The sequence below is a fragment of the Albimonas pacifica genome, from assembly GCF_900113695.1.
In the GTDB taxonomy this organism is placed as follows: domain Bacteria; phylum Pseudomonadota; class Alphaproteobacteria; order Rhodobacterales; family Rhodobacteraceae; genus Albimonas; species Albimonas pacifica.
Map to the genome: position 1 here is coordinate 278,241 of NZ_FOQH01000005.1, position 54,969 is coordinate 333,209.

52 protein-coding genes, 2 tRNA genes and 1 other RNA gene are annotated in these 54,969 nt (G+C 73.7%); 26 read left to right on the forward strand and 29 right to left on the reverse strand.

Features of this window, described 5'->3' with window-relative positions; all coding sequences use genetic code 11:
• Positions 1 to 209 precede the first annotated feature (209 nt).
• On the forward strand, positions 210 to 1,064 hold the full coding sequence (locus BM064_RS12385; RefSeq protein WP_092860347.1) for a prephenate dehydratase: 855 nt from the start codon (positions 210 to 212) through the stop codon (positions 1,062 to 1,064).
• Positions 1,065 to 1,163: 99 nt separating this feature from the next.
• Here BM064_RS12385 and BM064_RS12390 read toward each other — a convergent pair whose 3' ends face one another.
• Positions 1,164 to 1,949, reverse strand: a complete 786-nt coding sequence (locus BM064_RS12390; protein WP_092860094.1) for a calcium-binding protein — start codon at positions 1,947 to 1,949, stop codon at positions 1,164 to 1,166.
• 273 nt (positions 1,950 to 2,222) lie between these two features.
• On the opposite strand from BM064_RS12390, the gene BM064_RS12395 reads away from it, so the two are divergent.
• Positions 2,223 to 3,311, forward strand: coding sequence for an NADH:flavin oxidoreductase (locus tag BM064_RS12395; protein WP_092860095.1), 1,089 nt, complete (start codon positions 2,223 to 2,225; stop codon positions 3,309 to 3,311).
• 64 nt (positions 3,312 to 3,375) lie between these two features.
• Here the strand turns inward: BM064_RS12395 and BM064_RS12400 are convergent, their stop codons facing one another.
• On the reverse strand, positions 3,376 to 3,558 hold the full coding sequence (locus BM064_RS12400) for a hypothetical protein (protein ID WP_092860096.1): 183 nt from the start codon (positions 3,556 to 3,558) through the stop codon (positions 3,376 to 3,378).
• A gap of 198 nt (positions 3,559 to 3,756) precedes the next feature.
• On the reverse strand, positions 3,757 to 4,761 hold the full coding sequence (nudC, locus tag BM064_RS12405; protein WP_092860097.1) for an NAD(+) diphosphatase: 1,005 nt from the start codon (positions 4,759 to 4,761) through the stop codon (positions 3,757 to 3,759).
• A 511-nt stretch (positions 4,762 to 5,272) separates the two neighbouring features.
• Here nudC and ffs point away from each other — a divergent pair.
• From ffs to BM064_RS12425, 4 genes are all read left to right on the forward strand, one after another.
• Positions 5,273 to 5,368: signal recognition particle sRNA small type (ffs, locus tag BM064_RS12410), an RNA gene on the forward strand.
• A 177-nt stretch (positions 5,369 to 5,545) separates the two neighbouring features.
• On the forward strand, positions 5,546 to 7,429 hold the full coding sequence (locus BM064_RS12415; protein ID WP_092860098.1) for a DNA polymerase III subunit gamma/tau: 1,884 nt from the start codon (positions 5,546 to 5,548) through the stop codon (positions 7,427 to 7,429).
• A gap of 94 nt (positions 7,430 to 7,523) precedes the next feature.
• Complete coding sequence (locus BM064_RS12420) at positions 7,524 to 7,868, forward strand: YbaB/EbfC family nucleoid-associated protein (RefSeq protein WP_092860099.1); 345 nt, start codon at positions 7,524 to 7,526, stop codon at positions 7,866 to 7,868.
• Between the two features lie 447 nt (positions 7,869 to 8,315).
• A complete protein-coding gene (locus BM064_RS12425; protein WP_092860100.1) occupies positions 8,316 to 8,774 on the forward strand; it encodes a hypothetical protein in 459 nt (152 codons plus the stop codon).
• Positions 8,775 to 8,781: 7 nt separating this feature from the next.
• On the opposite strand, the gene BM064_RS12430 is transcribed toward BM064_RS12425, so the two are convergent.
• Both BM064_RS12430 and BM064_RS12435 read right to left on the reverse strand, forming a co-directional pair.
• Positions 8,782 to 9,588, reverse strand: coding sequence for a tyrosine-protein phosphatase (locus BM064_RS12430; RefSeq protein WP_143103317.1), 807 nt, complete (start codon positions 9,586 to 9,588; stop codon positions 8,782 to 8,784).
• 138 nt (positions 9,589 to 9,726) lie between these two features.
• Complete coding sequence (locus tag BM064_RS12435) at positions 9,727 to 10,284, reverse strand: NADPH-dependent FMN reductase (protein ID WP_092860102.1); 558 nt, start codon at positions 10,282 to 10,284, stop codon at positions 9,727 to 9,729.
• Between the two features lie 307 nt (positions 10,285 to 10,591).
• On the opposite strand from BM064_RS12435, the gene BM064_RS12440 reads away from it, so the two are divergent.
• Positions 10,592 to 11,623: a calcium-binding protein gene (locus BM064_RS12440; RefSeq protein WP_092860103.1), complete on the forward strand. Its 1,032-nt coding sequence runs from the start codon at positions 10,592 to 10,594 to the stop codon at positions 11,621 to 11,623.
• A gap of 75 nt (positions 11,624 to 11,698) precedes the next feature.
• Here BM064_RS12440 and BM064_RS12445 read toward each other — a convergent pair whose 3' ends face one another.
• The 3 genes from BM064_RS12445 to BM064_RS12455 form a co-directional block, all read right to left on the reverse strand.
• Positions 11,699 to 13,234 (reverse strand): cryptochrome/photolyase family protein, encoded by a 1,536-nt coding sequence (locus BM064_RS12445; protein ID WP_425426163.1) that lies wholly within the window; start codon positions 13,232 to 13,234, stop codon positions 11,699 to 11,701.
• On the reverse strand, positions 13,231 to 13,893 hold the full coding sequence (locus BM064_RS12450) for an SDR family NAD(P)-dependent oxidoreductase (protein ID WP_092860105.1): 663 nt from the start codon (positions 13,891 to 13,893) through the stop codon (positions 13,231 to 13,233). The genes BM064_RS12445 and BM064_RS12450 overlap by 4 nt, the downstream gene beginning before the upstream one ends.
• Positions 13,894 to 14,047: 154 nt before the next feature.
• Positions 14,048 to 14,121, reverse strand: a tRNA-Cys gene (locus BM064_RS12455).
• Positions 14,122 to 14,294: 173 nt separating this feature from the next.
• Here BM064_RS12455 and BM064_RS12460 point away from each other — a divergent pair.
• The 5 genes from BM064_RS12460 to BM064_RS12480 all read left to right on the forward strand — a co-directional run bounded on the left by BM064_RS12460 (position 14,295) and on the right by BM064_RS12480 (position 18,969).
• Entirely contained in the window at positions 14,295 to 14,756 is a 462-nt protein-coding gene (locus BM064_RS12460; protein ID WP_092860106.1) for a hypothetical protein, read from the forward strand.
• Complete coding sequence (locus tag BM064_RS12465) at positions 14,753 to 15,295, forward strand: plastocyanin/azurin family copper-binding protein (protein WP_092860107.1); 543 nt, start codon at positions 14,753 to 14,755, stop codon at positions 15,293 to 15,295. The genes BM064_RS12460 and BM064_RS12465 overlap by 4 nt, the downstream gene beginning before the upstream one ends.
• A 97-nt stretch (positions 15,296 to 15,392) precedes the next feature.
• Positions 15,393 to 17,306, forward strand: a complete 1,914-nt coding sequence (locus tag BM064_RS12470; protein WP_092860108.1) for a copper resistance system multicopper oxidase — start codon at positions 15,393 to 15,395, stop codon at positions 17,304 to 17,306.
• Position 17,307: 1 nt separating this feature from the next.
• Entirely contained in the window at positions 17,308 to 18,006 is a 699-nt protein-coding gene (locus tag BM064_RS12475; protein ID WP_245779137.1) for a copper resistance protein B, read from the forward strand.
• A 138-nt stretch (positions 18,007 to 18,144) separates the two neighbouring features.
• Entirely contained in the window at positions 18,145 to 18,969 is an 825-nt protein-coding gene (locus BM064_RS12480; RefSeq protein WP_177236234.1) for a phytoene/squalene synthase family protein, read from the forward strand.
• 67 nt (positions 18,970 to 19,036) lie between these two features.
• Here BM064_RS12480 and BM064_RS12485 read toward each other — a convergent pair whose 3' ends face one another.
• The 3 genes from BM064_RS12485 to BM064_RS12495 all read right to left on the reverse strand — a co-directional run bounded on the left by BM064_RS12485 (position 19,037) and on the right by BM064_RS12495 (position 21,619).
• The gene (locus BM064_RS12485) at positions 19,037 to 19,672 is read right to left on the reverse strand and encodes a class I SAM-dependent DNA methyltransferase (RefSeq protein ID WP_092860110.1); all 636 of its coding nucleotides are present in this window, start codon (positions 19,670 to 19,672) and stop codon (positions 19,037 to 19,039) included.
• Between the two features lie 87 nt (positions 19,673 to 19,759).
• Positions 19,760 to 21,136 carry a methylenetetrahydrofolate--tRNA-(uracil(54)-C(5))-methyltransferase (FADH(2)-oxidizing) TrmFO gene (gene trmFO / locus BM064_RS12490; RefSeq protein WP_092860111.1) on the reverse strand — a complete coding sequence of 459 codons (1,377 nt, stop codon included), beginning with the start codon at positions 21,134 to 21,136 and terminating at the stop codon, positions 19,760 to 19,762.
• A gap of 78 nt (positions 21,137 to 21,214) precedes the next feature.
• On the reverse strand, positions 21,215 to 21,619 hold the full coding sequence (locus BM064_RS12495; protein ID WP_092860112.1) for a DoxX family protein: 405 nt from the start codon (positions 21,617 to 21,619) through the stop codon (positions 21,215 to 21,217).
• Positions 21,620 to 22,084: 465 nt separating this feature from the next.
• Here BM064_RS12495 and BM064_RS12500 point away from each other — a divergent pair, with 465 nt between their 5' ends.
• Positions 22,085 to 22,240 (forward strand): DUF3309 family protein, encoded by a 156-nt coding sequence (locus tag BM064_RS12500; RefSeq protein ID WP_092860113.1) that lies wholly within the window; start codon positions 22,085 to 22,087, stop codon positions 22,238 to 22,240.
• Between the two features lie 203 nt (positions 22,241 to 22,443).
• Here BM064_RS12500 and gyrA read toward each other — a convergent pair whose 3' ends face one another.
• A complete protein-coding gene (gyrA, locus tag BM064_RS12505) occupies positions 22,444 to 25,230 on the reverse strand; it encodes a DNA gyrase subunit A (RefSeq protein WP_092860114.1) in 2,787 nt (928 codons plus the stop codon).
• Between the two features lie 251 nt (positions 25,231 to 25,481).
• Here gyrA and BM064_RS12510 point away from each other — a divergent pair, with 251 nt between their 5' ends.
• Positions 25,482 to 26,441: an acyltransferase family protein gene (locus BM064_RS12510; RefSeq protein ID WP_092860115.1), complete on the forward strand. Its 960-nt coding sequence runs from the start codon at positions 25,482 to 25,484 to the stop codon at positions 26,439 to 26,441.
• A gap of 6 nt (positions 26,442 to 26,447) precedes the next feature.
• Here the strand turns inward: BM064_RS12510 and hpt are convergent, their stop codons facing one another.
• Entirely contained in the window at positions 26,448 to 26,954 is a 507-nt protein-coding gene (gene hpt / locus BM064_RS12515) for a hypoxanthine phosphoribosyltransferase (protein WP_245779158.1), read from the reverse strand.
• Between the two features lie 206 nt (positions 26,955 to 27,160).
• On the opposite strand from hpt, the gene BM064_RS12520 reads away from it, so the two are divergent.
• Positions 27,161 to 27,619 (forward strand): type II toxin-antitoxin system RatA family toxin, encoded by a 459-nt coding sequence (locus BM064_RS12520; protein ID WP_092860117.1) that lies wholly within the window; start codon positions 27,161 to 27,163, stop codon positions 27,617 to 27,619.
• Positions 27,620 to 27,717: 98 nt separating this feature from the next.
• Here the strand turns inward: BM064_RS12520 and BM064_RS12525 are convergent, their stop codons facing one another.
• The 7 genes from BM064_RS12525 to BM064_RS12555 all read right to left on the reverse strand — a co-directional run bounded on the left by BM064_RS12525 (position 27,718) and on the right by BM064_RS12555 (position 35,678).
• On the reverse strand, positions 27,718 to 28,215 hold the full coding sequence (locus BM064_RS12525; protein ID WP_245779138.1) for a CinA family protein: 498 nt from the start codon (positions 28,213 to 28,215) through the stop codon (positions 27,718 to 27,720).
• A gap of 286 nt (positions 28,216 to 28,501) precedes the next feature.
• On the reverse strand, positions 28,502 to 31,159 hold the full coding sequence (alaS, locus tag BM064_RS12530) for an alanine--tRNA ligase (protein WP_092860118.1): 2,658 nt from the start codon (positions 31,157 to 31,159) through the stop codon (positions 28,502 to 28,504).
• A 212-nt stretch (positions 31,160 to 31,371) separates the two neighbouring features.
• Positions 31,372 to 31,803: a holo-ACP synthase gene (acpS, locus tag BM064_RS12535; RefSeq protein ID WP_092860119.1), complete on the reverse strand. Its 432-nt coding sequence runs from the start codon at positions 31,801 to 31,803 to the stop codon at positions 31,372 to 31,374.
• A 61-nt stretch (positions 31,804 to 31,864) separates the two neighbouring features.
• Positions 31,865 to 32,491, reverse strand: a complete 627-nt coding sequence (locus BM064_RS12540) for a LysE family translocator (RefSeq protein WP_218161026.1) — start codon at positions 32,489 to 32,491, stop codon at positions 31,865 to 31,867.
• A gap of 262 nt (positions 32,492 to 32,753) precedes the next feature.
• Entirely contained in the window at positions 32,754 to 33,551 is a 798-nt protein-coding gene (locus tag BM064_RS12545; RefSeq protein WP_092860120.1) for a tellurite resistance TerB family protein, read from the reverse strand.
• 205 nt (positions 33,552 to 33,756) lie between these two features.
• Positions 33,757 to 34,731, reverse strand: coding sequence for a homoserine O-succinyltransferase (locus tag BM064_RS12550; protein ID WP_092860121.1), 975 nt, complete (start codon positions 34,729 to 34,731; stop codon positions 33,757 to 33,759).
• 71 nt (positions 34,732 to 34,802) lie between these two features.
• Positions 34,803 to 35,678: an ATPase gene (locus BM064_RS12555; RefSeq protein WP_092860351.1), complete on the reverse strand. Its 876-nt coding sequence runs from the start codon at positions 35,676 to 35,678 to the stop codon at positions 34,803 to 34,805.
• Positions 35,679 to 35,878: 200 nt separating this feature from the next.
• Here BM064_RS12555 and BM064_RS12560 point away from each other — a divergent pair, with 200 nt between their 5' ends.
• The gene (locus tag BM064_RS12560; RefSeq protein ID WP_092860122.1) at positions 35,879 to 37,225 is read left to right on the forward strand and encodes a calcium-binding protein; all 1,347 of its coding nucleotides are present in this window, start codon (positions 35,879 to 35,881) and stop codon (positions 37,223 to 37,225) included.
• 108 nt (positions 37,226 to 37,333) lie between these two features.
• Here BM064_RS12560 and ppa read toward each other — a convergent pair whose 3' ends face one another.
• Positions 37,334 to 37,870 (reverse strand): inorganic diphosphatase, encoded by a 537-nt coding sequence (ppa, locus tag BM064_RS12565; protein WP_092860123.1) that lies wholly within the window; start codon positions 37,868 to 37,870, stop codon positions 37,334 to 37,336.
• A gap of 232 nt (positions 37,871 to 38,102) precedes the next feature.
• On the opposite strand from ppa, the gene BM064_RS12570 reads away from it, so the two are divergent.
• Positions 38,103 to 39,824, forward strand: coding sequence for a calcium-binding protein (locus BM064_RS12570; protein WP_092860124.1), 1,722 nt, complete (start codon positions 38,103 to 38,105; stop codon positions 39,822 to 39,824).
• Positions 39,825 to 39,871: 47 nt separating this feature from the next.
• Here BM064_RS12570 and BM064_RS12575 read toward each other — a convergent pair whose 3' ends face one another.
• Positions 39,872 to 40,810, reverse strand: coding sequence for a DMT family transporter (locus BM064_RS12575; RefSeq protein ID WP_245779139.1), 939 nt, complete (start codon positions 40,808 to 40,810; stop codon positions 39,872 to 39,874).
• On the reverse strand, positions 40,807 to 41,265 hold the full coding sequence (gene aroQ, locus BM064_RS12580; RefSeq protein WP_092860125.1) for a type II 3-dehydroquinate dehydratase: 459 nt from the start codon (positions 41,263 to 41,265) through the stop codon (positions 40,807 to 40,809). Before aroQ ends, BM064_RS12575 begins: the two co-directional genes overlap by 4 nt.
• Positions 41,266 to 41,496: 231 nt before the next feature.
• On the opposite strand from aroQ, the gene BM064_RS12585 reads away from it, so the two are divergent.
• Positions 41,497 to 42,762, forward strand: coding sequence for an NAD(P)/FAD-dependent oxidoreductase (locus tag BM064_RS12585; protein WP_092860126.1), 1,266 nt, complete (start codon positions 41,497 to 41,499; stop codon positions 42,760 to 42,762).
• Between the two features lie 187 nt (positions 42,763 to 42,949).
• On the opposite strand, the gene BM064_RS12590 is transcribed toward BM064_RS12585, so the two are convergent.
• Positions 42,950 to 43,030, reverse strand: a tRNA-Leu gene (locus BM064_RS12590).
• A 398-nt stretch (positions 43,031 to 43,428) separates the two neighbouring features.
• A complete protein-coding gene (locus tag BM064_RS12595; protein ID WP_092860127.1) occupies positions 43,429 to 44,187 on the reverse strand; it encodes a competence/damage-inducible protein A in 759 nt (252 codons plus the stop codon).
• A 40-nt stretch (positions 44,188 to 44,227) separates the two neighbouring features.
• Here BM064_RS12595 and sfsA point away from each other — a divergent pair, with 40 nt between their 5' ends.
• From sfsA to radC, 3 genes are all read left to right on the forward strand, one after another.
• Entirely contained in the window at positions 44,228 to 44,950 is a 723-nt protein-coding gene (sfsA, locus tag BM064_RS12600) for a DNA/RNA nuclease SfsA (RefSeq protein ID WP_092860128.1), read from the forward strand.
• Between the two features lie 268 nt (positions 44,951 to 45,218).
• Entirely contained in the window at positions 45,219 to 46,031 is an 813-nt protein-coding gene (map, locus tag BM064_RS12605) for a type I methionyl aminopeptidase (protein ID WP_092860129.1), read from the forward strand.
• Between the two features lie 107 nt (positions 46,032 to 46,138).
• On the forward strand, positions 46,139 to 47,074 hold the full coding sequence (radC, locus tag BM064_RS12610; RefSeq protein WP_092860130.1) for a RadC family protein: 936 nt from the start codon (positions 46,139 to 46,141) through the stop codon (positions 47,072 to 47,074).
• A 333-nt stretch (positions 47,075 to 47,407) separates the two neighbouring features.
• Here radC and BM064_RS12615 read toward each other — a convergent pair whose 3' ends face one another.
• Complete coding sequence (locus BM064_RS12615; RefSeq protein WP_342741367.1) at positions 47,408 to 48,592, reverse strand: DUF1501 domain-containing protein; 1,185 nt, start codon at positions 48,590 to 48,592, stop codon at positions 47,408 to 47,410.
• Between the two features lie 10 nt (positions 48,593 to 48,602).
• The gene (locus BM064_RS12620; protein WP_177236235.1) at positions 48,603 to 49,967 is read right to left on the reverse strand and encodes a DUF1800 domain-containing protein; all 1,365 of its coding nucleotides are present in this window, start codon (positions 49,965 to 49,967) and stop codon (positions 48,603 to 48,605) included.
• A gap of 284 nt (positions 49,968 to 50,251) precedes the next feature.
• Here BM064_RS12620 and BM064_RS12625 point away from each other — a divergent pair, with 284 nt between their 5' ends.
• On the forward strand, positions 50,252 to 50,893 hold the full coding sequence (locus tag BM064_RS12625) for a ParA family protein (protein WP_092860132.1): 642 nt from the start codon (positions 50,252 to 50,254) through the stop codon (positions 50,891 to 50,893).
• A gap of 69 nt (positions 50,894 to 50,962) precedes the next feature.
• Here the strand turns inward: BM064_RS12625 and BM064_RS12630 are convergent, their stop codons facing one another.
• On the reverse strand, positions 50,963 to 52,186 hold the full coding sequence (locus BM064_RS12630; RefSeq protein ID WP_092860133.1) for an alpha-D-ribose 1-methylphosphonate 5-triphosphate diphosphatase: 1,224 nt from the start codon (positions 52,184 to 52,186) through the stop codon (positions 50,963 to 50,965).
• 95 nt (positions 52,187 to 52,281) lie between these two features.
• Entirely contained in the window at positions 52,282 to 52,749 is a 468-nt protein-coding gene (locus BM064_RS12635; RefSeq protein ID WP_177236236.1) for a DUF2165 family protein, read from the reverse strand.
• A 328-nt stretch (positions 52,750 to 53,077) separates the two neighbouring features.
• Here BM064_RS12635 and BM064_RS12640 point away from each other — a divergent pair, with 328 nt between their 5' ends.
• From BM064_RS12640 to BM064_RS12650, 4 genes are all read left to right on the forward strand, one after another.
• Complete coding sequence (locus BM064_RS12640; protein ID WP_092860135.1) at positions 53,078 to 53,959, forward strand: urease accessory protein UreD; 882 nt, start codon at positions 53,078 to 53,080, stop codon at positions 53,957 to 53,959.
• A 54-nt stretch (positions 53,960 to 54,013) separates the two neighbouring features.
• Complete coding sequence (locus BM064_RS12645; RefSeq protein WP_092860136.1) at positions 54,014 to 54,316, forward strand: urease subunit gamma; 303 nt, start codon at positions 54,014 to 54,016, stop codon at positions 54,314 to 54,316.
• A 78-nt stretch (positions 54,317 to 54,394) separates the two neighbouring features.
• Positions 54,395 to 54,553 (forward strand): hypothetical protein, encoded by a 159-nt coding sequence (locus tag BM064_RS27450; RefSeq protein ID WP_177236237.1) that lies wholly within the window; start codon positions 54,395 to 54,397, stop codon positions 54,551 to 54,553.
• Complete coding sequence (locus BM064_RS12650) at positions 54,550 to 54,855, forward strand: urease subunit beta (protein WP_092860137.1); 306 nt, start codon at positions 54,550 to 54,552, stop codon at positions 54,853 to 54,855. Before BM064_RS27450 ends, BM064_RS12650 begins: the two co-directional genes overlap by 4 nt.
• Positions 54,856 to 54,969: the final 114 nt, after the last annotated feature.

Sequence of the window (54,969 nt, forward strand, 5' to 3'; positions counted from 1 at the left end):
TCCCGGGGCCGGCGCGCGTCTGCTGCGTCCGGCCGGCGAGGCGCGGCTGGGTGAGCGATCTCCTACCCGCTTCCCGCGACCGGCCGCAAGGCGTATAAGGCGCGACCCATTGACCGGAGAGAGCTTTCTCACGGGCCCGTCAGGGCCCGCGAGACCGCGCGGAGACCATGACGCAAGACACGACCCGACCCGATCCATCCGCCGGACCCATCCTCGAGAAGATCGCCTTCCAGGGCGAGCCGGGCGCCTACTCGCATCTCGCCTGCCGCCAGGCCTATCCCGAGCTCGACCCGCTCCCCTGCCAGACCTTCGAAGAGGCGATCGCGGCGGTGAAGAGCTGCGAGGCCAAGCTCGCCATGCTGCCGGTCGAGAACTCCACCTACGGCCGGGTCGCCGACATCCATGCGCTGCTGCCGGGCTCGGGCCTGTTCATCATCGGCGAGACCTTCGTGCCGGTCGCCATCCAGCTCATGGGCCCCAAGGGCGCGAAGCTCGAGGGCGTGAAGACGGCGATGAGCCACACCGTGCTGCTGGGCCAGTGCCGGGAGTTCCTCGCAGAGCATAAAATCCGCGCGATCACCGGCGCCGACACCGCCGGCTCCGCCCGGCAGGTGTTCGAGGCGAACGATCCGACGCAGGCCGCGCTCGCCTCCGAGCTCGCCGCCGAGATCAACGGGCTGGAGATCCTCGCGCGCGACGTGCATGACAACAAGCACAACGCCACCCGCTTCCTGGTGATGTCGCGCCAGAAGATCGAGGCGGAGCCGGCGGCCCCCAAGGTGCTGACCACGTTCATCTTCCAGGTCCGCAACGTGCCCGCCGCGCTCTACAAGGCGATGGGCGGCTTCGCGACCAACGGCGTGAACATGGTCAAGCTGGAGAGCTACATGGTCGACGGCTCCTTCACCGCGACCCAGTTCCTGGCCGACATCGAGGGCCACCCCGACGACCCCAACGTGCGGCTGGCGATGGAGGAGCTGGCCTTCTTCACCTCTTACCGCCGGATCCTGGGCGTCTATCCGGCCCACCCCTACCGCGACAGCGTGCGCCTCGCCGCCGACTGAGCGCGCGCCGCGAGAGCGCCAGGGACCCGGACGCGAAAAAGGGGCGGCGCCGTCGGCGCCGCCCCTTTCGTCGGGCACATCCCACAGGCCCCGCGGGGCTCAGGCGAACATGAAGTCCTGGTGGTCGTAGTCGTCCGCGTCGCCGTCCTTGATCCGCAGCACCACGTCGTCCTCGTATTTCACCACCAGGTCGCCGTTGCGCGCCTCGCGCAGCTCGAGATCGGCGAAGCGCGTGGCGCCGTTCTCGACGAGGAACAGGTCGGCGTCCTGCTCGAAGTCCACGACCCTGGCGCGCCCGCCCTGGGAGAGCACGAAGGTGTCGTCGCCCGCGCCGCCGATCAGGCGGTCCACGCCCGGGCCGCCGGCCAGCACGTCGTCGCCGCCGCCGCCGCGCATCACGTCGCCGCCCTTGCCGCCGAACAGGAAGTCGTCGCCGCCGCCGCCGACCAGCAGGTCGCCGCCGTCGTTGCCGTAGAGCTCGTCCGAGAAGCCGCCGCCGCGCAGTTCGTCCGACCCCGAGCCGCCGAACAGCACGTCCGAGCCCTTGCCCCCGACCAGCAGGTCCTTGGCGTTGCCGCCCTTGAGCACGTCGCCGCCCCAGCCGCCGTAGAGCGCGTCCTTGCCGTTGTCGCCGATCAGCTTGTCGGCGCCCTCGCCGCCCTCGAGCACGTCCTTGCCGTTGCCGCCGTCGAGCAGGTCGTGGCCGTCGCCGCCGTAAAGCGCGTCCTTGCCGTTGCCGCCGAACAGGCGGTCGTCGCCCTTGCGGCCCCAGATCTCGTCGCTTCCGTTCTCGCCGTGCAGCCGGTCGTCGTTGTCGAGGCCGAAGACCTGGTCGTCGCCGTTGCCGGCGAACTCGACGATGGGATCGTGCTTGGGGCTGGCCATGGGGATTCTCCTCCTGCTCGCGTCTTCCGGGCGCGGGGCGTCCCCGCGCAGGACGGCCGGAGCCGTCGTCATGCGCCTTGTGTCAGCGCGAAAAGGCCGGCCTCGGGCGGGATCGTGTCCCGTCCCGGACCATTCGGCGCCCGGTCCCGCCCCATTCACGCCCGCGCAGGGGGGCGCCGCGGCTCCGTTCATCGGGGCGGCGCGATTGACAGCCGGTCGACAAGTTGGTCCCGTCGCCTCCGAACAATGACTCTGGAGGAGCCCGGACCCGCCATGACCCGACTTGCCGACGAACTGACCCTCGCGCGCGGACCCGCGTGGAAGAACCGCTTCATGCTGGCCCCGCTGACCAACCAGCAGAGCCACATGGACGGCACGCTTTCGGACGACGAGTTCCGCTGGCTGACCATGCGCGCGCAGGGCGGCTTCGGCCTGACCATGACCTGCGCCGCCCATGTGCAGCGCAACGGCAACGCCTTCCCCGGCCAGCTCGGCATCTGGGACGACCGCCATCTCGAGGGGCTGACGCGGCTCGCGGACGCGCTGCGGGCGGCGGGCTCGGTCTCCTCCGTGCAGCTCCACCACGGCGGCATGCGCTGCCCCAGGGAGCTGGCGGGCGACGTCGTGGCCCCCTCCGACGACGCCGAGACCGGGGCCCGCGCCCTGACCACGGCCGAGGTCGAGCGGCTGCGCGACGATTTCGTCGCCGGCGCGCTGCGCGCCCAGACGGCGGGCTTCGACGGGGTCGAGATCCACGGCGCCCACGGCTACATCCTCTGCGCCTTCCTCAGCGCGAAGTACAACCGCCGTGACGACCGCTACGGCGGCAGCCTCGAGAACCGCGCCCGGCTGACGCTGGAGATCCTCGACGGCATCCGCGCGGCCTGCCGCCCCGACTTCCAGGTGGGCCTGCGCCTGTCGCCCGAGCGGTTCGGGATGGAGCTGGCCGAGATCCGCGACCTCGCCGCCCAGGTGATGACGGGCGGCAAGCTCGACTATCTCGACATGTCGCTGTGGGACGTCTTCAAGGCGCCCGTCGACGAGGCCTTCGCCGAGCGCGACCTGCTGGGCTGGTTCACCGACCTGCCGCGGGGCGAGACGAAGCTGGGCGTCGCCGGCAAGCTGATGACCGCCGCCCAGGCGCAGGAGGTGCTGGACCGCGGCTGCGACTACGCCGTGATCGGGCGCGCCGCGATCCTGCGCCACGATTTCCCCAACCGGGCGCTGGCGGACGCGGGCTACGCCTCGCCCGCGACCCCGGTCTCGGAGGCGCATCTGATGGCCGAAGGGCTGTCGCCGTCCTTCGTGCAGTACATGCGCAACTGGAAGGGCTTCGTGGAGGAGGCCTCCTCGGCCGCCTGAGCCCCCGGAACGCGGAAGGGGCGGACCCTGCGGTCCGCCCCTTCACCTGCCGGCGCGGGGCGCCTCAGCTCTGGCGGGCGCCGCGCTTCTCGGTCAGGCGCTGCTGGATGCGGCGCCAGTTGTGCGCCTCTTCCGCGTCGCCCTTGTCCTCGTATTTCGCAGCGCGCTGCGCGGCGGTGGCGATGGCGCGGGGGCCGAGTTCGTCGTAGAGCGCCCGGGCCTGAAGTTCGACGTCTTCCATGCGCATGTCGCGTCCTCCCAGAATTCGTCATGCGGGGGGCCGGCGCGCCGAGGGGTCCGGCGGAGCCGGCCGGGACCGCAACCTAAGGGAAAGTCGCCCGGATCGGAACCCCTTCTGCGACAGGCCGCCGCAGACGGGCCGGTCAGGCCCCCCTCGCGCCGCACCGCGGAGGGGCGCCCGAGCGGCCGGGGATGCCGGGGCGGCTCAGCGGAACTCCGGCACCCGCCCGTCGACCCACGCCTCGATCACGGATCGGGCGATGGCGCCTTGCCGGGCGGGGGCGATGACCGGGTGACGGCCGGCGAGCGCCTCGCGCATCTCGTCCTTCTCGACCCACATCGCGGCCTCCAGTTCGTGCTCGTCGATGCGGATCTCCTCGTCGAGCGCCTCGCCCGCGCAGGCGATCATCAGCGAGGCGGGGAAGGGCCAGGGCTGGGAGGCGACGTAGATCACCCGGCCGACGCGGATGAAGGCCTCCTCCTCCACCTCGCGGCGCACGGCGGCCTCCAGCGTCTCGCCCGGCTCCATGAAGCCCGCGAGCAGGGACCACATGCCTCGCGGCCACATCGACTGGCGGCCGACCAGCACCTTCGAGCCGCGCGTGATCAGCATGATCACCACCGGGTCGGTGCGCGGGAAATGCTGGCCGCCGCAGGCGGGGCACTCGCGCCGCCAGCCGGCGTGGACCATCTCCGAGCGGGTCCCGCAGCGCGAGCAGAACGGGTGGGAGCGGTGCCACTCGATCACCCCCTTGGCGGTGGAGGCGTCGGCGGCGTCCTGCACGCTGAGCCGCGCCATCTCCTGGCGCAGGTCGAGGAAGGCGTGGGTGTCGGGCAGGTCGGGATGGCGGTTGGCGGTGGCGTCGCGGAACGTGCCCGGGGGGCCGTCGGGGGCGGCGGGATCCTCCCAGGCCGAAATGTCGAGCGCGAAGCGCGCGCAGGGCCGGCCGCCCGCATCCTCGAGACCCAGGAACACCGGCTTGTCGGTCGTGACCTCCAGCACCGGGGAATCGGAGGGCAGCCAGCCGAGCGAGAGATCGCCGCCCGCCTCCGCCAGCAGCGGCTTGCCGCGCCACAGCGGCAGGACCCGCGCCTCGGGGTCGCTCCAGAAGCGCCGGATCAGGGCGGCGTCGCCGCGCATGCGGTCCGCGCGGTCGCGGGTTCCGCCGGCGAAGGCGATGGTCTCTTCCGGGATGATCGGATCGGGCATCTGCGGCGGGCTCCCCTCGGTTCCGTGCTTGTTTGGGGCGACTCTATGGACCGCGGCGGCGGGGAGGAGCAAGCGGGGAGCGACGGACTCCCGGGGACGGAGGCGCCCTGCGGGCGGGCTTGGCGGGGGGCTCTGGCTTGTGGGCGTCGGGAGGGGATGGGGAGGGAGGGAGCCTCCGGCGGGCTCCTGACTCACCCAAGAACAAAGCGCCCGCGCCTGTCCTCCGGATCCGTCCATCGCGTCCGATGCCTGAGCGACTCGCCCGCCCCGGTCAAGGACGAGCCGCGCAAGCGCGGTCGCTGCGCGATCCTTGACCGGGGCGGGCGAGTCGCTCTGACGGCATCCGCGATGGACGGCTCCGGAGAACAGGCGCTCCCGGGGGCGCCGGGGGCCGGCGGGCGGCGGGCGGGGCGCCCGGGAGGGAGAGGCGTGCCGGGCGAGGCGGGAGGCCGGGCCGGAGGGGCGTGCGAGGGGGTTGAAACGGGGGCGCGGGGCGCGTATCTGGCGGGTCGAGAGGTTGGCGTGGGCGAGCGCCTCGCCAACCCGGTCAGGTCCGGAAGGAAGCAGCCGTAACGAGTCCCGCTTGGGTCGCGTTCAGCCTCTCACCCTCGCAAAGCCGCCCCTCCCCGGGGCGGCTTTCGTTTTTCGCGGGCCGCGCCCGCCGCCCCGCGGCGCCTTGCGGCGGGCAGGCGGGCTCCTTACCCTCTGGCCCGCGGGTCCGCCCCGCCCGCCGGCGCGTCCCCGCGCCGGGCGAGGATCCGCAGACCCCGCCGAGAGGGAGCGCATGGCCGACGACGCCGCCCCACCGACCCAGACGCCCGGCCATGAGGGCGCCGCCTACCAGGTGCTGGCGCGCAAGCATCGCCCGCAGACCTTCGCCGACCTGATCGGCCAGGAGGCGATGGTGCGCACCCTGCGCAACGCCTTCGAGACCGACCGCATCGCCCATGCCTTCGTCCTCACCGGCGTGCGCGGCGTCGGCAAGACCACCACCGCGCGCATCGTCGCCAAGGGCCTGAACTGCATCGGGCCCGACGGGCAGGGCGGCCCCACCGTCGCCCCCTGCGGCGTCTGCGAGCCCTGCCGGGCCATCGCCGAATCCCGCCATGTCGACGTGCTGGAGATGGACGCCGCCTCGCGCACCGGCGTGGGGGACGTGCGCGAGATCATCGACTCGGTGCGCTATCGGGCCGCCTCCGCGCGCTACAAGGTCTACATCATCGACGAGGTCCACATGCTCTCGACCAGCGCGTTCAACGCGCTGCTCAAGACGCTGGAGGAGCCGCCCGAGCATGTGAAGTTCATCTTCGCCACCACCGAGATCCGCAAGGTCCCCGTCACGGTGCTCAGCCGCTGCCAGCGCTTCGACCTGCGCCGGATCGAGCCGGAGGTGATGATCGCCCATCTCGCGAAGATCTGCGGGATGGAGAACGCCTCCGTCGCCGAGGACGCGCTGGCCCTGATCGCGCGGGCGGCCGAGGGCTCGGTGCGCGACGCGCTCAGCCTGCTGGACCAGGCGATCGCGCACGGGGCGGGGGAGACCTCGGCCGAGGAGGTGCGGGCCATGCTGGGCCTCGCCGACCGCGGCCGGGTGCTGGACCTGTTCGAGGCGGTGATGAAGGGCGACTGCGCGGCCGCCCTGGCGGAGTTGTCGGAACAATATGCCGCCGGCGCCGATCCGCTGGCGGTGCTACGCGATCTCGCCGAGGTCACCCACTGGATCTCCATCGCCAAGGTCACGCCGGAGGCGGCCGAGGACCCCACCGCCGGCCCCGAGGCCCAGGCCCGCGCCCGCGACTTCGCCGCCCGGCTGGGGCTGCGGCCGCTGGCCCGCGCCTGGCAGATGCTGCTCAAGGCGATGGAGGAGGCCGCCGGCGCCCCCAACCCGATGATGGCCGCCGAGATGGCGATCATCCGCCTGACCCACGTCGCCGACCTGCCGAGCCCCGAGGATCTGGTCCGCCGCCTGACCGAACAGGGCGGCGCGCCCGCCGGTCCCGCCGGCGGCGCGCCGGCGCCCGGCGGGGGCGGGGGCGGGGGCCATGCCTCGGGCGGGCAGGGCGGGCAGATGCGCCAGGCGGTGAACGGCGGGCCCGCGCCGGCCCACGCGCCCCAGGCCGCGGCCGCGCCTCGCCCGACGCTCGCCGCCGCCACGCCCTCGGTCGCGCGCCGCGAGGCGCCGCCGCTGCCCGAGGCGGTGGCGGCCCTGACCACCTTCGAGTCGGTGCTCGAGCTGGTGCGCGACAAGCGCGACGCCCGCCTTCTGGTGGAGCTGGAGGCGCATGTGCGCCTCGTCTCCTACCAGCCCGGGCGCATCGTCTTCGAACCCGCGCACGACGCGCCAGAGAGCCTCGCCTCCGACCTCGCCCAGCGGCTGATGGCCTGGACCGGCTCGCGCTGGATGGTGGCGGTCGAGAGCTCCGGCGGCGCCCCCACGGCGCGCGAGCGCCAGGACGCCGAGCGCGACGACCTGCACGCGCGGCTCAAGGAGCATCCGCTGGTCGCCGCCGCCATCGCCGCCTTCCCCGGCGCCGAGATCATGGCCACCCGCGCCTTCGGGGCCGCGGCCGAGCCCGAAGAAACTCAGTCCGCGCCCGAATGGGAGGAGACCCCCGAGGACGAGGACTGGGATGGATGGGAGCCGGTGGACGCCTTCGACGGCGACTGATCCCGTCGACCGCCCCCGGCGGCGTCCCCCGGCCGAAGACACCGTGAAGACAGGCGGGCGCAGGCGCCTCGCCGTCCGCAGAAAGGACGAGATCATGCTGAAAGGTCTAGGCAACCTCGGCGACATGGCCAAGATGATGGCCAAGGCCCAGGAGTTCCAGGCGAAGATGGCCGAGGCCCAGGCCGCGGTCGAGGCGCTGGAAGTCGAGGGCGAGGCGGGTGCGGGCCTGGTCAAGGCCTGGGTCTCGGGCAAGGGCGAGCTGAAGCGTCTCGCGATCGACCCCACCCTGTTCGTGCCCGAGGACCGCGAGGCGGTCGAGGACCTGGTCGTCGCCGCGATCAAGACCGCCCAGGAGCGCGCCGCCGAGGCCGCCCAGGCCGAGATGGCCAAGGCCGCCGAGGGCCTGCCGCTGCCCCCGGGCATGAAGCTGCCGTTCTGATCCGCGCCGCCCGCCGCGACCGGCGGGCGCGCCCGCCTCGCCAGCAATCCCGCGCCCGGCGCCCGATGGGCCCCGGGCGCCGTCGTCTGCGGGCGCCGTCGCCCGGACCCGCGCCCGCGGGACGCGAGCGGTATGAACGAAAATACAGCTTGCCCTTCATTTTTCATTCATGTTACGTCCGGGTCGAGATGACGCGACGCAAGCCGCGGCGGACTGGAGAGAGCGCCGCGGGAGGGGGGGAAGCATGGATCGAGACGCGCTCGACGCGACGGCCGGCGGCCGTCCCCCTCGCATCGCCGAAGACGCCGCGCGGACCGGGCCCGCCCGTTCCGCATCGGTGGAGAGGGGTTTCGACCAGGGGTCGATTCCAGGCGTCACGGCGTGGGGAGACGTCGTGGCGCCGACTCCTTCCGCCCGCCGGACCTCCCCCGACCTCCGCCGTCCGAGATGAGCGCGCCCCAGGGCCGCCTCGCCGCCTTCGGGCCGCAGCGCCTGCGCGGGCTGCTGCGCACGATCGCCAAGGCCGAGACCGCGCTCTGGGCGCCGGCGCTGCTGGTGGCGGCGCTGACCCTGACCGACTACGCGGTGGCGCTGCGGGCGGAGGCCGACCTGCGCGTCGCCGCCTCCCGCGCCGCGGTGGCGCTCGGCATGGGGCGGGTGGATGCGCCCGAGGCCGCGGCCATGGTGCAGCGCGAACTGCAGGGCCGCGCGCCCGAGGATCTCTCGATCAGCGTCTCGCTCAGCGACCGGGCGGCGGTCGAGGTGCGCCTGTCGGCGCGCGAGGCGACGCTGTTCGGCTTCCACTGGTTCCTGCCGGAGGATCCGATCAGCGTGCGGGCCGAGGCGGCGATGATGGGCCCCACGCTCGACGCCGAGCTGGTGCGGCGCGGCGGCGAGCCGGGCTGAGCGGGGCTCACTCCCGCCGCAGCAGCCGGTCGGTGATCCAGCCCGCGGCCCGCGACAGCCAGCTCCGCTTGGCGCGCGCGCGGTGGGCGGCCTCGATGGCCTCGCGGTCGTATTCCGTCTCGACCCAGTCGCGGAAGGGCGTGCCGCGGGCCTCGGCGGCGGCGGCCTCCGCGAAGAACCGGTCCAGCACCCCCGTCGGCCCGCGCGAAAGATGCCCGAAGCGCAGCGAGAGCTGATCCGAGGCCTCGGCCGCCGTCCTGCCTTCGCGCAGCACCATCCACAGCGCGGCCATGAAGCCCGCGCGGTCGGCGCCCGACTTGCAGTGGAACAGGACCGGGGTCGGCGTCTCGCGGATCAGCGTCTCGATCGCGGCGAACTCCTCCCGGCTGGGCAGCCCGCGCGAGCGCAGGACCGCGCGGGTGAAGACCAGGCCCTCGCGCTCGCAGACCTCGCGCTCCAGCGGGTAGGAGCCGTGCAGCACCCCGCCGCGCAGCGAGATCACGGCGCGCAGCCCTTCGCGCCGCGCGAGGCGGGCGATCTGGCCGGGCAGGGGCTGGGCGGCGCGGAACGCCTCCCCTCCCACGGGATGCAGGTTGAGGTAGAGCGCACGGATCGCGCCGTGATCGGCGAACAGCATGTCGAGCCAGGCGCGCAGGCGGGCGCCCCGGCTCTCGAGCGCGCTTTCCCAGCGGTCCTGGGCGCGCAGGCGGCGGGCCTGGCGCTTCGCCTCCTCCGCCGTCTTCGGCGGCGCCATCACGGCGTCGGGGCGAAGCGGATCGGGGGCGCGGGGGGGCGTGGAGGCAGGTTCGGTCACGGGTCCGGGTCGGTCCTGGCGATGCGCCGCTCGGCGCGCCTGCTGGGGGCGCGCGCGGGCGCGGGGTCGCGCCCTCCTAGCCGTCCCGGGCCGACTTTTCCAGCGCGGGCGGCCGCCGGGGCCGCCCGCGGGCCGGGATCAGCGGATCGACTTCAGCGCGCCCGCCCAGGCGGCGAGCTCGTCCAGCATCGGGCCCACGGCCTCCTTGTTGGGGTCGGAGGGGGTGAAGCTCCCCTCCTCGAGCTGGCCGAAGACGAAGGGGATCGTCACCTGCTGGGCGAGGCACATCATGTTGGCGGTGGCGAAGATCGGCTTGATCGCCTGCACGCCGCGGATGCCGCCCGAGACGCCGCCGTAGGAGGCGAAGGCGCAGACCTTCCGGCCCCATTCCTTGGCGAGGTAGGTGAAGGCGTTCAGCAGCGCCGGGGTGGGGCCGTAGTTGTACTCCGGCGTCACGAAGACGAAGGCGTCGGCGGCGTCGATCGCCGCGGCCCACTTCTGCGTGTGCGCGTTCTGGTAGTCCTGCATGCGCGGATGCTTGGGCTCGTCGTAGACGGGCAGGTCGAAGTCGGCGATGTCGACCTCCGACACCTCGAACTTGCCGTGGGCGCGGGCCTCTTCCGCGACCCAGGCCGCGATCGAGGGACCGATGCGGCCAGGGCGGGTGGAGGCGGTGACGACGCCGAGACGCAGCATGTCGGGTCCTTCCGGAAGACGGTGTCTGAGCCCCAACACCTAACCGCTCCACGACGCGGGACAAGCCTCCGGAATCGCGACGCGTCGTTCCTCGCCCGGGAACGATCGCGCACGGGGGCGGCGCCGGCCCTGTCCGCCATTGCATCGCGGCCTGCGCTTGGATAACCAATCCCTACGGTCGAAGCCCGCACTGCAGCCGTCCCGCCCCGGGACCCCGCCAGCCAGCCAGCAGACGACCCGATCTCCATCAGGTCTTGCGACACGCGCGCCGATCCTCCCGGGATCGGCCGGGACAAGGGGCGCCTTCATGGCCAGAACCGACTACGTCACCATCGACGCCACCGCAGCGGGCGGCGTGAATTTCAACACCTACATCGCCGAGTATTTCGCGGCCCTCGTCAACGGCTCGACCGCCTTCTACGGCGGCACGCCCGACAGCGCCTTCGGCGGCACCTACTACCTCAACGGCTCCCAGGTGCTCGTCTCCTACGACGACGCGGAGACCGAGGAGGCCTCGCCCGCCTCGGTCCTCCTGCAGGGGGCCGACCTCGCCTACGACTTCATCCACAACGGCCCCGCCTTCGGGCACGGCATCTCCGGCTCCGTCGACCAGATCGTGTTCGGCGACTGGGTCGAGGGCACCACCGGCGAGGAGGGCACGGGCCCCGAGGGCGAGGTGACCGGCCTCGCGGCGGCGCTGACCATCTCGGGCCTCGACGTCTCGGCCGAGCCGGGCGCGGGCGCCGACGCGGAGACCAACGCGACCTACGCGCTCTATTCCGCCGCCCAGGACGGCGACGCGGACGCGATCATGGCGCTGCTGTCGGGCTACTCGCTGAACTTCGAGGGCGGCGAGGCGGCCGACCGCTTCACCGGCGGCGACCTGCAGGACCAGGCCCATGGCGGCGCGGGCGACGACGCGCTGCTGGGCGGCGGCGCCAAGGACTGGCTCTACGGCGAGGAGGGCGAGGACGTGCTGCGCGGCAACGCCTGGCGCGACCGGCTCTACGGCGGCGAGGGCGACGACCGCCTCTATGGCGGCAAGGGCGCCGACCGGCTCTACGGCGGCGACGGCGACGACTGGATGAAGGGCGGCCGCGGCCCGGACCGCTTCGTGTTCGTCGAGGGCTCGGGCGACGACGTGGTCGCCGACTTCGACGCCTCGCAGGGCGACCGGGTGGTGTTCAGCCGCGTCGACGTCGGCGGCTTCGCGGCCCTGCGCGCGCTGATGGAGGACACCGACGACGGCGTGCTGATCGCGCTGACCGACGAGCGCTCGGTCCTGCTCGAGGGCACGGTCGCGGCCGACCTCGAGGCGAGCGACTTCGGCTTCCTCTGAGCCCGGCCCGAACCGTCGAGCGCCGAAAGGGCCGCCCCCCGGGGCGGCCCTTTCTGGTCCAGGGACGGGCAGGGGTCAGACCGTCTCGTCGGCCTCCATCCGGGCGAGGAACGCGTCCGCCTGCTCCAGGATCGCGCGGCGCCTGCCGGCGTCCATCCGCTCCCAGGTCCGGTACATCGCGCCCATGCGCGGATTGCCCTCGAACCGCGCGCGGTGGCGGTCGAGGAAGCGCCAGTAGAGCAGGTTGAACGGGCAGGCGCCCTCGCCGACCCTGGTCTTCACGTCATAGCTGCAGCCGCCGCAGTAGTCCGACATCCGGTCGATGTAGGCGCCCGAGGAGACGTAGGGCTTCGAGGCGACCAGCCCGCCGTCGGCGAACTGGCTCATGCCCACGGTATTGGGGGCCTCGACCCACTCGAAGGCGTCGATGTAGACGGCGAGGTACCACTCGTGCACCTGCGCCGGGTCGACGCCCGCCAGCAGCGCGAAATTGCCGGTGACCATCAGGCGCTGGATGTGGTGGGCGTAGGCCTCCTCCCGCGTCTGGCCCACGGCCTCGGCGAGGCAGGCCATGCGCGTCCCCGCCCCCCAGTAGAGGGGCGGCAGGTCGCGCTTGTGGCCGAGGTCGTTGCGCGCGGCGTAGCCCGGCCCCTCGCGGAAGTAGATCCCGCGCACGTATTCGCGCCAGCCGAGGATCTGGCGGACGAAGCCCTCGACCGCGTTCAGCGGCGCGCGGCCGGCGGTCCATTCCGCCTCGGCCCGCCGGCAGACCTCCAGCGGGTCCAGCAGGCCGATGTTGAGATAGGCCGAGATCACCGCGTGGTAGAGGAACCGCCGCCCGGCGAGCATCGCGTCCTGGTAGTCGCCGAAGCGGGGCAGGGCCTCCTTGAGGAAATGCGCCAGCGCCGCCTCGGCCTGCTCGGGGTCGGTGGCGAAGGCGAAGGGGCGCAGGGCGCCGAAATTGTCGGGGAAGCGGGCCTCGACCAGGTCGAGCGCCCCGGCCACGGTCTCGTCGGGCTCGAAGCGCAGGGGCTCGGGTAGGAACAGGTCGTCGCGGGGCGGCTTGCGGTTGTCGTGGTCGTAGTTCCACTGGCCGCCGGCGGGCGCGTCGCCCTCCATCAGCAACCCGGTGGCGCGGCGCATCTCGCGATAGAAATGCTCCATTCGCAGCGACTTGCGCCCCTTGGCCCAACGGTCGAACGTCGCGTGGGAGGCGATGAAGCGGTCGTCCTCGTGCAGCGTGACCTCCAGCGGCAGGTCCTCCAGCGCCGCGATCAGCCGCCATTCGCCGGGGCGCGTGGCGATGACCTGCCGGGCGCCGGTCTCTTCCGCCCGGCGCAGCAGCTCGCCGGGAATCGAGCCCGCGTTCTCCGGGTCGTCGAGCGTGGTGTAGTCCACCTGCCATCCCGCCTCGCGCAGCCGGGCGGCGAACTTGCGCATGGCCGCGAAGATCAGGGCGATCTTCTTTGGGTGGTGGGCGACGTAGGTCGCCTCCGACGCGACCTCGGCCATCACCACGCGGTCGCGCTCCCGGTCCGCGGCACGCAGGGCCGAGAGGTCGGGCGTGAGCTGGTCGCCCAGCACCAGCGCCAGCGCCGGGCGGCGGCTCACCACGGGATCTCCTCGCCGGCCCAGTCGAGGAAGCGGCCGGTGTCGGCCGGGGTCAGCCCGTCGATGACTCGCAGCAGGTTCTCCGCCGCCCGCTCGGGCGAGACCTTGTCGCGGCCGGGATAGGCGGCGGTGAAGGGGGTCTCGACCGTGCCCGGGTGCAGGGCGACCACCGTGCAGCCGGGATGGGTGCGGGCGAGCTCGATCGCCGCGCCCTTCACGATCTGGTTCGCCGCCGCCTTCGAGGCGCGGTAGCCGTGCCAGCCGCCCAGCCCGTTGTCGCCGATCGAGCCGACCCGCGCCGTCAGCACGCCGAGCGTGGCGCGCCCCCGCCGCGGCAGCAGCCGCGGCGCGTGGCGCAGGATCAGCGCCGGGCCGATGGCGTTGACCGCGAAGAGCTCGGCCAGCGCCGCGGCCTCGATCTGGGCGAGCGCCTTCTCCGGCGCGCCGCCCTTCGGCGCGAGGATGCCGGTGGCGACGAGCAGGAGGTCGAAGGGCCCCTCCTGGCGCGCCATCACCCGCTCGACCGAGGCGGGGTCGGCCAGGTCCAGCCCGTCGGCGCTGCGCGACAGGCCCGTGACCGCGTCGCCCCGCGCCTCCAGCGCCCGCACGAGCGCGCCTCCGACGCCTCCCGACGCCCCGATGATCAGGGATCTGCGCACCCCTCGCCTCCTCCGTCAGCCGCCGGGCGGCAGATAGCGTGGCGGCGCGCCAAGGGAATGGCGCGGGCGCGGACTGGGGCGGCAGGCGCGCGTCGGCCCGGCCCGCCGACAGGGGCGAGCCGCGCGGGGCGGCCGGAGATTTCAAGGGGTTGGATGGAGGCGACGACCGGAATCGAACCGGTGTGCACGGATTTGCAATCCGCTGCGTAACCACTCCGCCACGTCGCCATCCGAGCGTGGGGATAGGGTTTTCCCGGGGGGGCGTCAAGGGGCGGTCCGGTGGGATCGCGCGATCCGGCGCGCCGTCCGCCGGGCGGGGGCGCCGGCCGCGACCCTCGGTCTCGGTCGCGATCACGAGAACGGGACTTGTCGCCGGGCCCGCGACCCGGGATTGTCTGCGCATGTTCGCGCTGGCCCGCCTGCTTTCGGTCTGCCTGACGCTGCTCGCGCTGTGGTGCGCGGGCGGCGGGCCGTCGTTCGCCTCGGCCGGGCGCAGCCTCGAGGCGGACCGCGCCCGGGTCGAGGCGACGGTTCATGCCGGCCACGGCGCGCATGCCGCTCACGGCGCGCCGGCGCCCGTCGCGCCGGACGAGGCGCCGGCCCCGCACGCCGCCCATGCCGACTGCGCCATGACCGCCAGCCATTGCGCGGCGATCGAGCCGCCGGCGCCCGCGGCGTTCGTCGCGGCGCAGACGGGGCGCAGCGCGCCGCCCTGCCAGCCCCCGGCCGAGGTGCACGCGCGCAGCCTCGCCGCCGACCCGCCGACCCGCCGCCTCCGCGAGCCTGATCCCTCACGACGCCGACCCGCGCCCGGCCGCCCGGCCGTGCGCTCCTTCGTGATCGATCGGAGCTTTTCACAATGACCGTCCTGACTTCCGCGCGCGGCCTGGCCGCGGCGCTTCTCCTCGCCTCGGCCGCCCCGGCGCTCGCCGCCGGCGCCCATGGGGGCCACGGGGCCTCGCCCGCCGGCATGGCCGGCGGCACGCCCGCGCGCACCGTCGAGATCGTGCTCGACGACACCTTCTACGAGCCCGAGAGCGTCGACGTCGCCCCCGGCGAGACGATCCGCTTCCGCATCCGCAACGCCGGCGCCCTGGCGCACGAGTTCGGGATCGGCACCATGGCCATGCACGAGGCGCACCAGGCCGAGATGCAGATGCTCGCCGACCACGGGGTGCTGAAGCCGACCGGCATGGACATGGCCGCGGCCAAGGCGATGCAGGCCTCGATGGGCCACGGCATGCACGACATGTCGAACACGGTGCTGGTGGCGCCGGGCAAGACCGCCGAGCTGGTGTGGACCTTCCCCGCCCACATGGGCGAGCCGGTCGAGTTCGCCTGCGGCGTGCCCGGCCATGCCGGCGCCGGCATGGTGGGCATGTTCCACGCCCCCGGCCACTGAGGCCCGACCCCGGACGCAGAGCCCCGGACCCCGCGTCCGGGGCCCCGGCGCGGCCGCCTGCGGCCGCGCCGTCCCCCTCCAGACGAGGATCTTCGCGATGAGCTTCAACGCGACCCTGCGCGCGCTGGCGCTGGCGCCCGTGCTCGGCCTTCCCGCCGCCACGGCCTTCGCCGGCGACTACGCGCTGACCATCGACCCGGTGCGGGTCGAGACCGCCGACTTCTCCCGCATGGGCGTGGGCTTCAACGGCTCGACCGAGCCCACGGTGCTGCGCTTCCAGGAGGGGGAGGAGGTGACGATCCGCGTGACCAACAACCTCTCCGAACAGAGCTCGGTGCACTGGCACGGCATCATCCTGCCCCCCGACCAGGACGGCGTGCCCGGCATCAGCTTCCCCGGCATCAAGCCGGGCGAGACCTTCACCTACCGCTTCCCCATCGAGCAGGCGGGCACCTACTGGTTCCACTCCCACTCCCATTTCCAGGAGCCGGACGGCGCCTACGGGGCGATCGTGATCGAGCCGACGACGCGCGAACCCTACCGCTATGACCGCGACTACGTGGTGCAGGTGGCCGACGCCCATCCCCACCGGGGCGAGCGGATCTGGCGCAACCTCAAGGCCAGCCCCGACTACTACAACCGCGAGCAGCGCACGCTGATGGACCTTCTGTCCGACGCCTCCGAGAAGGGGCTGGGGACGGCGCTGGCGGATCGCGCGGCCTGGGGCGACATGCGGATGATGCCCACCGACGTCGAGGACGTGCAGGGCTTCACGCCCGTGCTCAACGGCAAGGACACGGCCGGCAACTGGACCGGCGTCTTCGAGCCGGGGCAGCGGGTGCGGCTGCGGCTGATCAACAGCTCGGCGATGACCTTCTTCGACGTGCGCATCCCGGGGCTGAAGATGACCGTGGTCGCCGCCGACGGGCTGGACGTGCAGCCGGTGACGGTGGACGAGCTGCGCCTCGCGGTGGCCGAGACCTACGACGTGATCGTGCGCCCGACCCGGGCGGAGGCCTATCCGATCCTGTTCGAATCCATGGGCCGCACCGCCATGGTGCGCGGCACGCTGGCCCCCGAAGGGCAGGTCGGCGCCGCGCCCGAGGTTCCGCCCCTGCGCCCCTCGCCCCTGCTGACCATGGCCGACATGGGCATGATGCACGGCATGGACCACGGCGACATGGTCCACGGGAACATGGGCGGCGGGGACATGGGCGGCGGCTCGATGGCCGGCATGGACCACGCCGGCCACGTGATGCCCGACGGCTCGACCATGGCCGGCGCCGCGCATGACGAGAACGCCTCTTCGGCGGCCGAGAAGGCGATGGGCGACATGACCGACGGCATGGCGGCCGGCGGCGGCGCCGGGCACGTGATGCCCGACGGCTCGACCATGGCGGGCGACGCGCACGCGGGCCATGCGATGCCCGCAGGCGGCCACGTGATGCCCGACGGGACCACGATGGCGGGCGCGGCCCATGCCTCGGACCCGTTCTACGCGCCGGGCTCGGGCCTGACGCCGACGGCGGCTGACGGAGGCAAGTTCCTCAGCTACGCGGACCTGAAGGCCGCCGCCCCCCTCTTCCCCGACCGCGAGGCCACGCGGGAGGTGGAGCTGCGCCTGACCGGCAACATGGAGCGCTACATCTGGTCGATCAACGGCGTGAAATACGAGGACGCGCCCCCGCTCCGCCTGCAGTACGGCGAGCGGGTCCGCTTCAAGTTCGTCAACGAGACGATGATGACCCACCCCATGCACCTGCACGGGATGTGGACGATCCTCGACACCGGTTCGGGCCAGTACGACCCGATCAAGCACACCGTCTCGATCGCGCCGGGGACCACCGTCTACACCGAGACCGAGGTGGATGCGCCGGGCGAGTGGGCCTTCCACTGCCACCTGTCCTACCACATGGCCGGCGGCATGTTCCGCAAGGTGATCGTCGAGGGCGGGCCGCGGGCCTCGGCCGCCCCCGCGGCCCCCGCCCATTCGCATTCGCACGGAGGCTGAGATGCGCCGCATGACCCTCTCCGCGGCCGTCCCGGCCGCGCTGATCGCCCTCGCCGGTCCGGCGGCGGCCGAGCCGCTCGCCTGGAACTTCAACGCCGAGCAGTTCGAGTTCCGCACCGGCGACGAGGACCTGCTGGCCTGGAGCGCGGACTTCACGGCCGGCTACGACGACCTCAAGGTCCTGATCCGTTCGGAGGCGGAATACGGGCTGGAGGAGAGCGCCTTCGAGAAGCTGGAGACGCAGGCGCGCCTCGCCACCCCGATCGCCGACTTCTGGGACGCCACCGCGGGGATCATGGTCTCGACCCCCGAGGGGCCGGACCGGGTCTACGGCGTCGTCGGCTTCCACGGCCTCGCGCCCCAGTGGTTCGAGGTGGATGCGGACGCCTACCTCTCCGACAAGCCGTTCCTGCGGGCGGAGGTGGACTACGAGGCGCTGATCACCAACCGGGTGATCCTGACCCCCTCGATCGAGGCGACCCTGCCGCTGGTGGACGACGCCGGCATCGACCGGGGCGGCTTCGCCCCGATCGTCGAGGTCGGCGCGCGGCTGAGCTACGATCTCGTGGACCGGCTGGTCTCGCCCTACGTGGGCGTCCACTACGAGCGGGCCTTCGGCGAGAGCGGCGACCGCCGCCGCGCCTCGGGCGGCGCGCGCGACGCGCTGTTCTTCGTGGCCGGAACCAAGATCCTGTTCTGAGCCCGGGGCCGCGCCGACGATCCCAAGGGCGGCCCTTCCGGGGGCCGCCCGTTCCATGTCCCGCTGGCCCCCCGGATGGGGTCCGAGCCGGCCCGAGGACCGTTGCGCCCGCCGCCGGGCTGGGCCACTGGACGGGGCATGAGCCACGACGCCTGCGAATCCCTCGTCCGAGACAACGACCGCGACCGCTGGGCCACCGCGCGCCTCGCGCCGCCGCCGGCCTCCGCGCGGCTGTTCGCGCTCTACGCCTTCAACCTGGAGGTGGCGCGCATCCCCTCGGTGGTCTCCGAGCCGATGCTGGGCGAGATCCGCCTGCAATGGTGGCGCGACGCGCTGGCCGAGATCCACGACGGCGCCGTCCCGCGCCGCCACGAGGTGGTGGAGCCGCTGGCCGAGGCGATCTCCGCCGCCGCCCTGCCGCGGGACCTGTTCGAGGCGCTGCTCGACGCCCGCTCCTACGACGCGCACGGGCCCGCGATCGGGGACCGGGCGCTGTTCGACGCCTACGTGGACGGGACCGCGGGGGCGCTGATGCGCCTCGCCGCGCGGATCTGCGCGGGCGGCGCCATGTCGGAGCCCGACGACAGGGCCGCGCGTCTCGCCGGCTGGGCCGGGGGGGCGGCGGCGCTGATCCGGGCGCTGCCGGCGCTCTACGCCCGCGGCGGCGACCCGATCCCGACCGAGGCCGAGCTCGACCGCAACACGCTCGCCGAAGGGGTCACGCCCGAGCCGCTGCGCGAGGCCCTGCGCGGCATCGCCGCCGACGGGCTCGCCAAGCTGGCCGAGGCCCGCACCCTGCGCCCCTCGGCCGAGATCCGTCCCGCGCTGCTCGCCGCCTGGCGAGCGGGGGAGACGCTGCGCCCCGCCGCCCGCCCGGGCTTCGAGGTGTTCCGCCAGGCGCCGCCGTCGGAATTCGTGCGCCGCGGCGGGCTGCTGCGGCGGGTGTTCTTCGGGGGTCTCTAGCGCGCATCGCTCCGCCGCGGGCTGAAGCCCGCCGTCGGGACGCGCCCAGGGGCCGGGTCGCGGGCGCTCAGCGCCGCTGCAGGACGTAGACGGTCGCCTGCAGCGCCTGGCCGGGCAGGTGGGGCCCGTGCTCCTTGAACAGCAGGTCCGCGGCGCCGGCGTCGATCACCTCGCGCAGGCGGCCCTCGTAGCTCTTCTCGGCCAGGGCATGCTCGTTGAGCGTGAACACGAAGCAGCCGCCCCTGGGCACCAGCGACAGCGCCTGGTCGATCAGCTCCGGCGGCGCATGGGCGGGGCTGAACACCCCCACCGCCGCGAGGTTCGCATAGGCCCCGGGCTCGACGGGCAGGGGCCGCGCCGCGTCGCCCTTCAGCAGCGCCCGATAGACGTCCTTGCGCGCGGCGACCTCCAGCATCTCGTCGGAGAAGTCGGCCCCGTCGAGCGTGGTGAACCCGACCTCGGCGAAGGCCTCTCCCGAGAGGCCGGTGCCGCAGCCCACGTCCAGCAGCGGGGCGGAGCGGTCCTCGACGAATTTCGCCAGCGCCCGGGCGCAGCGGCTGGGTCCGGCGTAGCCGTTCGCGGCCAGGTCCGCGTCGTAGCTGTCGGCCCAGTCGCGGTAGAGCGCCTGGGTCGCCTGGGAGTCCTCGAGCTCGTAGACGGCGTCGGGGAACTCGGTCTCGGCGGTCTTGTAGGGGTCTGTCATGATCTCGCCTCCGCCCCGATCATGGGGCGGATGGGCGAATGCGTCAAATGATGTCGGTATTCGACTATGTTTGGCGAGGTCGGCCGCTCATGCCGCGGCGCGGGCGCCCAGCCAGTCGAGCCAGTGGTCCTTGGCGCGCTCGGCATAGGCGCGGGCGCGGTCGCGCTTGCCCCGGCGGCCGCCCTTCAGGGGCGCCTCCAGCGGCGGGAACAGGCCGAAGTTCACGTTCATCGGCTGGAAGGTCGAGGCCTCGGCCCCGCTGGTGATGTGGTTCAGCAGCGCCCCGATGGCCGTGGTCGGCGGCGGCGCGACGAGCGGCGCGCCCAGCCGCTCGGCCGCGGCCAGGCGGCCGGCGAGCAGGCCCATGGCCGCGCTCTCGACATAGCCCTCGACGCCGGTCACCTGGCCTGCGAAGCGCAGGCGCGGGTCGGCCTTCAGGCGCATCGCGCCGTCGAGCAGGCGGGGCGAGTTGAGGAAGGTGTTGCGGTGGATGCCGCCCAGCCGGGCGAAGCGCGCCTCCTCCAGCCCGGGGATCATCCGGAACACCTCGGTCTGGGCGGCGTATTTCATCTTGGTCTGGAAGCCCACGATGTTGAACAGCGTGCCCAGCGCGTTCTCCTTGCGAAGCTGCACGATGGCGTGGGGCTTCACAGTCGGGTCGTGGGGGTTGGTCAGGCCGACGGGCTTGAGGGGGCCGTAGCGCAGGGTCTCGCGGCCGCGCTCGGCCATCACCTCGATCGGCAGGCAGCCCTCGAAATAGGGGGTGCCCTCCCACTCCTTGAACTCGGTCTTGGGGGCGGCGAGGAGGGCGTCGATGAAGGCCTCGTACTGCTCGCGGCTCATCGGGCAGTTGAGGTAGGCGGTGCGCTCCTCCTCCGTCTCGCCCTTGTCGTAGCGCGACTGGAACCAGGCTTTCGACAGGTCCACGGACTCGGCGTGCACGATGGGCGCGATGGCGTCGAAGAAAGCGAGCCCGTCGTCGCCGGTCAGCCCGCGGATCGCGTCGGCGAGCGCCGGCGAGGTCAGGGGGCCGGTCGCGACGATCACCGAATCCCAGTCCGCCGGCGGCAGGCCCGGAACCTCGCCCCGCTCGATGGTCACCAGCGGGTGGGCCTCCAGCGTCGCGGTGACCTCGGCCGAGAACGCGTCCCGGTCCACCGCCAGCGCGCCGCCCGCGGGCAGGGAGTTGCGGTCGCCCGCCCCGATGATCAGCCCGCCCGCCTGGCGCATCTCCCAGTGCAGGAGGCCCACGGCGTTGGTCTCGTGATCGTCCGAGCGGAAGGAGTTCGAGCACACCAGCTCCGCCAGGCCGTCGGTCTGGTGGGCGTCGGTGGGGCGCTCGGGGCGCATCTCGTGCAGCACCACGGGCACGCCCATCGAGGCGGCCTGCCAGGCGGCCTCGGAGCCGGCCATGCCGCCGCCGATGACGTGGATGGGGGCGATGTCGGAGCGTGTCTGGGTCATGGCGCGGGGTCTACACGTCCCGGGCGGCGCAGGGAAGCGCCCGCGCGACCTTTCCGGCCGCGCGGGCGGACGGCGGTCTCAGAGCCCGCCCTTCGACAGCGAGTAGGGCCCCGGGCCCATCGCGGCCACGAACAGCAGCCCGCCGGCGAGGCCGAGGTTTTTCATGAAGTGGATCGACTGGTTCATCGCCTCCATCCCCTCCATCCCCTGGCCGGGGAGGTAGTGGTAGAGGATGCCGGCCACCAGCGAGAAGGCCGCCAGCGCCAGCGCCGAGATGCGGGCGAAGAGGCCGAGCGCGACCAGCAGGCCGCCGGCCAGCTCGACCACGATGGTCGGCCAGACGAGCACGCCGGGCAGGCCGCCGTACTCGATGTAGGCGGCGGTCCCCGCCGGATCCATCAGCTTGCCGAAGCCCGAGTAGACGAAGATGAAGGCCAGCAGCACGCGCGCGACGGGCGCGAGCCAGGGGAGGGTGAGAGTCATGGCGCCAATCCTTTGCGCAGCGCGGCGGCCCGCGTCGGGTCGCTTTCCGTTGCGGTATCTTGCACCGGCGAAGCCCCGGCGGAAGAGCGCCTGCGCGAAACGATCTATTTCACACCGGCGCGGCGGCCCTTGGCGGGAAACGCCGGCGCCGGGGCGTCCCGTCCCCCGATCTCCGAAAAGGCGGCGCTTTCAAGGAGCCGCGACTGGACGTTTTCGCCGAATTCAGGCGGTTCGGCCGTATGCGTGAAATATCGGCCGCAATCGTTTGGCGCCGCGGAAAGCGCGCTACCTGACCTCAGTCGCCGCGACTTGAGCCGGCCCGGGGGGCGCGTCCCCCAGGACCGGCTGGCGTCGCGGCGCGCCTGGAACGACGAGACACCGGATTTCCCACCGGACCGGGCGCGGCGTCGCGCGCCCGCCGGCGCGCTGCGCGCCGACGCCGGCGGAACAGAGCGAGAGGCGACCATGCTCGGCACTATTCTGATCATCATCCTGATCCTGATCCTCATCGGCGCGCTGCCGCGCTGGGGCTACAGCGCGGGCTGGGGCTACGGCCCCTCGGGCGGCCTGGGCCTGGTGCTGGTGATCGTGATCATCCTGGTCCTGCTGGGTCACATCTGACCCGGCGCCGCCGGGCCTGCACGCAGGCCCGGCTCGCCAGAGCCGCAAGGCCGGCCGCCGCCCCCCCGAGGGCCTGAACGCACGAACGCCGCCCGACCGCGAGGTCGGGCGGCGTTCCGCCGTTTCAGGGTCGGGCGCGCCGGGCGGTGGCCCGGCCCCCGGCCCCTGCCGCCGGGATCGGGCCGCGGCCTCGGTCGCCGGCCTCAGCCCTCGTCGGAGGGCGCTTCGGGGGCGGGGCCTTCGCGGCCCTCGGGGCCGGGCTCGGGCTCGTTCGCCTCGGCGATCCAGGCGACCGAGACCACGGTCTCGTCCGGGGCCGCGTTCAGCACCCTCACCCCGCCCGCGGTGCGCGAGCGCAGCGAGATCCCGTTGACCGGGCAGCGGATCGACTGGCCCTTGTCGGTCGCCAGCATGATCTGGTCGTCCATCTGCACCGGGAAGGCCGCCGCGATGGGACCGCCGCGCTGGGCCTTGTCCATGCAGCCCACGCCCTGGCCGCCGCGGCCGCGGGTGGGATAGTCCATGGACGAGCTCAGCTTGCCCTGGCCCCGCTCGGTGATGGTGAGGATGATCTCCTCGGCCGCCGACATCTCGGTGATCCGCTCGGCCGAGATGGCGACGTCGGCCACGGCCTCCTCGTCGCTCTCGTCGCCGGGCTCCTCGGCGTCGGCCTGGGCGGTGGCGCGCTTCCACTTGATGTAGGCCTGCCGCTCCTCCGGCGTCGCCTCGAAGTGGCGCAGCACCGCCATCGAGACCACGCGGTCGCCCGAGGCGAGGCGGATGCCCCGCACGCCGGTCGACTCGCGGCCCTTGAAGACGCGGACCTCCGGCACGGGGAAGCGGATCGCCTTGCCCATCGCCGTGACCAGGAAGAAGTCGAAGCTCTCGTCGCAGATATGGGCGCGGACCAGGCTGACCCCCTCGGGCACGCGCATGGCGATCTTGCCGTTGCGCATGACGTTGGTGAAGTCGGACAGGGCGTTGCGCCGCACGTCGCCCGCAGAGGTCGCGAAGACGATCTGCAGGTTCTCCCACTCCGCCTCGGGCTTGTCGACGGGCATCACCGCCGCGATCCCGGTGCCGGGCGAGATCGGCAGCACGTTGACGATGGCCTTGCCGCGCGCCGCGCGCCCGCCCGAGGGCAGCTGCCAGGTCTTGAGCTTGTAGACCATGCCGTCGGTGGTGAAGATCAGCAGCGGGGTATGGGTGTTGGCCACGAACAGCGTGGTCACCACGTCCTCGTCCTTGGTGGACATCGAGGACAGGCCCTTCCCGCCCCGCGCCTGGGAGCGGTAGTCCACCAGCGGCGTGCGCTTGATGTAGCCCTGCGCGGTGATGGTGACGACCATGTCCTCGCGCTCGATCAGGTCCTCGTCGTCGAGCTCGCCGTCGTAGTCCACGAACTGGGTGCGGCGGGGGGAGGGGAAGGCCTCCTGCACCTCGCGCAGCTCGGTGCGGATGATGTCGAGGATCCGCTCGCGGCTGGCCAGGATCTCGAGATACTCGCGGATCTTGGCGGCCAGCTCCTCCAGCTCGTCGGTGACTTCCTGCACGCCGATGGCGGTCAGGCGCTGCAGGCGCAGGTCGAGGATGGCGCGGGCCTGCACCTCGGACAGCCGGTAGGTGCCGTCGTCGGCGACCTTGAACAGCGGATCGTCGATCAGGCGGATGTAGTCCGCGATTTCATGGGCGGGCCAGTCGCGCTCCATCAGGCGGGCGCGGGCGGTGGCCGGGTCGGGGGAGGAGCGGATCATCCGCACCACCTCGTCCACGTTCGACACCGCGACCGCCAGGCCGCACAGAATATGGGCGCGGTCGCGGGCCTTGCGCAGCTCGAACGCGGTCCGGCGCGCCACCACTTCCTCGCGGAAGGAGATGAAGCTGGTCAGGATCTTCTTGAGATCGAGCTGCTCCGGCCGCCCGCCGTTCAGCGCCAGGATGTTGCAGCCGAACGAGGTCTGCAGCGGCGTGTAGCGGAACAGCTGGTTCAGGACCACGTCCGGGGTCGCGTCGCGCTTGAGCTCCACCACCACGCGGATGCCCTGCCGGTCGCTCTCGTCGGCGACCGAGGAGATGCCCTCGATGCGCTTGTCGCGAGCGAGCTCGGCGATGCGCTCGATCATCGTGGCCTTGTTCACCTGGTAGGGGATCTCGTCCACGACGATGGCGAAGCGGTCCTTTCGGATCTCCTCGATATGGGTCTTGGCGCGCATCAGCACCGAGCCCTTGCCGGTGTGATAGGCCTTGCGCGCGCCGCCGCGGCCGAGGATCAGGCCGCCGGTGGGGAAGTCGGGCCCGGGGATGTATTCGATGAGATCGGAGATCTCGAGCTCGGGGTTGTCGATCAGCGCCAGCGTGCCGTCGATGACCTCGCCGAGGTTGTGGGGCGGGATGTTGGTGGCCATGCCCACCGCGATGCCGCCGGCGCCGTTGACCAGCAGGTTGGGGAAGCGGGCGGGCAGGACGGTCGGCTCGCGGTCCTGGCCGTCGTAGTTGGCGACGAAGTCGACGGTGTCCTTCTCGATGTCGTCGAGGATGGACAGCGCGATCTTGCGCATCCGCACTTCGGTGTAGCGCATGGCCGCGGGCTTGTCCCCGTCCATGGAGCCGAAGTTGCCCTGGCCGTCGAGGAGCGGCATGCGCATGGAGAAGTCCTGCGCGAGCCGGACCAGCGCGTCGTAGATCGCCGCGTCGCCATGCGGGTGATACTTGCCCATCACGTCCGAGACGGGGCGGGCGGACTTGCGATAGGGCTTGTCGTGCGTGTTCCCGGTCTCGTGCATCGCGTAGAGGATGCGCCGGTGCACGGGCTTGAGCCCGTCGCGCAGGTCGGGCAGGGCGCGGGAGACGATGACCGACATGGCGTAGTCGAGGTAGGAGCGTTTCATCTCCTCCTCGACGGCGATCACGGGGCCGTCGTAGCTGGATCGGCGAGGCGGTTCCCCCCCGGTCTCGGGGGCGTCCTCGGGCGGTTCCTGATCGTCGGTCAACGGCTGCCTGCTGTCGCTCTGTTCTTGGTGCGGACGTTGTAGCGGGCGGGGCGGGGAAGGGCAATCGGAGGGGGCCCGATCGGCGGCGTCCGGGGCGCTTTTCCAGCGACTTCGGGCGGGATCGGCGGGCGCGGCGCCCCGGAGCGGGACTTGACCGGCCGCTCTCGCCCCCGGAGAAGGTCTGCGGTCCGCCGCCGGCGGTCCGCGGCGCGCGTCCCTGCCTGCGCCGGCCTCGACCGGAGGAGCCCGGCTTGTCGCGAAACCTCGCCGTCGATGCGCTGCGCCTGCTGCTGGCGGCGATGGTCGTGGGGCTGCACGCCCACGCGCTGTCCGAGGTCTCGGACCTCGCCGGGCAACTGATGTGGAACGGGCTGTTCCGGCTGGCCGTGCCGGGCTTCTTCGTGCTGAACGGCTGGTTCCTGCACGAGGCCGCGCAGCGGCCCGGCGGCGGCGGTCGCTGGCTGCGGCGGATCGCGGGGATCTACCTGGCGTGGTCGGCGATCTACGCCTGCTTCTGGATCGGGACCGAGCCGCTGGACCTTGCGCGCGCGGTCGAGATCGCGGGCCGCGCGCTCTTCGGCTGGGGGCACCTGTGGTATCTCGCGGCGGCGGCGCCGGCGGGGGCGCTGCTGCTGGCGCTGCGCGGGGTCCCGGGGCGGGGGCTGGCGGCGCTCGGCGCCGCGCTGTTCCTGGCGGGCTGGGGGGTGCAGCTGGCGTTCCTGTTCCGCCCGCCGTCGCTCGCGGGCGGCTGGGCGGACGTCTCGACGTTCTGGATCACGCGCAACGCGCTGACGGTGGGGCTGCCGTTCATGGCGCTCGGCTGGGCGGCGCGGGCAGGGGGCTGGGAAAGGGCGATCCCCGGGCGGGTCCTGGCGCTGGTGCTGGCCGGCGGGCTGGCGGCGATGGCGGCGGAGTCCGTGCTGACGCTCGGGCGGTTCGGTCCCGCGGGCTCGCTTGACCTGTTGCTGGGACTGGCCGCGGCGGCGCCGGCCGCGGCGCTGCTGGCGCTGCGGTCGAGCCGACGCGCCGCCAGTGGCCGGATCGCCGAGGTCGCCACAATGGTCTACCTGGTGCACGTCCCGGTCGTGCTCTGGGCCAAGCATGGTCTCGGCCTGTCGCCGACCGGGGCGTTCCTGGCCGCGCTGGTCGTAACCGCGGCCCTGGCCCTGCCGCTGTCGGCGCTGGCGCGCCGGCTGCGGATCCCGGTCTGAGCGGCGTCAGACGAAGCGGACCTTGCCGATGAAGCTCAGGTTGCGGTTCCGCTGCGCATAGTCGATCCCATACCCCACCACGAACTCGTCCGGGATCGTGAAGCCGACGAAGCGCGCCTTCACCTCCGCCTCGCGGCGCGAGGGCTTGTCGAGCAGGGCGCAGACCTCCAGCCGGCGGGGCTTGCGGGCCTCGAGCAGGTGCAGGACGTGGTGCAGGGTGAAACCGGTGTCGACGATGTCCTCGACCACCAGCACGTCGCGGCCCTCGATCTCGCCGCGCAGGTCCTTGAGGATGCGCACCTCGCGCGAGGACGACATGGCGTTGCCGTAGGAGGAGGCCTCGATGAAGTCGACCTCCAGCGGCAGGTCCAGCTCGCGCGCGAGGTCGGCGATGAACACGAAGGAGCCGCGCAGCAGGCCCACCACGATCAGCTTCTCGGTGCCGCCGAAATGCGCCTCGATCTCGTCGGCCAGCGCCTCGACCCGGGCGGCGATGGACTTCGCCGAGATCATCTGGTCGATCACGTAGGGCTTGCCGTCGGGGCCCGCCTGGGTCCGCTGGCCGGTCGCCTCGGCGCCGGTCTGGCTCTGGGTCATGCGCGTCTCCCTCGCTGGCCGCGGGGGACCCTACGCGGGCCCGCGCGCGGGCGCAAAGGGAGAGGCGTTGCGACGATCCGTCCCCCTCGCTCGGAGGCGGGTCGTAAACTAGGACTTCCCCCATGCCGACGCATGCCGAAAAACGCGTGATGCCCTACAGCGCCGACCAGATGTACGCGCTGATCGCGGACGTGCGCGCCTATCCCGAGTTCCTGCCCTGGTGCTCCGCCTGCCGCATCCGCAAGCGCGAGGAGCGCGAGGACGGGTCCGAGCGGATCGAGGCGGACCTGGTGATCTCCTTCAAGGTGTTCCGCGAGCGCTTCGGCAGCCGCGTGGACCTCTACCCCGACGAGCGGCGGATCGACGTGGCCTATCTGGACGGGCCGTTCCGCTATCTCAACAACCACTGGACCTTCCGCCCGGTGGACGCGGGCAGCTGCGAGGTCGATTTCTTCGTGGACTTCGAGTTCAAGTCGATCGTGCTGCAGAAGCTGATCGGCGTGGTGTTCAACGAGGCGATGCAGCGCATCGTGCGCGCCTTCGAGCAGCGCGCCGCCGTGCTCTACGGCCCGAAGGCCTAGCCGCAGCGGGGGCGCCGCGCCACGCGCCCGCCCGGGGCCGGCCGCTCGCCCGCGGCGCGGGCCCGGCGGGGCGCCGCGGGGCGGGCGGGCGCCCGGCCTCAGCCGAGCGCCTCCTTCAGCATCCCCAGCGCATGGCGCACGGTCGCCGCGCGCACCGCGCCGCGCCCCAGCGCTCCGAACTGCTCGGTGTGCGCCCGCGCTCCCGCCGCGTCGGCGACCGCGAAGCTGACCATGCCCTCGGGCTTCGGCCCCGAGGCGCCGGGCCCCGCGATGCCGGTCACGGCCACCGCGAGCTGGGCGCGCGACTTCTCCAGCGCCCCCGCCGCCATCGCCGCCGCGGTGGCGTCCGAGACCGCCCCATGTTCCTTGAGCACGGCCCGGGGCACGCCCAGCACCTCCGTCTTTGCGGCGTTCGAATAGGTCACGAAGGCCCGCTCGGCGACCGTGGACGAGCCCGCCACCGCGGTCAGCGCCCCGAAGATCAGCCCGCCGGTGCAGCTCTCGGCGGTGACGATCATCACCCCCTTCGCCCTGGCGCGGTCCAGCACCTCCGCCGCCAGCTCCATGACATCCTCGGGAAAGAAGTCGTCGGTCATCTTTCAGTCCGCCTCTCGCGCCGGCCGTTTCCTCTGGCGCGCACCAGACCACGCCCGCGCCCGGGCGCCAACGCCCGCGGCTCCCGCAAAGCGCCTGTTCTTTGGTGAGTCAGGAGCCCGCCGGAGGCTCCGCCTTCTGCAGTCCCGGCGAGCCCTCGCCCACAGGCGCCCCCCCGCCAAGCCCGCCCGCAGGGCGCCTGTAGACCGCTCGCCCCCGCCGCCGCCGGAAATGCAAAGGGCGGGGGCGTCTCCGCCCCCGCCCCTTCTCGCAAGGTCGTGGAGGGGGTCAGCCGAGCGCCGCCCGCACCGCCTCTTCCACCGCCTTCAGCGCCGCCGGGGCGCCGTCGCCGTCGGGGCCGCCGGTCTGGGCCATCTCGGGCCGCCCGCCGCCGCCCTTGGCGCCGAGGCTTGGGGCCGCCGCGCGGACCAGGGTCACGGCGTCGATGCGGTCGGTGAAGGCCTTCGAGACGCCGATCACGATCGACCCCTTGCCGTCCGACTTCGCCGCCAGCGCCGCCACGCCGGGCGCCTGGGCCAGGAGCTCGTCGACCGCGGACTTCATCTCCCTGGGGTTCAGCCCCTCGACCTCGCGCAGGGTCAGGGCCACGTCGCCGATCATCTCGACCTGCGCGCCGCCGCCGCCGGTGGCGAGCTTCTTCTTGGCCTCGGCGAGCTCGCGCTCCAGCGCCCGGCGCTCGGCGCTCAGCGCCTCGATGCGGCCGGCGATCTCGTCGGGGGTGGCGTGGAGCGCGGCGCCGGCCCCTGCGACGATGGCCGACTGGCGGGCGACGAAGGCCTCGGCGGCCTCGTGGGCCACGGCCTCGATCCGGCGCACGCCGGCGGCGGCGCCTTCATCGCGCAGCATTTTGAAGAAGCCGATCTGGCCGGTGTTCCTCACATGGGTGCCGCCGCAGAGCTCGATCGACCAGGGGTGGTTCTCGCCCTGGTCGGTGCCGCCCATCGAGACCACGCGGACCTCGTCGCCGTATTTCTCGCCGAAAAGCGCGCGGGCGCCGGACTGGCGGGCCTCGTCGATGGGCATCACCCGGGTCTCGACGGGCGAGCAGGCGCGGATGCGGGCGTTCACCTCGCGCTCCACGTCCGCGATCTCCTCGGCCGAGATCGGGCCGCCGTGGGAGATGTCGAAGCGCAGCCGGTCGGGGGCCACCAGCGAGCCCTTCTGGGAGATGTGGTCGCCCAGCCGGCGCCGCAGCGCCTCGTGCAGGAGGTGGGTGGCGGAGTGGTGGGCGCAGAGCGCGTCGCGCCGGTCGCGGCCGACCTGGAGGGTCGCGCTCTCGCCCACGCGGACCACATGCGCGTCGTCGGCGGCGATGCGGCAGACGTGGACATAGACGCCGTCGGCGCGCTTGAGCGTGTCGGTCACCTCCAGCGTCAGGCCCTTGCCGATCGAGATCGTGCCCTGGTCGCCCTGCTGGCCGCCCTGTTCGGCGTAGAACGGGGTCTGGTTGAAGACCGCCTCGAAGGGCTCGAAGCCGGAGACGGACTCGACCTCCTCGCCGTCCTTCACGAGCGCGACCAGCGTGGCGCCGGCGCGGGTGTCGGCGTAGCCGAGGAACTCGGTCGGGCCGACCCGGTCGCGGATGTCGTACCAGACCTTGAGGTTCGCGGCGTCGCCGGTGCCCGACCAGGCGGCGCGGGCCTTGGCCTTCTGCTCGGCCATGGCGACGTCGTAGCCGTCCTGGTCGACCTCGCGGTCGCGGCCGCGCAGGATGTCGGCGGTCAGATCCAGCGGGAAGCCGTAGGTGTCGTAGAGCTTGAAGGCGGTGTCGCCGGGCAGCTTCTCGCCCTCGGCCAGGCCCTCGATCTCGGCGTCCAGCAGCTTCAGGCCGCGGTCGAGGGTGGCCTTGAAACGCTCTTCTTCGGCGCGGAGCGTCTCCTTGATCAGGCCCTCGGCCTCGCGGAGCTCCGTGTAGTGGCCGCCCATCAGGTCGATCAGGGCCGGGGCCAGCCGGTGCATCAGCGGGTCCTTCGCGCCCAGCATGTGGGCGTGGCGCATGCCGCGACGCATGATCCGGCGCAGGACGTAGCCGCGCCCCTCGTTGGAGGGAAGCACGCCCTCGGCGATCAGGAACGAGGCGCAGCGCAGGTGGTCGGCGATCACCCGGTGCGAGGTCACCATCGGCCCGTTCGCCGCCTGGCCGGTCAGGTCGGCCGAGGCCGCGATGATCGGCGTGAACAGGTCGGTGTCGTAGTTGTTGTGCTTGCCCTGCAGGATCGTGGTGACCCGCTCGAGCCCCATGCCGGTGTCGATCGAGGGCTTCGGCAGCGGGGTCGAGGAGCCGTCCGCATGCGTCTCGAACTGCATGAAGACGAGGTTCCAGAACTCGATGAACCGGTCGCCGTCCTCCTCGGGGGAGCCCGGAGGGCCGCCCCAGACCTCGGGGCCGTGGTCGTAGAAGAGCTCGGAGCACGGGCCGTTGGGGCCGGTGTCGCCCATCCGCCACCAGTTGTCGTCGGAGTCGATGCGGATGATGCGCTCGTCGGGCAGGCCCGCGATCTTCTTCCACAGCTGCGCCGCCTCGTCGTCGGTCGCGTGAACGGTGACGAGGATCTTCTCCTTCGGGAGGCCGAAGACCTGGGTGGACACTGTCCAGGCCTGCTCGATCGCGACGTCCTTGAAGTAGTCGCCGAAGGAGAAATTGCCCAGCATCTCGAAGAAGGTGTGGTGGCGGGCGGTGTAGCCGACGTTGTCGAGATCGTTGTGCTTGCCGCCGGCGCGCACCGACTTCTGGGAGGTGGTGGCGCGGGAATAGGGGCGCGTCTCCAGCCCGGTGAACACGTCCTTGAACTGGACCATGCCCGAGTTGGTGAACATCAGCGAGGGGTCGTTGCGCGGCACGATGGGCGAGGAGGGCACGACCTGGTGGTCGCGGCTCTCGAAGAAACCCAGGAAGTCGGACCGGATCTGGTTGCCGGAAATCATGCGTGTCGCGCTCCGTGTCGTGTCGCGGCGTCTGAGGCGGTCGGGCGCATGGCTGCGCGCGCGGATGTGTAGGGCCGGGGGGACGCAGGAGCAAGAGGGGGGCGGGGGGAGGAGGCGCCCTGCGGGCGGGCATGGGCCCGGATCGGGCCATGTCGCGGTCCCCAAGGGGGCACCGGCGGGGACGGGGGCGGCGCGGGGCTCCGCGGCGGGGGTCAGCCGCGGGTGGGGTAGGGGGGCTGGGGGTGGTCGGCAGGCAGCGCCTCGATCACCACGAAGGCTTGGGCGTAGGGCTGGTCGTCGGTCATCGTCACGTGGATCCGGCCTTCCCAGCCCGCGGGGACGAGGGAGAGGAACCGCTGCTTGGCGCCGCCGGTCAGGATCATGGTGGGCTGGCCGGTGGGCAGGTTCGCGACCCCCATCTCGCGCCAGGCGACGCCCATGCGCAGGCCGGTGCCCAGCGCCTTGGAGCAGGCCTCCTTCGCCGCCCAGCGCTTGGCGTAGGAGGCGGCGCGCTCCTTGCGGCGCTCGGAGCGGGCCTGCTCGATCTCGGTGAACACGCGCTGCACGAAGCGGTCGCCGAAGCGGTCCAGCGTCTTCTGGATGCGGCGGATGTCGGCGAGGTCGGATCCGAGGCCGATGATCATGGGCAGAGCTCCGGGCAGGGGGCGGAGGGCGGCCGCGGGCGGGCCGGCGCCCGCGCGGGGGTCATCGCGAGAGGCTGCCGGTCAGCAGCGCCGCGCCGGCGGCGGCGAAAAGGACGGCGAAGCCCCCCTCGAGCCAGCGGCGCAGGCGGGCGTAGACGGCCCGGGCGCGGCGGGTGGAGAAGGCGAGCGCGAAGCCGGGGAACAGGATCGCGCCGCAGGTGGCGGTGGTCAGCGCCACCTCGGCCAGCGCCAGCGGCGGGGCGGCCGGGTCCACGACCAGCGCGAAGAGCGAGCCGAAGAAGAGGATCGCCTTGGGGTTGGCGAGGTGCATGAAGAGGCCCCGCCGCCAGGCGCGGCGCAGGTCGCGCCCGTCGACCGCGCGCGCCGCGGGCGGCGTCGCGCGCGCGGCGTTGCGCGCCGAGATCCAGGCGAGGCGCATGAGGTAGGCCGCGCCGGCGTAGCGCACGACCTCCAGCATCCAGGCGTTGGCGAGCATCACCGCCGACATCCCCAGCGCCGCCGCGAGGCACCAGGTCACCGACCCGCACCACACCCCCGCCGCGAGCGCCAGCGCCGCCCGCCGCCCCGAGGCCATGGCGGTGGCGCTGATCGCCATCACCGAGGGGCCGGGCGAGAGCACGGTGGCGGAATAGATCGCGGCGATCATCAGCAGGTCGGAGAAGGGCATCGGGACGCTCGGCGACGCCGGCGGCAGCCGGCCGGGAGGGAGGCGCAGCGTGGCAGCCGGGCGCAGGCGCGGCAAGGGGGGCGCTGCGAGCGGCGGGCGCCGGGGGCTTGTCGGACCTCGGCGCCCTGCGGGCGCCGTCGGCCCGCCCGCCCCCGGCTTGCGCCGGGATCCCCCGGTCCGCCCGGCGCGGGCCGCGCGCGGAAGCTCCGCGTCCGGTCCGGGCGGGAGCGGGGGGAGGGGTCGGGGGCGGGCCGCGGTCGGCTCAGACCATCGGCGCGTCGGTCATGCGGTGCAGGCGCGCGACCACGTCGCGATCGAGCTTCAGGGCGGAGGCGAGGTCGCGGAACCAGGCGCGCTCGGCCTCGGTGTCGATGTCGACCGCGAGGAGCGCGCCGAGGTAGACCTCGATCGCCGCCTCGGGGCGGGAGACGCCGCGGGCGATCTCCTGCAGGTCGACGGGGCGGCGCACGGCCTCGCGCACCGCCTCGCGCTCGTCGGGGGTGGCCTCGCCGTCGGTCATCTGGGCGAGGATCGCGTCGAGCTCGCGCTCGTCCACGTGGCCGTCCACCTGGGCCGCGGCGATCATCGCCTGAAGGACCAGCTTCTCGGTCCGCGGATCGGTGAGGGCTTCGAGCTCCTCGGGCGCGGGCTCGGCGGAGATCGAGGTGTCGCCCGGGGCGGCGCCCGCCTGGTGCTCGCGCCAGGCCTTGAGGGCGACCGTGCCCAGCACCGCCATGGCGCCGCCCTTGGCCGCGCCCGACAGCCCGCCGCCCAGCAGGCCGCCGGCCAGCGCGCCGAGGCCGCCGATCTTGGCGCCGCTCATGCCGCCGACCTGTTCGGTGGTCAGGAACTGGCGGGCGAGGTCCATCAGGCCCCCGCCGCCCGTGGCGCCGGCGCCGCCGGAGCCCCCGCGCGCGGCGGAGCCGCCGAGCAGGGACTGCAGGATCCGGTCGGCGCCGCCGCCGGCCTCGGCCCGGCCGACCCCGCTGCGCAGGCGGTCGTGGGACTGGCTCGCGAGGCCCTTCTGCAGCAGCCCGCCGATGATGTTGCCGAAGCTCATGTCGTTCCTTTCGCGACCCGGGACCGGACGGGCCCTGGCGGGCCGCCCTCTTCCGCCTGAGGTAGGCGTCCGCGGCCGCGATCCAAGCCCGCGCCGGGTCCGGGGGCGCGCGCGGGGTCGCCGGCGGACCCGGCCGCGCGGGCGGGAGGCGTCCGGCGCCCTGCGCGCCGGGGCGGCGCCGACGCCCGGCCCGGGCCCGCGCGGGTCAGCCGGCGACGGGCTCGTCGGCGGCGGCCTCTTCCTCGGCCGCGCGGTCGGCCCGGCCGATCAGCGCGGTGTCGTAGGGCGTGGTCTGGTAGATCTGGTTGACCCAGTTCCCGTAGAGCAGGTGCGCGTGGCTGCGCCAGCGGTCGAGCACCGGCTTGGTCGGATCGTCGCCGGGGAAGTAGTTCCGGGGCATCTGGATCGGCCCGCCCGCGGCGACGTCGCGGTCGTATTCCGCGCGCAGCGTGTCGCGGTCGTATTCGAGGTGGTTGAACATGTAGAGCGCCCGCATCCCCGGATCGTCCACCAGGCAGGCGCCGACCTCGTCCGAGGCGATCAGGGTCTTCAGCCCCACGCCCTGGGGGAAATCGCTCTCGCGCGTCTCGGTCCAGCGGGAGACGGGCACCGAGAAGTCGTCCGAGAAGCCGCGCAGATAGGGCGAGGAGGGCTCGAGCACCCGGTGGCGGTAGATGCCGAAGGCCTTGTCGGAGAGGTCGCGCTTGGGCACGCCGCGGTAGTGCGCCAGCATCGCCTGGCCCCCCCAGCACACGCCCAGCGAGGCGTGCACGTGGGTCTGGGCCCAGTCGAAGATCCGGCACAGCTCGTCCCAGTAGGTCACGGACTCGAAGGGCAGCCGCTCGACCGGGGCGCCGGTGACGATCAGCCCGTCGAAGCGCCGGCCCGAGGCCTCGATCTCCGCGAAGGGGGCGTAGAACGCCTCGAGATGCTCGGGCGAGGTGTTGCGGCTCGCGTGCTCGGTCATGCGGATCAGCGTCAGCTCGATCTGCAGGGGGGTGGCGCCGATCAGACGGGCGAACTGGGTCTCCGTCTGCACCTTGGTGGGCATCAGGTTCACGAGGCCGATGTGCAGCGGGCGGATGTCCTGCCGGACGGCGGCGTCGTCCGACATGACCATCACGCCTTCCCGGTCGAGAACCTCGATCGCGGGGAGGCCGGCGGGGATCTTGATGGGCATGGCGGAACCTTACGGCGGAAACCTGGGCGATAGGGCGACGCGGGCCGCGGCAGGGCGCCGCGGGGGTGGGCTTACATAGTCGACGCGTCGCGTCTGTCCAGAGCGCGGGCGATCAGGTCGGCGAACTCGGCCTCGCTCTGCACGGCGGCGATCTCGTCGGCCTCGACCGTCAGGCCCCAGCGGTCGGCGATGGCCTGGTAGCGGGGGCGGCGCCCCTCGATCAGGCGCGCGAAGCCCCAGCGGATGAAGGCGTCGGGGTCGACCTGGTCGGGCGCGCAGCCCTCTTCCTCGAGGTAGGCGGCCCAGAACTCGAGCAGCTGGTCGTCGCGATAGTACATCGGCTTGGGCGCCCGGTCGAAGCGCGCGATCAGCGAGGCCACGTGCTCGTCCCCCCCGCGGATGTAGATCGGCAGCATCGCCCGGCTGAGCGCCGAGAGCACCGGGTCGCGGGGGTTGTCGGGATCCACCACCTCGCAGATCGAGCCGGAGGTGTCGCAGACGAAATGCGGGTAGCCGTAGAGCTCGCGCGCCCGCTCGGCGAAGGCGCGGGCGTCGAGCATCGAGGCGATCTCCGCCTCGCGGTGCAGGCGCTGGCGGCGGACGTATTCGTCGAAGTCCATGCCGCCGCGCTCGGGGTCGCCGGGCTTGCCCAGCCAGGTCGAAAGGGGCGTGAGGTTGTGGAACGACAGCTTCGAGCGGATCGAGAGGCTGTCGGAGCGCAGCAGCTCGCGCAGCTTGGGCGACTTCATCGCCTCGCGCTTGAACTCGTCGGTGATGCGCTCGCCGAGGTAGCGGGTGCCGATGCGGTAGTCGACGGAGTAGTGGAACCACTCCCCCTCCTCGCGCAGGATCGAGGAGAGCCGGGTCTTGCCGACCCCCGACATGCCGATCAGCGCGACCGAGCGCTGCGGGGCCGAGAGCCAGGCGTCGGGGGTGTCGTAGAGCATCGTCATGTCCCTGCCGCGCCGTCGCGGGCGCCTCCGTTCCCTTACGCGGTTAGCGGATGCGGCGGGGGATGGAAAGGGCGCGTCCCCGGCGCATCGGCCGCGCGCGGACCGGGCTGCGGGGGCGGGGCGTGATTTGACTCCGCCGCTCCGGCCGCTCATGGAAATGAACGGGAAACGCTGACGGCTGGGAGCCGAAGACCATGGGCAAGGGCAGAACCGTCCTGACGGTGACCGAGGCGGGGCGCGCGCTGGGCACGCCGACGCTGTCGCTGATCGTGGCGCTGGCCAAGGGCGGGGTGAAGAGCACCGACGTGACGCCGCAGGGCGACGGCACCGGGCTGCTGGTGCTCTATTCCGACCGGCTGCGCATGGACGTGCGGGTGGAGCTGAAGGCGAACGGCAAGCCGGGCGACATCGTCGACCTGGCGCTGCGCGACCGCTTCGCCGTGAAGACCTTCGCGATCATGGAGAACGTGCAGGCCGACTACGGCGCGGTGCGCAAGGCGGTCAAGCGGCTGGAATACGTGCTCGAGGGGCGCGAGCCCACGATCGACGACGCGGTCCGGCTGATCGCGCTGCTGCGGCTGCCGATGAACGTGGACGGGACCGACGGCTACGACGTCCTCGTCACCGGGCGCGGGGGCGGGGTGCTGCGGGCCGGCGGGGGGAACGACGACGTCTTCTTCACCGGGCCCGGGCGCATCGACGGCGGCGCGGGGACCGACACGCTCGACCTCAAGTTCTTCCGCGCCCTCTACGGCCGGCGGGCCGAGGTCGACATCGATCTCAAGAAGGGCGTGATGACGCTGCCGGGCGGCAAGACCGTGAAGCTCGCCTCGCTCGAGCGGGTCGAGGGCGAGGGCGAGCGCGACGTGATTCGCGGCGCCGGGCGGGCCGAGACCTTCGAGGGCGGCGGCGGGCGCGATGCGCTGGTCGGGCGGGGCGGCGCGGACGCGCTGTTCGGCGAGGGCGGCGCGGACCGGATCTTCGGCGGCTCGGGCGCGGACCTGCTGGTCGGCGGCGCCGGCGGCGACCTGATCAAGGGCGCCTCGGGCGACGACCGCATCGACGGGCAGGACGGCGACGACGACCTGCACGGCGGCGGCGGCGGCGACCAGGTCCTGGGCGGCGCCGGCCGCGACCGGCTGTTCGGCGACGGCGGCGCCGACACGCTCGACGGCGGCGAGGGCGCCGACACGCTCTTCGGCGGCGACGGCGACGACACGCTGACCGGCCACGCGGGCGACGACGTGCTGGTCGGGGGCGCGGGCTCGGACGTGATGGTGGGCGACGACGCCGGGATCTTCGGCGCGGACGAGTTCCGCCTCGACGGCGCCGGCGACGCCGTGGACCGCGTGCTCGACTTCCGCGCCGGCGAGGACGCCTGGGGCGTCGCGGGGCTGACCCTCGACGACCTCGAGATCGTGGCCGTCACGGGCGGCTTCGCGGTGGAGCTCGCCGCCGACGGCACCCGCATCGCCGAGTTCCGGAGCTCGGCCGACCTGGGAAGCGTCCAGGAGCTGGAAGACGGGTTCATCCTGATCTGACGGCGCTCGGCGCCTCCCGGAAAACGGAACGCCCGGCCGCATCGGCCGGGCGTTCGTCGTCTGCGGGTCTCGCCTGGGCGAGGGCGGGGCCCCGCGGGGCCCGGCGCCTCACTTCTTCACGGCGTCGACGGACTTCTGCAGGATCGCCTCGGCCTCGGCCTTGTCGCCCCAGCCGATGACCTTCACCCACTTGCCGGCCTCGAGGTCCTTGTAGTGCTCGAAGAAGTGCTTGATGCGCTCGCGGGTCTTGGGGGCGATGTCCTCGAGGTCCTGGATGTGGGCCTGGAAGGGATCGACCTTCTCGACGGGGACGGCGATCAGCTTGTCGTCCATGCCGCCGTCGTCTTCCATCTTCAGCACGCCCACCGGGCGGCAGCGGATCACGACGCCCGGGGCCAGGTCGAAGTCGCACAGCACCAGCACGTCGGTCGGGTCGCCGTCGTCATGCAGGGTGTTGGGCACGAAGCCGTAGTTGCAGGGGTAGAACATCGGCGTGTTGACGATGCGGTCGACGAAGACGGCGCCCGAGTCCTTGTCGATCTCGTACTTGACGGGGGCGCCGCCGCCGGCGCCGCCGGTGATCTCGATCACCACGTTGATGTCGGAGGGCGGGTTCTTGCCCGCGGGGATCGCGTCGAGGTTCATGACAGGTCCTTCGTTCGGCGTCCGGAATGAGCCGCGCGGCGCTTAACACGGCTTGTTGCGCCGCGGAAGGGGCGGGGAGCCGCAGGGGCCGCCGCCGCCCCGCCGCCCCCGCGCCGAGCCGCGGCGCCGAAGCCGCGATCGCGCCCGCCAAATCGTTTGACGGGCGGGTCCGGGCCGGGGCAAGCGGGTCGCGACGCGACGATTTCATTCCGCCATTCCAGGATTGTCCCCGATGCCCTACCAGCCCCCGATCCGCCTGTCGTTCCGCCAGGCGCCCGACGGTCTCGACCTCGGCCGCCGCGTGGCCGAGATCGCCGCAGGCGCCGCCTCGCCGGTGCTGGTCGCCACCGGCGACGGGCTGCGGCGGATCGAGGTCTCCGAGGCGATGGTCTCGATCCCCGAGATCGACCCCGCCCCGGGCGGCGTCCTTTACTTCGACGTCGAGCCGCGTCGCCGCGTCGAGATCGTGACCCGGCTGACGGTCGAGGAGCCCTCGGGCCAGTCGGTGGTGGTGCGCGGCCTCGAGGTGACCGCGCGCTCGGTCCTGCGCTGGCTGGAGCGGGCCTCCGACGACCCTGCCGGGGCGAAGATGCCCGCCGCCTGGTTCCGCGGCCGCGACCTCGTGGTGATCGGGGGCGCCGCGAACGAGGACCTGGCCGGCCGCGCCGGAGACGACCTGGTGCGCGGCGGGGCGGGGTTCGACTCGATCTTCCTCTCCGCCGGGAGCGACGCGATCCACGGCGGCCGCGCCCTCGACCGCCTGGTGATCGAGGGCGCGCCCGGGGGCGTCCACGTCGACCTGCGCGCAGGCGTCTACCGGGCCGAGACCGGGGCGGGCGAGATCCACGGGATCGAGCGGGTCGAGGGCGCGCGGGGCGACGACGCGATGATCGGCGGCGCGGGCGCCCATACCTTCCTGGGCCGCGGCGGAACCGACGACCTTCGCGGCGGCGCCGGCGCGGATCTGCTGTTCGGCGGCGCCGGGGCCGACGCGCTCTTCGGCGGCGCGGGCGACGACCGGCTGGTCGACGACCGGGGCCGGGACGCGCTCTTCGGCGGCCAGGGCGACGACGACCTCTTCGTCGTCGGCGGGCGCGGCGGCCGGATGGAGGGCGGGCGCGGCCAGGACGCCCTTTGGGGCGGCGAGGGGGCCGAGACGGCGCTCGGCGGCGCCCAGGACGACCTGCTGCGGCTGCGCGGGGGCGACGATGCCGGCTACGGCGGGCGCGGCGACGACCTGCTGCTCGGCGAGGCGGGCGACGACGCGCTGCATGGCGGGCAGGGCGCCGACCGGCTCTTCGGCGGCGCCGGCGCGGACCGGATCGCGGGGGATGCCGGCGCCGACCTGCTGGTCGGCGGGGCGGAGGACGACGCCCTCTCCGGCGGCCGGGGCGCGGACGAGCTGCTGGGCGACGCGGGCGACGACGCGCTGCTGGGCGAAGGCGGCGCCGATTACATGGACGGCGGGGCGGGCGACGACACGCTGTTCGGCGGCGCGGGCGGCGACACGCTCCTCGGCGGCGAGGGCGACGACCGGCTGGAGGGGGGCGAGGGCGACGACGTGCTGACCGGCGACGGCGCGGGCTACGCGATCCTCGAGCCGCTCACGCCGCCGCGCGAGGTCCCCTCGGCGGCCTGGACCCACGTCTCGACCGGCGGCACGGGCTGGGGCGACGCCGGCTTCGGGATGACGATCGAGCTGTCGACGCTTCCCGACGCGGCCGCCCCGGGCGGGGCGGACGTGTTCGTGCTCGACGGACGCGGCGTCGACACGGTGACCGACTTCGAGCAGGGGCTGGACCGGATCGAACTCGCCCCCGGCCTCGGCTTCGCGGACCTGCGCTTCGAGGCCGAGGGCGACGACCTGCGCCTGGTGATCGACGCGGACGACCGCGCCGTCGGCGTCCTGCTGGGCGCGGGCGGCCTGACGCTGGGCGCGGACGACTTCCTCTGAGGCCCGGCCCGGGGACCGGCGTCCCCGGGCCGCGGGACGCGCGGCGTTCAGCCCGCCGCGCGCCGGCGCTCGGCGCGCAGGTTGATCAGGTTCGCGGTCAGCACCAGGGCGGCGCCGGCGAAGACGGCGGTCTCCAGCGGCTCGGCATAGAGCAGCATGCCCACCACGGCGATCATCGGCAGGCGGCCGAAGTCCATCGGCGCGACCACCGTCGCCGGCGCGCGCGCCAGCGCCCGGGCCACGCAGTAATGCGCCGCCAGCCCGCAGAAACCGATCAGCACGATCCACGGCCAGGTGCGCCAGGGCAGGGCGAGGTCGAGGTCGACGCCTGCGCAGGCGAAGCCCATCGCCGCCTGGATCGCGCACATGAAGAACATGATCGAGACGGTGCTCTCGCTCGCGCTCAGCCGCTTGGTGAGCATGATGTTGAAGGCGAAGCCCACCGCGGCCGCCAGCGCCGCCGCCTGGCCCGCCCCGAAGGCCGCGCCCGCCTCCCCCGCCCAGGGGCGCGCGATCACCAGGATGCCGGCGAAGCCGATCGCGGCGGCCAGGAGGCGGGCGCGCGCGAAGCGCTCGCCCAGCACCAGGGGCGCGAGGAGCGCGATCCAGATCGGCGAGGTGAACTCGTAGGCGAAGACCTGGGTCAGCGGGATCACCGCGACGGCGTGGAACCACAGGTTCTGGCCGGCGAAGTGGAACGTGTTGCGCACCAGGTGCAGGCGCATCCGCCGGGCGCGGATCAGGGGCAGGGCGCCCGTGGCCGAGGCCGCCGCCAGCACGATCGCCAGCGAGATCACCGAGCGGTAGGCTAGGATCTCGAACGTGTCGAGCTCGGCCGCCGCCTCGCGCCCCGCCACCGCCAGCGCCGAGAAGCAGCACAGCGCCAGGGCCATCCAGCCCGCCGCGGCCAGCGGGCTCTCGGCCAGGGGCGCGGGAGCGTCGGCCAGCAGGTCCGCCGGCGGGCCTCCGGGCGCCTGGGGGCTCACGCCCGGGCGTCCCGGTCCGCGTCGGCCATGTCCGCGGCCGCGTGCAGCGCCATCAGGTAGCCCGGCGCGCCGAAGCCCATGATCACCCCGTCCGCGCGGAACGACACGTAGCTCAGGTGCCGGAATTCCTCGCGCCGGTGGGTGTTGGACAGGTGCAGCTCGATCACCTTGCCCTCGAAGGCGCGCAGCGCGTCGAGGATCGCGACCGAGGTGTGGGTGTAGGCGCCCGCGTTGAGGATCACCACGTCGACCGCGCCGCGCGCCTCGTGGATCCAGTCGACCAGCGTCCCCTCGTGATTGGTCTGGCGGAAGTCCACCCGCACGCCCCGTCGCTCGGCCGCGTCGGCGCAGCGCGCCTCGATGTCGGCGAGCGTGTCGGCGCCGTAGATCTCGGGCTCCCGCAGGCCCAGCAGGTTCAGGTTGGGGCCGTTGAGGATCAGGATGCGGGCGGTCATGTCGGCTCTCCGGGGCGCGGATCGAGGGCGGGGCGCGCACTCAAGCCGATAACCGGCCGGCGGGCAAGGGGTCGCGCGACCCTGCGTCGGACCCCGGCGCCGGGGCCCGGCCGCGGCCCCCGGGCGGGCTCCCGGACGGGCGCGGAGGCGCCGCCGCCGCGGCCTCGCGCAGGCTTGACCGCGGCCGGTCCGGGGCCGAGCGTGGCGCGCGGAACCGAGCGGAGGCGAGACATGCAGGGCGAGGACGCGGCCGGGAGCGCCGGGCGCAGGGCGATCGTGGTGGGGGCCGGCATCACCGGCGTGGCGGCGGCGATCCGCCTGCGCCGGATGGGCTGGCAGGTCACGCTGGTCGACCGCGCCCCGCCCGGCGACCGCGGGGCGGCGAGCTTCGGCAACGGCGGCATCCTGGCGCGCTGCTCGATCGTGCCGGTGCCGGTTCCGGGCCTGCTCGCCAAGGCCCCGCGGATGCTGTTCGACCCGGGCGAGCCGCTCTATCTGCGCTGGTCCTACGTGCCGCGGATGATCCCGTTCCTGGCCCGCTACCTCTCCTACGGGCGCGAGGGGCAGGTCCGGCGCATCGCCGCGGCGCTCGCGGGGCTGACCGGCGACAGCGTCGACGAGCACCGCGCGCTCGCCGCCGGCACCGGGGCCGAGCGGTTCATCGAGACCGGCGACTACGGCCACCTGTTCCGCAGCCGGGCGGCCTACGAGAAGGACGGCCTGGCCAACGCCATCCGGGCCGAGCATGGCTTCGTGCCCTACGAGGTCGACCGCGCCGGCCTGCTGGAGCGCGACCCCGCGCTGGGCGAGGCCTGGACCTTCGGGGCGATCTATCCCGACCACGGCTGGATCGTGAACCCCGGCGCCTACGTGGCCGCGCTCGCCGAGCATTTCGCGCGCGAGGGCGGCGTGGTCCGCCGCGCCGAGGTCGAGGCGCTGGACGGGACCGGACGGGTGACGCTCGCCGGGGGCGCCGCGATGCGCGCCGACCGGGTGGTGCTGGCGGCGGGGGCCTGGTCGGCGCGGCTCGCCGCGGGGCTCGGCCTGCGCCTGCCGATGGAGAGCGAGCGGGGCTACCACCTGGCGCTGAAGAACCCCGCCTCGCGCCCGGCGCATCCGTGGATGGTGGGCGAGGTGAAGGCGGTGACCACGCCGATGGACTTCGGGATCCGCATGGCGGGGATCGTGGAGTTCGGAGGGCTGGAGGCCGGCCCCTCGGCCGCGCCGCCGAAGCTGCTGCGCGCCGCCGCCGCGCGGATCTGGCCGGGGCTGGAGTGGGAGGCGGAGGAGGAGTGGATGGGCCACCGTCCCGTCCTCGCCGACAGCCTGCCGGCCATCGGCCCGATCCCCGGCGCGCCCGCGGTGGTGGCGGCCTTCGGCGGCCAGCACGTGGGCCTGACCGCAGGTCCGCGGATCGGGCGCCTCGCCGCCGAGATCGCCGCCGGCCAGGCCCTGAACGAGGACCTCTCGGCCTGCGATCCGGGCCGCTTCCGGTAGAGGCTTTCCTGCGGCCCGGCCCCGCGTTCCCGGCGGCCCGGCCCCGCCGCTCCCTGCTGCTCGGCTCGGCCGCGGTCGCCGCGGGCGCAGCGGCGAGCGCCTGGGCCCGCAGGCCGCGGCTCAGGCGGAGGCATCCGGGAAGAGGGGCGAGAGCGCCTGGCGCGGCGTCGTCGCTCGGACCGGGGGGTGCCCGCTGCCGGACTCGAACCGGCACGCCTTTCGGCCAGGGTGTTTAAGACCCATGCGTCTACCATTCCGCCAAGCGGGCCCCCGCGCCCTGATTAGGCCGGGCGCCGGGCGGAGAAAAGGGGGACGGCGGACCCTTCGCCCCGCGCGGCCATCAAGGCGTGGGCGCGCATCGCCCGGCCTCGGGCCCAGGCCCGCCCGCAGGGCGCCCATGGAGCCGCGAGCCCCTTGCCCGCCGCAGGCGTCCTCGGCGAGGGGCGGGCGCCCGGGCTCATAGGCGCCCTGCGGGCGGGCCTGGGCGCGCCGCCGGCCTTGCCGCCCGATCGGACGACGCGGCGCCCGGCGTCGCGGGCGGCGCCGGGCGCGGGGGATAGAGGGCGGGAGAGGGGAGGGCAGGCTCCGGGGCCTGCGAGGGCAGACGGGAGGCCGGCGCCGAGCGCCCGTGGCGCCGGGCGGGCGCCACGGGGCGAGGCGCGGGCCTCAGAGCGGGGGCAGCTCGGTGACGTTGGCCGCGCCCAGCGCCTTGCACATCGCGCGCAGCGCCTCGGCGGCCTGGGCGAGCTCGTCGCGGTCCTGGCTGCGGGCCACGATCGTCGCCCCGTAGCCGCCCTGGTAGAACGGGTAGCTGCCGAAGGAGATGTCGGGATGCGCCGCCGCGAGCTCGGCCAGCGGCCCCGCGATGTCGCCCTCGGCCATCGGAATGCGGAAGGCGTGGCTCAGCATCGGCGGGCCGCCCTCGAGCGTGGGGCGCACGCTCTCGACCATGGCGTTGAAGATCAGCGGCACGCCGGCCATCACGTGCACGTTCTCGATCTTGAAGCCCGGCGCGCCGGAGACCGGGTTGGCGATCAGCGAGGCGCCCTCCGGGATCCGGGCCATGCGCAGGCGCGAGGGCGTCAGCTTGTCGGGGTCGCCGTAGTGGGCGAGCAGGATCTCGCGCGCGTCGGCGCGCACGTCGATGCCGACCCCGAAGGCCTCGGCCACGCACTCGGCGGTGATGTCGTCATGGGTCGGGCCGATGCCGCCCGAGGTGAACACGTAGGTGTTGCGCGCCCTCAGCTCGTTGATCGCCGCCACGATCGCCTCTCGGTCGTCGGCGACCACGCGGACTTCCTTCAGCGGCGCGCCGGCCTCGGTCAGCACCCCGGCGAGGTGGTGCATGTTCGCGTCGCGCGTGCGGCCCGAGAGGATCTCGTCCCCGATCACCACCATCGCCGACGTGGGCGTGTCGTCCTTCATCCGTCTTGTCTCCCGCGCGCCATCGGATAAGGGTCCGGGCATGGAGTTCCCGACCCCCCTCGTCAAAGCGCGGCTGCTGCGCCGTTACAAGCGCTTTCTGGCCGACGCCGTCCTCGAGGAGGGCCCGCGGGCCGGCGAGGAGATCACCGCCCATTGCGCCAACCCCGGCGCGATGACCGGGCTGGCCGAGCCCGGCCTCTCGATCCGCCTCGCCCCCGTCGACGATCCCGCGCGCAAGCTGCGCTGGTCGTGGAAGCTCGCCGCGCTGCCCGGCGGCGGCTGGGCCACGGTCGACACGGGCGTCGCCAACAGGGCGGCCGGCGAGGCGCTGCGCGCAGGCGCGGTCCCCGCCTTCGCCGGCTACGACGCCGTGCGCGCGGAGGCGAAATACGGCGAGCGTTCGCGCATCGACTTCCTGCTGGGCGCCGAGGGCCGCCCCGACTGCTACGTCGAGGTGAAGAGCGTCACCCTGCGGCGGGAGGGGACGCTCGCCGAATTTCCCGACGCGAAGACGACGCGCGGGGCGAGGCACCTCGACGAGCTCGCCGCGATGGCCGGGCAGGGGGCGCGGGCGGCGATGCTCTACCTGGTGCAGCGGACCGACTGCGACCGGGTCGGGCTCGCCGCCGACATCGACCCCGCCTATGCCGCGGCCTTCCGGCGCGCGCAGGCCGCGGGCGTCGAGGCCGTCGCCCACGCCTGCGAGATCTCGCCCGCGGGCGTCCGCCTGGGCCGGCCCTTGCCGGTCATCCCTCCGGCCTGAGGGCGCGTCGCCCCTGCGCATCTGCGGACGAGACCCCCGCCCGGGGCGGGGCGTCGCAGATGCGTCGCCGCGCCGCAGAGGCGGCCGGTCCCCTCGGCAGGCCGGCGCGCGAGACCGGGAAAGGCTCGGCCGAACGCGACCTTCGGCGCCGCTTTCGCCCGCCCCGCCGGGCCGGGGGGCGCCGTCCCGCCGCGACCGCGGCGCCGTCGCCAAGGCTATTGCGATGCGCTACATTGCGCGCACGCGAGACGAGAAGAGGATCAGGGGCATGGATGCGCCGCAGCCCGCCGTTACGGCCGAGGGAATCCGCATTTACAAGCCGGAGGATTTCGCCGGCATGCGCGCCGCAGGGCAGGTCGCGGCCGGGATCCTCGACCGCATCGCGGATCATGTGGCCGTCGGCGTCTCGACCGAGGAGCTGGACGCGCGGATCGAGCAGGACATCCTCGACCGGGGCGCGGTCTCGGCCACCATCGGCTACCGCGGCTATCGCCACGCCTCGTGCATCTCGGTCAACCACGTGGTCTGCCACGGCATCCCGGGGCCCAAGAAGCTCAAGGACGGCGACATCCTCAACATCGACGTCACGGTGATCGTCGACGGCTGGTACGGCGACACCAGCCGCATGTTCGTCGCCGGAAAGCCCAACCGCCGGGCCGAGCGGCTGATCGACGTGACCCACGAGGCCCTGCTGCGCGGCATCGCCGAGGTGCGTCCCGGAAACACCTTCGGCGACATCGGCGCCGCCATCCAGACCTACGCCGAGGGCGAGCGCTGCTCGGTCGTGCGCGACTTCTGCGGCCACGGCGTCGGGCGCGAGTTCCACGAGCCGCCCAACGTCCTGCATTTCGGCCGCCGCGGCGCCGGCGCGGTGCTGCGCCCCGGCATGTTCTTCACCATCGAGCCGATGGTGAACCTCGGCCGGGCCGAGACCAAGACGCTCGCCGACGGCTGGACCGCGGTGACCCGCGACAAGAGCCTCTCCGCCCAGTTCGAGCACGCGGTGGGCGTGACCGAGGACGGCTGCGAGGTCTTCACCCTCTCCCCCGCCGGCCGCTTCCATCCGACCTGGGAGCGCTGAGGTCCTCGGCAGGGTTTCCGATCCTGGTGAACCCTTCCGGCCGCCCTTAACCCCGCGCTAACCCTCTGCGGTCACCCTTCGGACATCCGTCTGAAGCGGAGTCGCGCATGGGCCGAAGAGCCTCGAAGACTGAATCGCTGCGCGAGGCGCCGCTGCTGCCCGGCCTCGCGCCGTCCCTGCCTGAAGGCGGGGACGCGGGGCCCGTCGGGCGGCGCGGCGCCGCCGCTTCGGGCGGGGCATGCCCCCCGTCGCCCGGCCTCGCCGAGAGCGGCGACGCCGGCGACTGGTCCGCGGCCGACCCTGCGCCGGAGCTGTTCCCCACCGCCGCCCCGACGCCGGCCCGCAAGCCCTCCAACCCCGCCGCCCCGCCCCCGGACCATCTCGAGCATCGCCGCCGCCTGCGCGAGCGCTTCATGCACGGCGGCGCCGAGGCGATGCCGGACTACGAGCTGCTGGAGCTGGTGCTGTTCCGCGCCATCCCGCGCCGCGACGTGAAACCGCTCGCCAAGCGCCTGCTGCGCGACTTCGGCGGCTTCGACGAGGTCATCTCGGCCCCGCCCGCGCGCCTGACCGAGGTGCAGGGCGTCGGCGACGCGGTGGTGCAGGAGCTCAAGATCGTCGAGGCGGCGGCCCAGCGCCTCGCCCGCGCCCGGGTCATGGGCCGCGACGCGATGCAGAGCTGGGACCAGCTCGTCGCCTACTGCACCACCCGCATCGCGCGCGAGCCGGTGGAGCAGTTCCGCGTCCTCTACCTCGACCGCAAGAATCTGCTGATCGCCGACGAGGCGCAGGGCCGCGGCACCGTCGACCATGTCCCCGTCTACCCTCGCGAGGTGGTGCGCCGCGCCCTGGAACTGCAGGCCTCGGCCCTGATCCTCGCCCACAACCACCCCTCCGGCGACCCCACCCCCAGCCAGGCCGACGTCGAAATGACCCGGCGCATCGTCGAGGCCTGCCGCGCGGTGAGCATCCTTGTCCACGACCACGTCGTGATCGGCCGCGACCGCGTCGCCAGCTTTCACGACCTCGGCCTCCTGGACTGACCCAGCCCGCCCCGAAGCCCTTCCGGGAGCGCCTGTTCTCCGGAGCCGTCTCTCGCTGATGCCGAGTCGCTCAGGCATCAGAAGCGAGAAACGGCTCCGGAGAACAGGCGCGGGCGCATTGTTCTTTGGTGAGTCAGGAGCGTCCTCCCCGCTCGCCGGTCCGGCCCTCCGCCAGCCCCGCAGCGCCCCTGCGCACCGCCCGCCCCGCGCCGCGGGCGCCCGGCGCCCCCACGCACGACGCCTGCCGCGGCGCCTCCCGCGTCCGGACGCGAAACGGCCGCCGTCTTCTTGCGGACGGCGGCCGTCGGCCTCTGCTCGAAGGCTCCCCGCCCGTCAGGCGAAGATGCGGGCGTCCTGGCCCATCGCGATGCCCGGGAACACGTCGCGCTCCAGCGCCCCGCGCTCCATCCCGAACAGCGTGCGCAGCGTCCAGGCCGCGTGGCGGCGCAGGTCGTCGGTGGGCATCAGGTCGCGGTCCTCGAAGAGGTCGGAGGCGCGCAGGCCCGGCCATTGCCCGTAGACCGCGGCCTTCGACAGCGAGCCGCCCGCGTAGATCATCAGCCCGCCGGTGCCGTGGTCGGTGCCCTCCGAGCCGTTCTCGCGCGCGGTGCGGCCGAACTCGGTGATGCACATCACCGCCGTGCGCTCCCAGATCGGGCCGAGGCCCGTCTTGAGCTCCCCGATCGCGGCGGCGAGCTGGTTCATCGGCTTGCGGATCGTCCCCTCCTGGCGGCGGTGGGTGTCCCAGCCGCCCAGCGAGAAGGCGGCGATGCGGCTGTCGCCCCGCAGCATCTCGGCCGACAGCGCGGCGAGGCTGCGCGCGTCGACCCGCTTGGCCGGCCCCCCCTCCATGCCCAGCGAGGCGTCGATCTGCGTCGCCTCCTTCGCCGCGGCGGCGAACAGCGGATCGCGCGCCGAGATCATCTCGAAGAGCTGCAGCGCCTGGGGGCTGAGCTGGAGGTCCGAATCCGGCGACCAGTTCAGCGCCGGGTTGCGCCCGTCGAGCAGCAGCATGTTGTCCCGCCCCACCGCCACCGCGGTGGTGGCCTGCGCGCCGGGCAGCAGCGACAGCGCCCGGTTCAGCCAGCCGTCGCGCGAGGGCGTCATGCCCCCGCTCTCGGCCTCGGTCCCGCTCTCCAGCGCGTCCTGGCCGTCGAAATGGGAGCGCTTGTCGCGATAGGGGGTCGAGACGGCGTGCACGAAGCTCAGCTCCCCCGCCCGCCACAGCGGCATCAGCGCCTCGAGGTCCTCGTGCAGCGCGAAGCGGCCGTCGAGGTCGAAGCCCTTGCGCTCGGGCGAGGTCGCGAGGTTGGGGCGCATCGCGAGATAGTCGCGGTCGGTGTAGGGCCCGACCGCGGCCAGCCCGTCCATCGCCCCGCGCAGGACGATGACCACCAGCCGGTTGTCGCCGGGGGCCGAGGCGAAGGTGACCTTCGACATCAGCGGATAGGCCGCCGCCGAGCAGCCCAGCGTCAGGCCGCCCTTGAGCAGCCCGCGGCGCGAGAAATCCATGGACATCTTCGCCTCCTCAGCGGCGGTTGAAGTCGGGGGACGCGAGCAGAAGCGCGAAGCCTTCGCGCTTCTCGGCGGCCGCGGCGATCGCCCAGGCCGTCTGGGGGTCGAGCGCGTCGCGCAGCGCCGTCTCGGCGTATTCGCGCGGGTCGAGCTGGCGGGCGGCGAGCGCCTCGCCCATGCGCGCGGCCCATTCCAGCCGGATGGCGAGCGCGCCGGGGTTGATCCACTCGGCCGAGGCCTCGGGCCAGCCGTCGGGCCCGGGGGCGCGGTTGACCTGCTGGCCCATGTCCTTGAGCGCCTGCAGCGTCAGGCCCTTGAACGGGTCGTTGCGGCCCTCGAGGGTCTTGGCGGTGACCCCGGCCGCGCGCAGGGCGGCGACCACGATCTCCTGGGGCTGGCGCACCTTGCCGCCGAGCGGGCCCCAGGCGTCGGGGTGGGTCAGCAGCGTGCGCGACAGCGAGGCGAGGTCGCCGCCGGTGCGCCGGAAGTCGGCCTCCAGCGCCTCGACCAGCCGGGCGGGCGGCTCGTCGGCCACGAAATGGGCGGCGAGCTTGGTGGCGATGTGGCGCGCAGTGGCGGGGTGGGTCGCCAGCATCTCCAGCGCGCGCAGCGTCTCCTGTTGGGAGCCGCCGCGGAAGCTCTCGCCCATCAGCTCGAAGCGGCCGGGTTCGGCCCACTCGTCGCGGTAGACGAAAGAGCCCTGGCGCCCGCGCATGGTGAAGCCGGTCAGCAGCATCGCCAGCGCGATCACGTCCTGCTGGCTGTAGGGGGCGGAGACGCCCAGCGTGTGCAGCTCCAGGATCTCGCGGCCCAGGTTCTCGTTCAGGCCCAGCCCCTCGCGCTTGGCGGCCTTGGTCGAGGGCCCGGCCGAGCGGTTCTGGTCGAGGAACACGAGCATCGCGGGATGCATGGTCGCCGCCTGCAGCATGTCCGAGAAGCGGCCCGCCAGGTGCGGCCGGATCGCCTGGTCCTCGAACCCCGCCACGCGCGAGGCATGGGCGGGGAACTTGATCGAGACCGAGAAATGGTTCGCCCAGAACCGTGCCATGCGCTCGGCGAAGGCGTGCTCGGCCTCGACGGAGCGGGCGAGCGAGGCGTCCCAGACGCGGGTCAGGCGGCGGTAGAAGTCGCGCCGCTCGTCCTTGATCATGGCGGCGCGCTCGTCGCTCTTGTTCTTGCGGTCGGCCTTCTTGGCCTCGCGGAACTCCTGGAGCTCGGTCCACAGGCGCTCGTCCTCGGCCGCGTCCACGATCGGGCGGGCGGCGGCGACGGCGCGCAGTCCGGCGACCATGGCGTCGGGGTCGCGCTCGCCCCGCTGGTCGGGGCGGAAGCCCAGTCCGAAGCGCAGGGCGGCGATGGTGTCTTTCTGCAGCGTCATCTCTCGTTCGATCTCCGCAGCGGCGGCTCGCGGGGTGCGGTTCCGGATCTTGCACGCCCGCGCCGACGGTTTCCGTCGCATCCATTTCTCGCGCGCGGGCGCGGCGGGGCGATCATTCCACGGAACGGGCGGGCGCTCCATCCCGGGGGAGGCGGGCGGGAGCGGGGCGGGCTTGCGCGGGGGCCGGTATGCTGAAAGCCTGCGGCGCGAATTCGACGGCGAGCGGGCAGGCCGGCGCCAGGGGCGCGGCGCACGGTCGCCCGGACGGGCGGGAGGACGAAGGCATGGCCGACACGGCCGGGGGCACCATCCTGGTGGCGAACCTCAAGGGCGGCTGCGGCAAGACCGTGATCGCGACGACGCTGGCCGCCGCCCTGGCGGCGACCGGGGCGAAGGTGGCGCTGGCCGACGCCGACCGCCAGAAGTCGGCCCTGCGCTGGACGCGGCGCCGGCCGGTCGAGGCGCCCGCGGTCGAGGCGCTGGACTGGTCGAAGTCCAAGGACGTGGGCGAGCGGCCGAAGAAGCTCGACTGGCTGGTGATCGACGCGCCGGGCGCCCTGCGCGGCGCCAAGGCCGAGGAGCTGATCGCCCAGGCCCGCCTGCTGATCGCGCCGGTCTCGCCCTCGTTCTACGACCTCGACGCGACGAAGCGCTTCCTCAAGGAGATCGAGGACCTCAAGCGCGTGCGCAAGGGACGGGTCGAGGTGCGGCTGGTGGGCAACCGGATCCGCCCGCGCACGAAGGCCGCCGCCGGGCTCGACGCGGAGTTCGAGAAGCTGGGCCACGCCCCCCTCGCCCGCCTGTCCGAGCGCGCGGTCTACGCCGAGCTCGCCGAGCAGGGGCTGTCGATCTTCGACCGCCCGGCGAAGGCGCTGGAGCCGGTGCGCGATCAATGGGCGCCGATCCTGGACGCCCTGAAGGACTGAGCGCGAGGCGCGGGCCGGGCGCGCCCCTGACCTGATCCGGGGCGCGCCCGGCCCGCGGCGCGGCTGAGGTCAGGCGCGCAGCAGGTCCCCCGACAGATGCGCGATCCGCCCGGCCGAGAGCGTCAGGCGCGCGGCGGGCGTCGCGCCCTCGGGCCACTCCAGCAGCGTCAAGTCGGCCCGCAGGCCGGGCGCGATGCGGCCGCGGTCGGCGAGCCCCAGCGCGCGGGCGGGGTTGGCGGAGACGCAGGCCCACAGCGCCGCGCGGCTGGCGCGCTTCTCGGCCGCGAGCCGGCCGACGGCGGCGGGCAGGGCGGGGTGGTGGTAGTCGCTGGCGAGGATGTCGCAGACCCCGTCCTCGACCATGTCTGCGGCGGAGAGGGAGCCGATGTGGCTGCCGCCCCGCAGGGCGTTGGGCGCGCCCAGCACCACGGATTCGCCCGCCGCGCGGGCGTCGCGGGCCACCGCCTCGGACATCGGGAACTCGGCGATGCCGACGCCCATGGCGCGGTGGAAGGCGCGGGTCTCGAGCTGGCTGTCGTCGTGGCTCAGCATCGGCGCCCCCGCGGCCCGGCCCATGGCCGCGACCTGCGCGATGGCCGCGGGGACGCCGGGGCGGCGCGCCCAGACCTCGGCCAGCCGCGCGAGATACTGCTCCTCGCTCAGCTCGGTGCGCGCGGCGACGGAGCGGACGGACCGGCGCACGCCCGGGTCGTCGAACGGGGCCGCGACATAGTGCGGACCGTGCTCGAAGGCGCGCTCGGTGACCGGGGTCGAGCGCTCGCGCAGCATCATCGAGGTGTGGTCGTTGAAGGCGATCGAGGGCGTGGGGCCCTGGGCCAGAGCCCGCTCGATCAGCGGGATCGCCTCCAGCGCGAAGGTCTCCCAGCGGAGCTGGATGCGGTGGTCGATCCCCAGCCGCGGCGCGGCGGCGGCGAGGGCCAGGAGGAACGCCTCCCCCCGCTCGACCGAGCGCAGGCCCGGCTCCCAGCTCAGGGTCAGGGCGTGGTAGGCGGTGGCGATGCCGAGCGCCGCGAGCTGGCGGTCGACGTCCATCGCCGCGACCTCGCCGGGCATGAACACGCCCGGGCGGGGCATCACCGCCCGCTCGAAGGCGTCGCCGTGGATGTCGACGATGGCCGGGGCCAGCACCAGCCCCCGCCCGTCCACGTGCAGCGCGCCCGCGGCGGAAGGCGCGCCGATCTCGGCGATCGCGCCGTCGGCGACCAGCACCGAGGTTTCGGCCGGGCCGTCGGGCAGCAGCGCCGTGGCGCCGCGGATCAGGATCGGGGTCATGGGCGGCTCCGGCGGAGGACGGGGGCGCGCGGTCCCGCGACGCGCGGACGACGGGCGCGCCCGCGGGCCCGTCGGGCGGCGGTGTCGGGTGGCGGTCAGGTGAGGATCTGGAACAGCACGGCGCCCCAGAGCACCAGGAAGAAATGGGTGAACTGGCTGTCCTTCCAGCCGGCCCAGTAGTGGAACCACTGGCCGCCGACGAGGAAGCCGCCCCAGACCAGGCTGAAGGCCAGCGCCCCCGCCGCCGCCACGCCGCGCGCGAAGACCGGCCCGGCGGCGCCCAGCGCGGCGAGGACCAGCAGCAGCGCGCCGAGGCCCAGCAGCGCCGTCGCCAGCAGCTCGAACGCCACGATGGCGGCGTAGGCGAGCGAGTGGACGCGGGGGTGGTCGATGCGGTTGCCCTTCACCTTCTCGTAGATTTCGGGGCGTTCCTCGCGCACGCGGTCCATGCGCATGACCATGCTCACCAGATCGCCGTTCACCGGCGGGAAGCGGATGTTCTCGATCACGCCGATGCCGATCCACGCCGCGGGAATCGCGGTCAGCAGGGCCTGGCCCAGCAAGGTCAACGTCTCCACCCCAAGTCCCCCTCATCGCGTCTCGCCGGCCGCCTTCGCCGGGCGGGCGGAGGTATCCGCCGGCCCGGCCGCCCGGGTCAAGCGCCGGGGCGTCGCCGGGCGCGCCGAGGCGGCGTGCGGGCGGTGCGGCGCCTGCGCGCTGGGCAGGGCGCCCAAGGGGCGGGCAGGGGCCGTCGGGCCGGTCATCTCCGCTTCGGCATGATCGCCGTCGCAGGTCCCGGCGCAGGGGTTGCGCGGCGTTTGTGAACGGGTCATCGTCCGGATCGACCTTCCCTTTTCCGCCCCCGCGGCGGAGCCAGCCCCGGACCCCTGGATGCTCGACGCCGCCCGCCCCGCGACCGCGACCGCCGCCCCCGGGCGCGCGCTCGCGCGGCAACCGCGGGCGGAGGGCGAGGGGCGCGTCTCCTCCAAGATCCGGGCCGGGCGCTCGCGGCTCGACGGGCTCTATCAGCGCGGCTCGGCCAAGTGCATGCTGCCGACGGTCTACGAGGGCGCGGCGCTGGAGGCGGTGCTGCTCAACACCGCCGGCGGGCTGACCGGGGGCGACCGCTTCGACTGGACGGCGGAGGCGGGCGCGGGCTCGCATCTCGTGACCACCACCCAGACGGCGGAGCGGGTCTACCGCGCGCAACCCCATGAGGGTCCGGCCCGGGTCCGCACGCGGCTGCGCGCCGGACCCGGCGCGACCCTGGAATGGCTGCCGCAGGAGACGATCCTCTTCGACGGCGGCGCGCTGGACCGGAGGCTCGAGATCGACCTCGCCCCGGACGCGGCCTTCATCGGGGTCGAGCCCCTGATCCTCGGCCGCGCCGCGATGGGCGAGACGGTGCGCGAGGCCCGCTTCCGCGACGCCTGGCGGCTGCGCATCGACGGCCGGCTGGTCTGGGCGGACGGGCTGCGGCTGGAGGGCGACGTGGGCGCGCTCGCCGCGCGGGCCGCGACCTTCGGCGGCCGGATCTGCGCCGCGACCGCGGTCGTGGCGGGGCCGGGGGCGGAGGCCGCCGTCGTCTCGGCCCGGAACTTGCTTGCCTCGTTTCCCGGGCCCGGCGCGGAGGCGCTGGGGGCCGCGAGCCGGGTGAACGGGGTCGCGACGGTCAGGATCCTCGCGCGCGACGGACGCGCGCTGCGCCGGATGCTGGCGCCGCTGCTGGAGCTCTGGCGCGGCGGGTCGCTGCCGCGGCCGTGGACGATGTGACGGTCCCCGCCGCCGCGAGGCGGGGGGACGCTTGAGAACGAGGGGACGACCCGCATGAACCTGACGCCCAGGGAGAAGGACAAGCTCCTGGTCTCGATGGCCGCGATGGTGGCGCGCGGACGCCTGGCGCGCGGCGTGAAGCTGAACCACCCCGAGGCCATCGCGCTGATCACCGACTATGTGGTCGAGGGCGCGCGCGACGGGCGCACGGTCGCCGACCTGATGGAGGCGGGCGCCGCGGTGGTGACCGCCGACCAGTGCATGGAAGGCATCCCCGAGATGATCCACGAGGTGCAGGTCGAGGCGACGTTCCCCGACGGCACCAAGCTGGTGACGGTCCACGACCCGATCCGCTGATCCCCAGATCGCCCGCCGGCCGGGACAGGGCCGGGCCGGGCGCGCACGAAGCAAGCACCGACAAGGAGACATCGAAGCATGACCAGGACCCTCGCCGCGCTGATCGCCCTCGCCCCGGCCGCCGCCTTCGCGCATGCCGGCCCCGAGGGCCATCTGCACCCCCACGGCGTCGAGACGCTGGCCTTCGCCGCCCTCGCGGTCGCCGCCGTCTGGGCCGCGCGGAGGGCGCTGCGGTGATCCCGGGCGAGCTCTTCCCCGCGGCCGGGGACATCGAGCTCAACGTCGGGCGGGAGACGCTGGTCCTCAGCGTCTCCAACACCGGCGACCGGCCCGTTCAGGTGGGCTCGCACTACCATTTCGCCGAGACCAACCCCGCGCTCGACTTCGACCGCGCGGCCGCGCGGGGCATGCGGCTCGACATCGCCGCGGGCACCGCGGTGCGCTTCGAGCCGGGACAGTCGCGCGACGTGACCCTGGTCCCCTACGCCGGCAAGCGCGAGGTCTGGGGCTTCAACCAGAAGGTCATGGGGCCGCTGTGAGGCGCACGGGCGCGATCGCCCATCGCCGCGGCCGCCCCGCGGCCGAAGCCGACCCGGCGCGGCCGGCGGCGCCGGTTCGGGCGCTTGGCCGGGCGCATCCGCGCGCGCCGCGGG

Coding starts and splice junctions, on each gene's coding strand:
- BM064_RS12390 (WP_092860094.1), bottom strand. CDS start 1,949: ATGGCCAGCCCCAAGCACGATCCCATCGTCGAGTTCGCCGGCAACGGC.
- BM064_RS12395 (WP_092860095.1), top strand. CDS start 2,223: ATGACCCGACTTGCCGACGAACTGACCCTCGCGCGCGGACCCGCGTGG.
- BM064_RS12400 (WP_092860096.1), bottom strand. CDS start 3,558: ATGCGCATGGAAGACGTCGAACTTCAGGCCCGGGCGCTCTACGACGAA.
- nudC (WP_092860097.1), bottom strand. CDS start 4,761: ATGCCCGATCCGATCATCCCGGAAGAGACCATCGCCTTCGCCGGCGGA.
- BM064_RS12415 (WP_092860098.1), top strand. CDS start 5,546: ATGGCCGACGACGCCGCCCCACCGACCCAGACGCCCGGCCATGAGGGC.
- BM064_RS12420 (WP_092860099.1), top strand. CDS start 7,524: ATGCTGAAAGGTCTAGGCAACCTCGGCGACATGGCCAAGATGATGGCC.
- BM064_RS12425 (WP_092860100.1), top strand. CDS start 8,316: ATGAGCGCGCCCCAGGGCCGCCTCGCCGCCTTCGGGCCGCAGCGCCTG.
- BM064_RS12435 (WP_092860102.1), bottom strand. CDS start 10,284: ATGCTGCGTCTCGGCGTCGTCACCGCCTCCACCCGCCCTGGCCGCATC.
- BM064_RS12440 (WP_092860103.1), top strand. CDS start 10,592: ATGGCCAGAACCGACTACGTCACCATCGACGCCACCGCAGCGGGCGGC.
- BM064_RS12460 (WP_092860106.1), top strand. CDS start 14,295: ATGTTCGCGCTGGCCCGCCTGCTTTCGGTCTGCCTGACGCTGCTCGCG.
- BM064_RS12465 (WP_092860107.1), top strand. CDS start 14,753: ATGACCGTCCTGACTTCCGCGCGCGGCCTGGCCGCGGCGCTTCTCCTC.
- BM064_RS12470 (WP_092860108.1), top strand. CDS start 15,393: ATGAGCTTCAACGCGACCCTGCGCGCGCTGGCGCTGGCGCCCGTGCTC.
- BM064_RS12475 (WP_245779137.1), top strand. CDS start 17,308: ATGCGCCGCATGACCCTCTCCGCGGCCGTCCCGGCCGCGCTGATCGCC.
- BM064_RS12480 (WP_177236234.1), top strand. CDS start 18,145: ATGAGCCACGACGCCTGCGAATCCCTCGTCCGAGACAACGACCGCGAC.
- BM064_RS12485 (WP_092860110.1), bottom strand. CDS start 19,672: ATGACAGACCCCTACAAGACCGCCGAGACCGAGTTCCCCGACGCCGTC.
- trmFO (WP_092860111.1), bottom strand. CDS start 21,136: ATGACCCAGACACGCTCCGACATCGCCCCCATCCACGTCATCGGCGGC.
- BM064_RS12495 (WP_092860112.1), bottom strand. CDS start 21,619: ATGACTCTCACCCTCCCCTGGCTCGCGCCCGTCGCGCGCGTGCTGCTG.
- BM064_RS12500 (WP_092860113.1), top strand. CDS start 22,085: ATGCTCGGCACTATTCTGATCATCATCCTGATCCTGATCCTCATCGGC.
- hpt (WP_245779158.1), bottom strand. CDS start 26,954: ATGATCTCGGCGAAGTCCATCGCCGCCCGGGTCGAGGCGCTGGCCGAC.
- BM064_RS12520 (WP_092860117.1), top strand. CDS start 27,161: ATGCCGACGCATGCCGAAAAACGCGTGATGCCCTACAGCGCCGACCAG.
- BM064_RS12525 (WP_245779138.1), bottom strand. CDS start 28,215: ATGACCGACGACTTCTTTCCCGAGGATGTCATGGAGCTGGCGGCGGAG.
- alaS (WP_092860118.1), bottom strand. CDS start 31,159: ATGATTTCCGGCAACCAGATCCGGTCCGACTTCCTGGGTTTCTTCGAG.
- acpS (WP_092860119.1), bottom strand. CDS start 31,803: ATGATCATCGGCCTCGGATCCGACCTCGCCGACATCCGCCGCATCCAG.
- BM064_RS12540 (WP_218161026.1), bottom strand. CDS start 32,491: ATGCCCTTCTCCGACCTGCTGATGATCGCCGCGATCTATTCCGCCACC.
- BM064_RS12545 (WP_092860120.1), bottom strand. CDS start 33,551: ATGAGCTTCGGCAACATCATCGGCGGGCTGCTGCAGAAGGGCCTCGCG.
- BM064_RS12550 (WP_092860121.1), bottom strand. CDS start 34,731: ATGCCCATCAAGATCCCCGCCGGCCTCCCCGCGATCGAGGTTCTCGAC.
- BM064_RS12555 (WP_092860351.1), bottom strand. CDS start 35,678: ATGCTCTACGACACCCCCGACGCCTGGCTCTCGGCCCCGCAGCGCTCG.
- BM064_RS12560 (WP_092860122.1), top strand. CDS start 35,879: ATGGGCAAGGGCAGAACCGTCCTGACGGTGACCGAGGCGGGGCGCGCG.
- ppa (WP_092860123.1), bottom strand. CDS start 37,870: ATGAACCTCGACGCGATCCCCGCGGGCAAGAACCCGCCCTCCGACATC.
- BM064_RS12570 (WP_092860124.1), top strand. CDS start 38,103: ATGCCCTACCAGCCCCCGATCCGCCTGTCGTTCCGCCAGGCGCCCGAC.
- aroQ (WP_092860125.1), bottom strand. CDS start 41,265: ATGACCGCCCGCATCCTGATCCTCAACGGCCCCAACCTGAACCTGCTG.
- BM064_RS12585 (WP_092860126.1), top strand. CDS start 41,497: ATGCAGGGCGAGGACGCGGCCGGGAGCGCCGGGCGCAGGGCGATCGTG.
- BM064_RS12595 (WP_092860127.1), bottom strand. CDS start 44,187: ATGAAGGACGACACGCCCACGTCGGCGATGGTGGTGATCGGGGACGAG.
- sfsA (WP_092860128.1), top strand. CDS start 44,228: ATGGAGTTCCCGACCCCCCTCGTCAAAGCGCGGCTGCTGCGCCGTTAC.
- map (WP_092860129.1), top strand. CDS start 45,219: ATGGATGCGCCGCAGCCCGCCGTTACGGCCGAGGGAATCCGCATTTAC.
- radC (WP_092860130.1), top strand. CDS start 46,139: ATGGGCCGAAGAGCCTCGAAGACTGAATCGCTGCGCGAGGCGCCGCTG.
- BM064_RS12615 (WP_342741367.1), bottom strand. CDS start 48,592: ATGTCCATGGATTTCTCGCGCCGCGGGCTGCTCAAGGGCGGCCTGACG.
- BM064_RS12620 (WP_177236235.1), bottom strand. CDS start 49,967: ATGACGCTGCAGAAAGACACCATCGCCGCCCTGCGCTTCGGACTGGGC.
- BM064_RS12625 (WP_092860132.1), top strand. CDS start 50,252: ATGGCCGACACGGCCGGGGGCACCATCCTGGTGGCGAACCTCAAGGGC.
- BM064_RS12630 (WP_092860133.1), bottom strand. CDS start 52,186: ATGACCCCGATCCTGATCCGCGGCGCCACGGCGCTGCTGCCCGACGGC.
- BM064_RS12640 (WP_092860135.1), top strand. CDS start 53,078: ATGCTCGACGCCGCCCGCCCCGCGACCGCGACCGCCGCCCCCGGGCGC.
- BM064_RS12645 (WP_092860136.1), top strand. CDS start 54,014: ATGAACCTGACGCCCAGGGAGAAGGACAAGCTCCTGGTCTCGATGGCC.
- BM064_RS27450 (WP_177236237.1), top strand. CDS start 54,395: ATGACCAGGACCCTCGCCGCGCTGATCGCCCTCGCCCCGGCCGCCGCC.